Source organism: Nocardiopsis sp. B62, from assembly GCF_018070675.1.
In the GTDB taxonomy this organism is placed as follows: Bacteria; Actinomycetota; Actinomycetes; order Streptosporangiales; family Streptosporangiaceae; genus Nocardiopsis; species Nocardiopsis prasina.
Genome location: NZ_JAGPXK010000015.1, coordinates 1 through 57,671 on the forward strand (window position 1 = coordinate 1; position 57,671 = coordinate 57,671).

The window sequence follows — 57,671 nt, forward strand, 5'->3', positions numbered from 1 at the left end:
CCCGCCCCCCACGGTCGAACCCGCCCCGATTGAGAAGCCGATGCCGAGAACCGTCGACAAAGCGTCAGCCGAACCGGACGACGCCGTGGGTCAGGCCCCCGCCCGAACCAGGCGGCCGAAGCCCATCCCGTACCTGCTCATCATCCCGTCGGTGATCCTGCTCGCGGTCGTCCTGCTCTGGCCGATCGTGCAGATGGTCTGGTACTCGTTCACGAGTTTCACCACCCGCAACCTGATGCCCAACCAGCCGGGTCCGGAGTGGAACAACTTCGCTCACTACCAGAGCCTGCTCACCGACCCCTCGTTCTGGTCGATCCTGCGCAACACGGTCGTCGTCTGCGTCCTGATGGTCGGCATCACCATGGTGCTGGGGACGCTCATCGGCATCCTGCTGCACAAGCTGCCCAAGTGGTTCTCCACCTTCGTGGCCATCGGCATGATGCTCGCCTGGTCCACACCGGCTCTGAGCGCGTCGCTGGTCTTCCGGTGGCTGTTCCTGCCCGAGCGCGGCCTGGTCAACGTCGTCCTCGACCGCCTCCCGAACTGGCTGGTCGGCGACGGATGGCTCCAGTACAACTGGTTCCTCGAACCGCTCTCGCTGTTCAGCATCCTCATCATGGTGATCGTCTGGCAGTCGTTCCCGTTCGTCGCGGTGTCGGTGCTCGCGGGGCTCAAGAGCATCCCGTCCGAGCTCTACGAAGCCGCCCGGATGGACGGCGCGAACGCCTGGAAGTCGTTCTGGAACGTCACCTTCCCGATGCTCCGGCCGCTGTTCGCGCTGCTGCTGGTCCTCCAGATCATCTGGGACCTGCGCGTGTTCACGCAGCTGTACATCCTGGCGAACAGCTTCCAGAACAAGGACGTCTACCTGCTCTCCTACTACATCTACCAGCAGGGGTTCAGCGCCAGCCCGGCCAACTACGGCATGGGTTCCGCCATCGCGGTGGTCATGACCGTCATGATCCTCGCCGTCACCGCGTACTACCTGCGCATCATGATCCGCCAGGGGGAGACCCGATGACCGCCGTCGACAAGACAGTCCGGACCACGACCGCCGCCGCCACCCACGGCTCCTCGTCCGGTGGTTCCAACGGCCCCGGGAGCCCGCGGCGCGTCCACCGCCGCAGCCCGCTGCGCCGCCTGCGCGACCTCCCCCTGTACCTGGCCGGGATCGCCGTCTTCGTGTTCTCGGTCTTCCCCGTCTACTGGATGGTCTCGACGGCCTTCAAGCCGACCGGCGAGATCTTCACGCGGGACCAGCGGCTGTTCCCCCAGGCGCCCACGCTCGACCACTTCGACCGGGTGATCAACGGCCAGCTGATCCCCGGGGTGAGCTTCGGGACCTTCCTCGCCAACAGCCTCCTGGTCACCCTCGGCGCCGTGACCATGGGGGCCCTGTTCTCCCTGCTGGCGGCGGTGGCCGTCGCCAGGTTCCGGTTCAAGCTCCGCTCCGCCTTCATCATGCTGCTCATCGTCATCCAGATGGTGCCGATGGAAGCGATGATCATCTCGATCTTCATCAACTTCCGGTCGCTCTCGGAAGCCACCGGCCTGCAACTGCTCGGCAACCTCTCCGGGCTGCTGATCGTCTACACCGCGGTGTCCCTGCCGATCACCATCCTGATGCTGCGGGGCTTCGTCGCCGCGGTCCCCAAGGAGCTGGAGGAGGCCGCGGCCATCGACGGCGCCAGCGGCTGGACCATCTTCTGGCGCATCCTCATGCCGCTCGTCGCACCCGGTCTGGTCGCCGCCAGCATCTTCGCGTTCATCACGGCGTGGAACGAGTTCATCGTCGCCCTGACCTTCCTCGGCCGGAGCACGGACAACTACACGCTGCCGCTGACCCTCTCGTACTACTTCGGCCGATTCGGCACGGAGTGGGGTCCGATCATGGCCGCCTCGACACTGCTGACCATCCCGGTGATGATCTTCTTCCTCTTCGTCCAGCGCCGCATGGTCTCCGGCCTGACCATGGGGGCTGTCAAGGGCTGACCGCCCGACACCACCGCCGTCACACCACACCATCCCCGCTACGCGTCTGCCCTCCCATGGGCACCCTTGCTCACCGAACGGAGTTCGTCATGCCGCACGACCCGACCCTGGAGCGTCTGGCCAACGCCACGCTGCTGGTGCCCTTCGAGTCCCTCCATGCCCCCCGATGGATCCTGGACGGGCTGGCGGACGGGATCTCCGGCGTCTGTCTCTTCCACAACAACCTGGAGAGCCCCGAGCAGGTCACCGCGCTCAACGCGAGCCTGTGCGAGGCCACGGACACCCCGCTGATCTCCCTGGACGAGGAGGGCGGTGACGTCACCCGCATCGGCCAGGCCCGGGGCAGCGACTACCCCGGCAACGCCGCCCTGGGCGCGGTGGACGACCCCGACCTCACCCGGGCCACCCTGCGCGCGCTGGGCCAGCAGCTCTCCGGCCTGGGCTTCAACCTGGACCTGGCCCCCTCGGTGGACGTCAACGTCGCCGACGACAACCCGGTGATCGGCACCCGTTCCTTCGGGGCCGACGCCGAGCTGGTCGCCCGCCACGCCGCCGCCTCCGTGCGGGGCCTCCAGGAGGCCGGGGTGGCGGCGTGCGCCAAGCACTTCCCCGGCCACGGCGCCACCTCCCAGGACTCGCACCACACCCTGCCCCGTGTGGAGGCCGACGCGGCCCTGCTTCACCGTCGCGAACTGCTGCCGTTCCGGGCCGCCATCGACGCCGGTGTCCGCTCCATCCTGACCGCGCACATCGAGCTGCCCGGTCTGGGCGGCGGCGACGGCCCCGCCACCCTCAACCAGGCCGTGCTCAACGACCTGCTGCGCGGCGAACTCGGGTTCGACGGGGTCGTGGTCAGCGACGCCATGGACATGCGCGGGGTCAGCGGTGAGATCGGTATCCCCGAGGCCAGCGTGCTCGCCGTGGCCGCCGGGTGCGACCTCCTGTGCCTGGGCCGGTTCGTGTACGCCGACCAGGTCGCGCAGGTCCGCACCGCGCTGGTCGAGGCCGTCGGGGACGGACGCCTGTCCGGCGAGCGTTTGGAGGAGGCTGCGGACCGCAACGCCCGACTGCGCCAGTGGATCAGGAGTTCGGCGGAGAACCGCGCGGACTCCGGGGACACCGAGCGGGTCGGCCTGACCGGGGCCCGTCGCGCCACCCGTGTGGACGGCGACATCCCGCCGCTGGAGAACCCCTACGTGGTCGAGGTGGACGCCCCCGCCGGTGTGGCCGTCGGCGACGTGCCGTGGGGCCTGGGCCCGTGGTTCAGCGACACCGTCCGGGTCACACCCGAGGCCGACGAGCCCGCCGCCGTGCTGGCCGCCGCCTCCGACCGGGACCTGGTCGTCGTGGTGCGCGACGCCCACCGGTACCCGACCGCCCAGGCGTTCGTCAACGCCCTGCTCAGCGCCCGCCCGAAGGCCGTGGTGGTGGAGATGGGCCTGCCCATCTGGCGCCCCGACTGCGGCGCCTACGTGAGCACCTACGGCGCCGCCCACGTCAACGGGCTCAGCGCCGCCGAGCTCCTGGGCTCCACGGGCGCGCTGGAGGCCGCCGGGTAGGACGACCGTCCACCGCCCCTCCCAGAGCCCCACCCCGTACGCCCGGCCTCGGCCCGGTCCCCACCGCTCCTCCAGGGACCGGGCCGAGGGTCTTCTCCGGTTCCGACACGATGGCGAACATCACCCATGTCCTCGAAAGCCGGTAGGAGAAGTACCCTTGGCGTGTAGCATCCCGGCCGTCGGCAACACTCGTCGGCGCCCGGTGCCCCATTCGCCCTTCTAACCACGGCATAATCACAGCATGCGCCTTTCAGCCCGGGTCGACTACGCGCTTCGCGCGGCCGCAGAGCTCGCTGTCGCCAGCGACGGTCCGGTGACGGCCGAGCAGCTCGCACGCGCGCAGGCCATCCCCGGAAAATTCCTAGAGAACATCCTCACCCAGCTACGGCGTGCCGGTCTGGTACGCAGCCAACGGGGCCCCGTTGGCGGCTACTGGCTCGCCCGACCAGCGGCGGAGATCTCCCTCGCCGACATCATCCGAGCGGTCGACGGACCGCTCGCCAACGTACGCGGGGAACGCCCCGAGCACGTCGACTACGACGGGGCCGCCCGCAGCCTGCAACAGGTGTGGATCGCCCTGCGCGCCAGTGAGCGCTCCATCCTGGAGGGGGTCAACCTCCAGCACCTGGTCACCAACGAACTTCCCGAACAGGTGCGCGTGCTGGCCGAGGACCCCGAGTCCTGGGTCAACCACACCCACAGGTGACGGAAACGCCCCGCCTGGGGCGCCGCCCAGCACACAGGAAGCCGGTCACCCCGAGGGGTGACCGGCTTCCTGAACGCGGACTAGGGTCCGCGCTGGTGTGAGCGCGTGGGGCCGGGTGTCACACACCGGCCATGTCGGCGACCTGGGGAACACGATCCGGTACGGTCGCGATGCCGAGGTCCTGCGCGGGAACGGGGTCGGTGGTGACCGCGTCGCCCAGCAGTGCGGCCTCCTGGAGCTCGGCCAGGGCCAGCTGGTCGGAGACCTCCCTGAGGACCTGTGAGAGCGGGACCCCGAGGGCCCCACAGATCGAGGAAAGCAGCTCGGAAGAGGCTTCCTTCTGTCCCCGTTCGACCTCGGACAGATATCCGAGGGAGACCCGTGCATCGGCCGACACCTCACGGAGGGTGCGACCCTGGCGCTGACGCAGCCGCCTGAGCACGTCACCAAGTAGGTGACGAAGCAGGACCATCATTCGCGCTCCCTCCCACCGGTAACGACCTTCATATACAACACCGTACCTGCCCCACGCCCAATTCGGGCACCTCTTGCCGTCCTGTTCGCTGGAGGGGGAACCATGCCCGGGGGTGGTTTTGTTCCCCTACCCCGGGGGGAGGTGGACCAGCCGGAGGGATCAGGCCCGGGTGTCTCCCGTCACGTCCCCGCGAACGGCGGTCCGCAGGAGCCTCAGCGCACCCGCGACCGTGTCAAGGCGGATACCCGAACGATCCCCGGTGAAACTGAACCGGAGAACCCGGGTGTGTGAGCCTGGTCCCGCGACCGCCGCGTAGACGGTCCCCACGGGCTGTCCGTCCTGCGGCTCGGGCCCGGCCACGCCGGTGACGGCGAGCCCGTAGTCGGCTCCGGTGAGGCGGCGTGCCCCGCGGGCCATGTGGACGGCGACGTCGGGGTGGACGGCCCCGTGCTCGGCCAGGAGGTCCTCGGGGACCCCCAGAACGGACGCCTTGGTGTCCGTGGCGTAGGTGACGGCCCCGCCCCGGTAGGTGGCGGAGGCGCCGGGGACGGCGGTCAGGTGGGCGCCGATCAGCCCGCCGGTGAGGGACTCGCCGGTGCCGACGGTGGCCCCGGCCTCCAGAAGGGCGCGGTGGGCGGCCCGTGCGGCCTCCAGCGCCTCTCCCCCGATCGTGGTCTCCTCCCCCGCCGGGTCCACGGCCCTACTCCCCGCCGCTCGCGCCCTTGGCGCGCACGAGGCGGACGGCGTCGGCCACGTAGGTCAGGCCGGTCCAGAGCGTGACGGCAAGGGCGGCCGCCATGACTCCGTGCGCGATCCAGGTGAACACGTCGGTGAAGGGCAGCAGTTGCAGCGGGAACAGGTAGATGCTGATCGCCACGATCTGGAGGACGGTCTTGAGCTTGCCTCCGCTGCTTGCGGGCATGACGCCGTAGCGCAGCACCGCGAAGCGCAGGGCGGTGATCCCCCACTCGCGCAGCAGGATGGCGATGGTGACCCACCACCACAGGTCGCCCTGGATGGAGAGCACGATCAGCGCGGCTCCGGTCAGGGCCTTGTCCGCGATGGGGTCGGCGATCTTGCCGAAGTCGGTGACGAGGTTCCGGCGTCGGGCCAGCTCACCGTCGACGCGGTCGGTGATGGCGGCGATCACGAAGACGGCGAAAGCGGCGAGCTGCCAGCCGAGCCCGTCCAGGAACATGAACCAGACGAAGACCGGCACCATGACCAGGCGGCTCATCGTGAGGATGTTCGCGATGTTCCACAGTGGAGCTTGGGGGGCGGGCGAGGCCGCGGGGTCGTTGGTGCTCATCTGTCGGCGGCTTCCCCGTCCTGCTCCGCGACGAGGTCGGCCCCCATCGACTGGATGACGGTGGCGCGCACGAGGTCGCCGACGGCCAGGCCCTCGCCGTAGAGGATGGTACTGCCGTCGACCTCGGGGGCCTGGTGCTCGGCGCGGCCCTCGTAGGCGCCGTCCTCCAGGACGGTCTCCACCAGGACGGTCACCTCGGTGCCGATCCGCTCCTCGGCCCGCTGGACCATGAGCTCCTCGGCCAGACGGTTGAGGGTGTCCACGCGCTCCTGGACGACCTCCTCGGCCACCTTCCCCTCGTGGTTCAGGGCCTCGGTGCCGTCCTCGTCGGAGTAGCCGAAGACGCCGATGGCGTCCAGGCGGGCCTCGCTGAGGAAGGCCACCAGCTCCTGGAACTCCTCCTCCGTCTCGCCGGGGAAGCCGACGATGAAGTTGGAGCGCGCACCGGCCTCCGGGGCGCCCTTGCGGGCGGTCTCCAGCAGTTCCAGGAAGCGCTCGCGGTCGCCGAAGCGACGCATGCGGCGCAGGAGCGGGCCGCTGGCGTGCTGGAAGGAGAGGTCGAAGTAGGGCACCACACCGGGGGTGTTGGTGAGCACGTCCACCAGGCCGGGGCGGACCTCGGCCGGCTGGAGGTAGCTGACCCGGACCCGCTCCAGGCCCTCCACGGCGGCCAGGCGCGGCAGCAGCTTCTCCAGCGCCCGCACGTCACCCAGGTCCTTGCCGTAGGACGTGGAGTTCTCGCTGACGAGGAAGACCTCGCGCACGCCCTCGCTGGCCAGCCACTCGGCCTCGCGGACGATCTCGTCAGGCTGGCGGGAGATGTAGGCGCCACGGAAGGCGGGGATGGCGCAGAAGGTGCAGCGCCTGTCGCAGCCGGAGGCGATCTTGAGGTTGGCGACCGGGCCGCCGGTGAGGCGGCGGCGCGGGGTGGCGACGCGGTAGGGCAGCTCGGTGCCCTCGGCGCCCTCGGCGTCGGCGAAGGCGGCGTGCCCGGGCACGTGGACCTGGGAGGCGTCGCGCTCGGAGGGGCTGATCGGCAGCAGGGTGCGGCGGTCGCGCGGGTCGTGCGGCACCAGCGTGCGACCTGCCACGACGTCGTCGAGCCGGTCGGTGATGGCCGCGTAGTCGTCGAACCCGATGACGTTGGCCTCGGGGAGGGCCTCCGCCAGCTCGGAACCGTAGCGCTCGGCCATGCAGCCCGCGGCGATGACCTTCCCGCCGCCCTCGGCCGCCTCCAACAGGGTCTCGATCGAGTCCTGTTTGGCGGCGTCGATGAACCCGCAGGTGTTGACGACGGTCACGTCGGCCTTGGTGTCGTCGTCGACGAGGTCCCAGCCGCCAGCGGCAAGGCGTCCGGCGAGCTCTTCGGAGTCGACCTCGTTACGCGCACACCCCAGGGTGACGAGTGAGACAGTACGGCGCGATGACATGGCTTCCAAGCGTGTGGGAGAGCTACGGGTACTGCGGGGCGCGGCGCGGCCGAAGGCCGGGGTACCGGTCGGGTCGTGCTCGCACGAAGGCGTCGAATGTCGCCGCCCGCAGCCCCCCACACTACCGTGGTTGACCTACCCGCCCGTACCCCGGCCTCGTCTCCCGTGGTGCCGAGCCGCGCCGTTGAGGCGCCCGTCAGTCCTCCAGGCCCTCGGCTCCGATGGTGACCTCCCGGACCTCACCGATCTGTCCGCTGGGGCCGTGGTCCTCGCCGTCCACGGCCACGCTGACCGAGCCCGCGTTGCCGACCCACAGGTTCAGCGGCTCCTCGGTGGTGAACTCCCGGTCCTCTCCCTCAAGGAGGAACCCGGTGAAGAGCGCCTCGCCGTCGACCTCGCTGACCTCGATCCAGCTGCGTTCGGCGGCAGAGAAGGAGACCGTGAACTCGACCGGCTCCGCCTCGACGGGTGCCGTGTCCTCGGCGGCCTCGGCGCGCTCGACGGGAACAGGCGGGGCGTCGTTCGGTCGCAGCGCCGAGTCGACCCCCTCATCGCCGCTCGCCCGCGCCGACTCGAAGGCGGTCCGGACGGGGTTGCCCTCGTCCCAGCCCTGCCAGGTGCGCACGCCCACGAACACGGCGGCGATCAGGATGAGTCCGACCACGGCCCAGGGCCAGTGCCTCCGGACGGCCTCCACGCGGCGTGTCCGGGTGCCGCTGACACCGCTCCGGGGCCTGTTGGCACGGGTGGCTCCCGGTCCGGGTCCGGGAGGCGGGCTCTGCGGCCTGCTGTGCCTGCCGGCCGGGCGCGGCTCCGGCACGGCTCCGGTCGTGGCCGGCGCCCCCTTGGGCCGGTTGCGCCGAGGCGGCCGGGCGAGGCGCTGGTTGCGTTCGAAGTGGTTCCAGTTCTCCGCCCGCTGCTCCGGGTCCGCTCCCTCGTCCCCGAAACTGCGCGGGGCGCTCTCGGGCGCCTCGTGTTCGTCGGTCCCGGTGTGGGCCCGTCCCCCCTGGGCGGCGGCGACCCTGGTCGCCTTCGGCTGTGCCGACGGGTGCCGGGGCAGGGGGATGAAGGCCGCCTTCTCAGGCGAGGCGTGTTCCCGTTCGAACTCCTCCAGGAGCGGTTCGGGGTCCAGGCCGAAGAGCTTGCAGATCCTCCGGATGTGCCCGCGAGCATAGAAGTCCCCACCACAGGGGACGAAGTCCTCGTTCTCGATACCTCTCAGGACCTGCATACGGATGCGTGTACGTGTGCTCAGGTTCTCCAAGGAGCAACCCGCCGCGATTCGTGCGGCGGACAGGGTTTGGCCGATCGTCGCCATGCGCACTCCCCCCGCGACTGTCTGTGCCTACGTCTACCCACTCTGCTACCAGGACACGGACAACGCAGGTCACCACGCCCCATGAAGGCCTCAAGAACGAGCCAAATCGGGCGTCACGGGCGTGGGTTCGCTCTCATCCACCCCGGATGTCGGTGAGGACCGCCGCGAGTTCGTCGGGCTGCACGAGGACGTCGCGGGCCTTGGATCCCTCGCTGGGGCCGACGACGTCACGGCTCTCCATGAGGTCCATCAGGCGGCCCGCCTTGGCGAAACCGACCCGGAGCTTGCGCTGGAGCATCGACGTGGACCCGAACTGGGTGGTGACGACCAGCTCGACCGCCTGGAGCAGGACGTCCATGTCGTCGCCGATGTCCTCGTCGATCTCCTTCTTCTTGGTGTCGACGACCGCGACGTCCTCGCGGTAGCTGGGCTCGGACTGCTTCTTGCAGTGGTCGACGATCCCCCGGATCTCCTTCTCCGCCACCCAGGCGTTCTGGAGGCGGATGGGCTTGCCCGCACCCATCGGGAGGAAGAGCGAGTCGCCCTTGCCGACCAGCTTCTCCGCGCCGGGCTGGTCGAGGATGACGCGGCTGTCCGCGAGGCTCGACGTGGCGAAGGCCAGCCGAGAGGGGACGTTGGCCTTGATCAGTCCGGTGACGACGTCGACGCTGGGGCGCTGGGTGGCCAGGACCAGGTGGATCCCGGCCGCGCGGGCCAGCTGGGTGATGCGCACGACCGCGTCCTCGACGTCGCGGGGGGCGACCATCATGAGGTCGGCGAGCTCGTCGACGATCACCAGCAGGTAGGGGTAGGGCTCGTAGACGCGTTCGCTGCCCAGCGGGGCGGTGAGCTCCCCGGTGCGCACGGCGGCGTTGAAGTCGTCGACGTGCCGGTACCCGGAGGCCGCGAGGTCGTCGTAGCGGCGGTCCATCTCCCCCACCACCCACTGGAGGGCCTCGGCGGCCTTCTTCGGGTTGGTGATGATCGGTGTGATCAGGTGCGGGATGCCCTCGTACATGGTCAGCTCGACCCGCTTGGGGTCGACCAGGATCATGCGCACCTCGTCGGGGGTGGCGCGCATCATCAGGGACGTGATGAGCCCGTTGATGCAGGTGGACTTACCGGCGCCGGTGGCACCCGCGACCAGCACGTGCGGCATCTTGGCCAGGTTGGCCACGACGTTGGTGCCCTCGACGTCCTTGCCCAGGCCCACCAGCATGGGGTGGTCGTCCGAGGTGGCCGCCGGGGAGCGCAGCACGTCGCCCAGACTCACTATGTCCTTGTCGGTGTTGGGGATCTCCACACCGATCGCGGACTTGCCGGGGATGGGCGACTGGATGCGCACGTCGGCGCTCTTGACCGCGAGCGAGATGTTCTTGGACAGCGCCGTGACCTTCTCGACCTTCACCGCCGGGCCGAGCTCGATCTCGTACCGGGTGACGGTCGGCCCCCGGGTGAACCCGGTGACCTCGGCGTCGATCTTGAACTGCTGCATGACCCCGCTCAGGGCCGCGACCACGTCGTCGTTGGCCTGGGTGCGGGGCTTGACCGGGGTACCCGGCTTGAGCATGGCGGGGGCGGGCAGCTCGTAGTCGCCCTCGACCACACGGGAGGGGATCGAGAGCTGTTCGGTGGTGACCGGCGGCGGCGTGGGGTCGGGGGTCGGGGCCTTGGCCTTCTTGCGTGCGGGCTTCTTCGCCGCGGCCGCCTCGGCCTCCTCCTCGTCGGTGAGGGCGGGGGCGATCGTCCCCTTGTCGGGCTCGCTGGGCAGGACCGGGCTGTCGTAGGGGCGCTCGTGGTCCCCCGCGACGGTCTGGGCCTCGGAGGTCTGCGCCTTCGGCTTGCGCTTGCGCTTGGGCTTGGTCTCCTGGTCCGCGCCGAGGAGTCCGATCCCGGCGTCGGGGCCGGCGTCGCGCTCCATGAGGGCGCCGAACAGGGTCTGGAGACGGTCCGGGATGCGACGGATGGGGGTGGCCGTCACCACGAGGATGCCGAAGACCAGGATCAGGGCCAGCAGGAGCCCGGTGATCCAGGGGGTGACCACCGAGCTGAGCGGGCCGGAGGCGACGAAGCCGATGACACCGCCCGCGTCCTGGAGCCCCTCGATGCCGTCGACGGGCTGCGGGATGCCGTGGGCGATGTGGATGAGCCCGAGCAGGCCGAGCATGATCGCGGTGACCCCGATGAACAGCCGTCCCGCGTCGCCCTCCTTGCTGGTGCTGGGGGTGCGCATGAGCTTGACCGCGATGGGCAGGAAGAGCAGCGGCAGGATCGGGGAGAAGGTGCCGAAGCCGCCGACCACCACGAAGCGGGTCGCCTCCAGCAGCGGGCCCTCGCTCTGCCACCACACGGCGGCGGCCACGAGGATGCCCAGGGCCAGCAGGATCAGACCGATCCCGTCGCGGCGCAGGTCCGGGTCGAGACCGCGCGCGCTGCGTCCCACCGCGCGGGCCGCCCCGCCCACCGTGTGCGCGATGACCTTCCACACCACCAGCAGGAACTGGCCGAAGAGCGTGACCACATAGGCGATGGGCCCGTCGGGCATGCGCTTCTTCGCCGCGGGTTTGCGTGCGGCGGGCTTCTTGCGCCCAGCACCACCTGAGGAGGCACGCGTGGCCATCGGGGGTCACCTCCACCGGGGACGGGTTCGATTCCGAGGCGCGGGCACAGCTGCCCGGCACGGCGGGAAGCCTACTAAGCCGTCCAGCCCGGGGCACGAAGCGCACCCGGCGTGTCGCGGCCCGCATGTTCGCGCTGAGGGGGTTTCCGGCTCGACCGTGGTCCCAGCCGCCAGGGGTGTCCGATCGGCAGCCCACCACGCACCCGAGCGAGGCGGAGGTGCACAAAGGAACGGCCCGAGAGCGCCTGCGCGCCTCGGGCCGTTCCAGGGTTCCCCTACGGTCAGACCTCGACCAGGACGGGGATGATCATGGGGCGACGACGGTAGGTCTCGTTGACCCAGCGCCCCGTGCTGCGGCGGATGAGCTGACGCAGCTGGTGCGGGTCGTTGACCCCGTCGGAGGCCGCCTTGTCCAGGGCGTCCTGGATCTTGTCGATGACGTCGTCGTAGGCCGCGGCGCCCATGCCTGCGCCCCGGGTGTGGATCTCGGGGTCACCGAGGATCTTCCCGGAGTTGGAGTCCACCGCGACGACGACGGAGATGAAGCCCTCCTCGCCGAGGATGCGGCGGTCCTTCAGGGCCGCGTCGGTGACGTCGCCGACCGAGGAGCCGTCCACGTAGACATATCCGGCCTGCACCGCACCGACGATCTTGGCGCGGTTCTTGTACACGTCCACCACCACGCCGTCCTCGGCGATGACGATGCGGTCGCTCGGCACGCCCGTGAGCTTGGCCAAGTCGGCGTGCGCACGCATGTGCCGCCACTCGCCGTGCACCGGCATGAAGTTGCGCGGACGCACCATGTTGAGCACGTACAGCAGCTCGCCGGCGGAGGCGTGGCCGGACACGTGCACGAGCGCGTTGCCCTTGTGCACGACCTTGGCGCCCCAGCGGGTGAGACCGTTGATGACCCGGTTGACCGAGTTCTCGTTGCCCGGGATCAGCGACGAGGCGAGCAGGATGGTGTCGCCCTCCTCGATGCGGATCTGGTGGTCCCGGCTGGCCATGCGGCTCAGGGCCGCCATGGGCTCGCCCTGGGAGCCGGTGCAGATCAGCACGACCTCGTCGGCGGGCATCTTGTCGAGCTGCTTGACGTCGACGATGGTGTCGCCGGGGATGCTCAGGTAGCCGAGGTCGCGCGCGATGTTCATGTTGCGGACCATGGAGCGGCCCACGAACGCGATCTTGCGGCCGTGCGCGGTCGCGGAGTCGATGACCTGCTGGACGCGGTGCACGTGCGAGGCGAAGCAGGCCACGACGATGCGCTTCTTGGCCTGCCGGAACACCTTGTCGATGGCCTCGGTCAGGTTGCGCTCGTTGACGACGAACCCGGGCTGCTCCGCGTTGGTGGAGTCCGACAGCAGGATGTCCACGCCCTCGTCACCGAACCGGGCGAACCCGGCCAGGTCGGTGAGGCGGCTGTCCAGCGGCAGCTGGTCCATCTTGAAGTCGCCCGTGTGCAGTACCGTGCCGCCGGGCGTGCGGATGCCCACGGCGAGCGCGTCCGGGATCGAGTGGTTGACCGCGAAGAACTCCAGGTCGAAGGGGCCGAAGTCGTGTCGCTCCCCCTCCTCCACCAGGACGGTCTCCGGCTTGATCCGGTGCTCGCCGAGCTTGGCGCTGATCAGTGCCAGGGTGAGCTTGGAGCCCACGATCGGGATGTCGGCCCGCTCACGGAGCAGGAACGGCACGCCGCCGATGTGGTCCTCGTGCCCGTGGGTGAGCACGATCGCCTCGATGTCGTCGAGACGGTCCCGGATGTAGTCGAAGTCCGGCAGGATCAGGTCGACGCCGGGCTGCTCCTCCTCGGGGAAGAGCACGCCGCAGTCGACGATGAGCAGACGGCCGTCGTACTCGAAGACCGTCATGTTGCGGCCGATCTCACCGAGCCCGCCGAGCGGGACGATGCGCAGGACGCCCTTGCCCTGGGGCGGGGGCGGACCGAGTTCGGGGTGCGGGTGACTCATACGGAACCCTCCGTCAGACGTTCGACGCGCACGGCGCTGGCGGGCACGGCCTGGTGCGGGGCGAGCCCGATGGGGCCCTTGACCCCGGCGGCGGCCAGGTCCTCGCGCAGCAGGGCCTGGAGCTCGGAGGACGCGTCCGCGAGCGGGGTGCGGACCGGACCGGAGGGGAGCCCGAAGAGGTTCAGGATCGCCTTGGTCGTGATGACACCCTGGGTGCGGAACATGCCGGTGTAGACCGGGGTGAGGCGGCGGTGGATGGCCAGCGCCTGGCCGACCTCGCCCTCCTCGAACGCGTCGATCATGTCCTTGAGGTCGCTGCCGACGATGTGGCCGACGACGCTCACGAAACCGGCCGCGCCGACGGACAGCAGCGGCAGGTTCAGGATGTCGGTGCCGCAGTAGTAGGCCAGGTCGGTGCGCTCCATGACCCAGGAACTGGCGCCGACGTTGTCCTTGGCGTCCTTGTTGGCGACGATGCGCGGGTGCTCGGCCAGCCGGACCAGGGTCTCGGAGGCGATCGGCGTCCCGGTGCGGTGCGGGATGTCGTAGAGCATGACCGGCAGGTCGGTGGTGTCGGCGATCTCGGTGAAGTGCCGGATCAGCCCCTCCTGCGGGGGCTTGTTGTAGTAGGGCGTGACCGCCAGCAGGCCGTGCGCGCCCGCCTTCTCGGCGGCCCTCGCCAGCTTGAGGCTGTGGCGGGTGTCGTTGGTGCCGACGCCCGCGATGATCTGGGCGCGGTCGCCGACGGCCTCGACCACCGAGCGCAGCAGGCGGTCCTTCTCGTCGTCACTGGTCGTGGGCGACTCACCGGTCGTGCCGCTGATGACCAGACCGTCGTTGTGCTGCTCGTCCACCAGGTAGGTGGCGAGTCGGGCGGCGCCGTCGTAGTCGAGTTCCCCGTCTTCGAGCATCGGGGTGACCATCGCGGTCAACATCTTGCCGAACGGGCGGTTCTTGGGTTCCACCATCGTGTCTGAAAGGCTCTCGGGCCCCAGCCGAAAGGCGTCGGGGCCCTGGGTTGCCCTTCCTCCTCTCCATGTGCGTGAAACAGGTGCGTGTCCCGAGCCGGGTGCTTTCCTCCGTGCTACGGGTGAAGACGGCGCTGAGCGTCCGTCACCGCGACCGGTGAACGCGGGCCACCGGAAGCGGGAAAGTCTGTGTGCTCCTCGCACGTGGGAGTGCGCTGGAGCGTGGCCGGTTCGGACCCCGTCCTCGTGGGTTGAGGTGAGGGACCGTCCCGGTCGTGACCGACCAGGTCACCTGGAGCCTACGCGCTCGACCGGTGCCCGGAAGTGTGAACCTACCCGCACCGGGCCCGCGTCGCTCGGACGGGGCCCGGGATCACCGTGGTCGGAAGACGGCGCGCGGGGGTCGTTTCGGGCGTGTCTCAGTCGTCCCTGCCGTCGGGCAGGAACATGCTGACCACCCAGCTCACGATGGTGACGACGATGGCTCCCCAGAAGGCGGGCCAGAACCCGTCCACGTGGAAGGGGACGTCGAACAGCCCGGCGATCCACGCGGTGAGCATGAACAGCAGCGCGTTCACCACCAGCCCGATCAGACCCAGGGTCAGGGCGTAGAACAGGCAGCCGACCGTCTTGACGATCGGTTTGATGACCGCGTTGACCACGCCGAAGATCGCGCCGACCACGAGGTAGACGACGACCTGACCGACGGTGTCCTGCGCCGTGACGTCGATCCCGTCGACAAGGAGGACAGCGGCCCAAAGGGCCAGCGCGTTCGCGATAACTCTGATAATGAGGCTCACAACGTAGATGTTCCCATGCCGGTGCAAGGTCCGGAAACTCCGGCGTGGGTGATCTTTTCGTCCGGCGTGTCGCACACCCGCGCACGCCGGTCCGGATCCAACCGAGAGGCCCCCTCGTGTCCAGTGCGCAGTTCGTCCGTCCCGCCCGTGCCGCCGATGTGGACACGGTGGTGAACCTCCAGGTCACGTCGTGGCGGTCGGTGTACGGGGAGCTGTTGCCCGCCGAGGTGGCCGAGGAGCTCTCGGGTGCCCAGGCGCGGGAGAGTTTCCGTGAGCAGTGGACGGCGGCGCTGGAGTCGCCGCCCACCTCCAGGCACCGGCTGGTGGTGGCGACCGACGAGGACGGCGGGGTGCGCACCGTGGTCGGGTTCGCGGCGTTCGGCCCGGCCGGGGACCCGGACCTGTGGCCAGCCAAGGACGCGGAGGTGTTCGCGCTGCACGTGGACCCGGAGAGGGTGCGGCAGGGACACGGCAGCCGCCTGGTGAACGCGTGCGTGGACCACCTGGTGGAGGGCGGGTTCGGCACCGTGCACGTGTGGGTCCCGGAGGAGGAGAACGCGCTGCGGACGTTCTTCGAGGCCTCGGGGTGGCGAGCCGACGGGGCCAGGCGGGAGATCGACATGGGTCGGCTCCTTCCGATGGTGCGGCTGCACGCGACCGTCTCCGAGTAGTTCGGCGGCGCGGCGGCCAGGCACTACCGTTGGGTAGTTGTCCGGCGCGCCCCTCGGCGTGTCAACGTCTCGAATCTGGAGGACCGGCGCGTGGCCACGGTCAGTGAATGGGTCTCGGGGCTACGCCCCCGCACGCTTCCGAACTCGATCGTCCCGGTGGCGGTCGGCACAGCGCTGGCCTTCTCCCTGGGCGGCTTCGTGTGGTGGAAGGCCCTGCTCGCCCTGGTGGTGTCCATGGCTCTCCAGGTGGGCGTGAACTTCGCCAACGACTACAGCGACGGGGTCAAGGGCACCGACACCGAGGAGCGCACCGGCCCGACCCGGTTGACCGCGAGCCGCCTCGCCGCTCCGAAGCAGGTGCTGGCCGCCGCGCTGGGGAGCTTCGCGTTCGCCGGTGTGGTCGGCCTGGTGCTGGTGGCGACCAGTTCGTGGTGGCTGCTGTTGATCGGCGCGGCCGCGATCGCCGCCGCCTGGTACTACACCGGCGGGCGCACCCCCTACGGATACCGGGGCCTGGGCGAGATCTCCGTGTTCGTGTTCTTCGGCGTCGTGGCCGTGGTGGGCACGGTGTTCGTGCAGATGGGAACGCTGCCCTGGCAGGCCTGGGTGGCGTCGGTGCCGGTGGGTCTCCTCTCGTGCTCGGTGCTGGTGATCAACAACCTGCGCGACATCCCCACGGACCGGGAGACCGGCAAGATCACCCTGGCCGTGCGCCTGGGCGAGAGCGGCACCCGACGCCTCTACGCGGGGATGATCGTGGCGTCCTTCGTGGTCGCCCTCGTGCTGACCACGGTGTCCTGGTGGGTGCCGCTGGTCCTGTTGGCCGCGCCGCTGGCGGTGCCGCCGCTGCGCCGGGTGCTGGGCGGTCAGGTCGGCCGTGACCTGGTGCTGGGCCTGGGCGAGACAGGGAAGCTCCAGATGGCCTTCGGCGTGCTGTTCTCGGTGGCGCTCGCCCTGGGCTAGGCGGGTTAGGGTCGTCGGGTGGACCAGAGCGACGAGGACTTCTTCGCGAACCTGCCCGCGACCCGGGGAGCGGCCGGCGGACTCATCCGTTCGGCCTCGGGCGACGTGCTCCTGGTACGGCGCGTGTACGACCCCGAGAGGCCCTGGGGCGTCCCCGGCGGGATCATGGAGGCCGAGGAGTCACCGGTGGCCGCCTGCCGCAGGGAGATCGCCGAGGAGCTGGGGCTGACCGCCCACGTACGGGCCCCGCTGGTGGTGGACTGGGTGCCGTCCCGACCACCCCGCACGGCCGCCTACCAGTGGCTGTTCCGGGTGGACGTCCCGCACACCGACTTCCGGCTGCCGCCCGACGAACTGTCCGGCTGGGAGTGGGTCCCGCCCGATCGGCTCTTCGACTACCTCGCCGAAGGGACGGCCCGGCGCATGAGGGCGGCGGTCTCGGTGGACGACCACGGTGGAGGTCTGGTCTACCTGGAACACGGACACGCCGTCCTGCCTGGGCCGACCTGAGCGACCCGCCTCCGGACCCCGCTCCGGTTACGATGCCTGCCCCGCCTATGTACCCCCTTGGAGAACCGTGCCGAGCGACCACCCCACCGATCCCCTCGAGCTCGCCCCTGACCCGGTGGCCTGGGCCGAACGCAACGCCCGCCAGGCGCGCGCGTTCGACACGATCGGAGAACGCTACGACGAGGCCTTTCCCAACAAGGAAGGCCAGGAGGACTGCGTTCGCAGGCTGTTGAGTCTGCTGCCACCGAACGCGCAGATCCTCGACCTCGGTTCGGGGACCGGCCTGCCCACGGCCCGCCAGCTGGTCAGCTCCGGCGCCCAGGTGACCGGCTTCGAGATCTCCGAGGAGATGATCGCGCTCGCCCGTCAGAACGTTCCCGAGGCGACGTTCCGCCGGGCAGACATCGTCGACCTGGACCCGGTGGAGTGCTCGTACGACGCCATCGTGGCGTTCTTCTCGCTGCTCTGCCTGCCCAAGGGGCGCATCCCGCAGGCCCTGGGCCGCGTGCGCGCCTCGCTGGTCCCCGGCGGCCTGGTGTGCCTGTCGATGGTCGAGGCCGACCTGGACGACCAGCCCATCTCCTTCCTGGGGAACGAGATCCGGGTGTCCGGCTACCCCCGCGACGAACTGAGAGAGGTCGTGGAGCGGGCCGGGCTCATCATCGAGGACGAGCGCGTGGTCACCTACTCCCCCGACGGCGCCCACCCCGAGGTCCAGATCTTCCTCACCTGCCGCCGAGGCGCGTAGCCGTAGGGAAGGTGGAAATGTCCGTTTCTCGAGAAGTTACAAAAATGGCCACTTGCCATCGGTAAGTTTGCAGGTGAAAAAGGGTGCTCCCCGCGCACGCGGGGATGGTCCCGACCGAGGGCAGGACGCTTCCCGGCTGGTCCTGTGCTCCCCGCGCACGCGGGGATGGTCCCACGAATAACTTTTCGGCAGACGGGCGTTCTCGGTGCTCCCCGCGCACGCGGGGATGGTCCCATTGTCCATCGCATCGCGAACTCTCCTGATCTGTGCTCCCCGCGCACGCGGGGATGGTCCCCTCGGTGCGGACGGCGGTCGGCCGGTGCTCGAGTGCTCCCCGCGCACGCGGGGATGGTCCCGCCGAGGGGGCCGCACGCCTCCGGCGGCTCCGGTGCTCCCCGCGCACGCGGGGATGGTCCCCGGGGTCGGGCCACGGGCCCTCTCGAATTGGTGTACTCCCCGCGCATGCGGGGATGGTCCCCACGTCAGCAAGGTCACGGGGGAGCTGGAGCAGTGCTCCCCGCGCATGCGGGGATGGTCCCACCGGTGTCCAGGGCGAGATGGCTGGGACTGTGTGCGCCCTGCTGGGACGGGACATGACTGAGGGGGACCACCCTCATGGTGGTCCCCCTCATTGGTCAGATGGCTAGTCCAGGCCCAGGATCGGCTCCAGGCCCAGGGTGAGGGGCTCGGGAAGCTCTGCGGTCCTGCGGATGCCGAGGAGGACTCCGGGCATGAACGAGGTGCGGTTCATCGAGTCGTGGCGGATCTTCAGGGTCTCGCCGTCGGTGCCGAACACGACTTCCTGGTGGGCGATCAGGCCCTGGATGCGCAGGGCGTGCACGCGGACGCCCTCGACGTCCGCGCCACGGGCCCCGGGGATCTCCGAGGTGGTGGCGTCGGGCATCGGCTCGGTCCCGGCCTCACGGCGGGCCTCGGCGACGAGCTCGGCGGTCCGGTAGGCGGTGCCGCTGGGAGCGTCGGCCTTGTTCGGGTGGTGCAGCTCGATGATCTCCGTGGAGTCGAAGTAGGGCGCGGCCTTCTTCGCGAAGTGCATCATCAGGACGGCCGCGATGCCGAAGTTGGGTGCGATGAGCACCTTCGCCCCCGGCTTGGCCTCCTGGAGGGCGCGCACCTTCGCCAGGCGGGCCTCATCGAAACCGCTGGTCCCGACGACGGCGTGGATCCCGTGGTCGATCAGCCACGCGAGGTTGTCCATCACCACGTCGGGGTGCGTGAAGTCGACGACGTAGTCGGCCCCCAGCACCGCTTCACGATCGTCGGCGCTGTCCACGCCCGCGACAAGTTCCATGTCGTCGGCGGCCTGAACCGCCTTGACGACCTCTGACCCCATGCGCCCATCGGCGCCGAAAACTCCTACCTTGAACACGGCACGAGCGTAGCGGAATCCGGCGTGGTGAGGCGGGTCGGGGCGAGTCACACGTGTCACTCTGACCCCATGGAGCAGAACACGGAACGCTCGCAGAAGCGGCTGGGGTCGCTGTTGAACGGGCTTCGTGCGGCTGTTCTGGGCGCCAACGACGGCATCGTCTCCACGGCGGGTCTCGTGGTGGGCGTGGCGGGTGCCACCCCGCACCGGGAGACCCTGTTGGTCGCGGGAGTGGCCGGGACCCTCGCGGGCGCCCTGTCGATGGCGGCGGGCGAGTACGTCTCGGTGAGCACGCAGCGGGACACCGAGAGGGCGGCGATCGCCCATGAGCGGCGGGAGCTCTCCGACGACCCCGAGGGCGAGTTGGAGGAGTTGGCGGGGATGTACCGGGAGCGCGGACTCAGCGAGGAGCTGTCCCGCAGGGTCGCCCGTGAGCTCACCGACCATGACGCCCTGAGCGCCCACGTGGAGGTGGAGCTGGGGCTGAACCGGTACCGGGCCAACCCCTGGCAGGCCGCGTTCGCGAGCATGTTCTCCTTCCTGTTGGGCGCGATGATCCCGCTCCTGGCCATGCTGCTGAGCCCGGACGCCTGGCGTCTGGCGGTGACGGTGGTCGCGGTGCTGGTGGCCACGGGTCTGCTGGGCGCGATCAGCGCGCGGATGGGCGGCGCCCTGCCCTTGCGCGCCGCGCTGCGGTGCGTGCTCGGCGGGTCGTTCGCCATGCTGGTGACCTACACGGTGGGCTCGCTGATCGGCGGCCTGGCGGGCTCCTGACACTCAGCGCACGGTGGCCAGGGTGAGCGCGAAGTCCCCCTCCGCGTCGGTCCACCAGTGGGTGAGGTCGAACCCCGCGGCGTCGAGTTCGGCGGCCAGTCCCTCGCGGCGGAACTTGGCGGAGATCTCCGTGCGCATCTCCTCGCCCTCGGCGAAGCCCACCTCCAAGTCGAGGTCGGCGACGCGCACGTGCTGCGCGGAGCGGGCGCGCAGGCGCATCTCGATCCACTCGCACTCGGCGTTCCACACCGCGAGGTGCTCGTAGGCGGTGGGGTCGAAGTCGCCGCCCAGCTGCTGGTTGATCACCGAGAGCACGTTGCGGTTGAAGGCGGCGGTCACCCCCTGGGAGTCGTCGTAGGCAGCCACCAGGCGGGCGGGGTCCTTGACCAGGTCGGCGCCGAGCAGCAGGGAGTCCCCCCGGTGCAGCACGTCGTGGATGTCGCGGAGGAAGGAGTCGCGGGGTCCGGGTTCCTGGTTGCCGATGGTGGAGCCGAGCACCGCCAGGAGCTGGCGCCCGCTCTCGCTGACCGGCAGCAGGCCCAAGTGGTGCTCGAAGTCCCCCACCACCGCGTGCACGTCCAGGCCGGGGTAGTCGTCGACGACCGGGCGCGCGGAGGCGGCGAGGAACTCCCCGCTGACGTCGACGGGCACGAACCTGGTCAGCTCCCCCTGGCGTCGCATGGCGTCCAGGAGGAGCCGGGTCTTGACCCCCGCCCCGGAGCCGAGCTCGATGAGGGCGACGGCGCCCGAGGCCTCCGCGATCTCGTCGGCGTGCGTCTCCAGGATGGAGCGTTCGGCGCGAGTCGGGTAGTACTCCGGAAGCCGCGTGATGTCCTCGAAGAGCCCGCTGCCGCGTTCGTCGTAGAACCACTTGGGCGGCAGTTGTTTGGGGCGTGCGGTGAGCCCCTCGGCGACGTCGGTGCGCAGGGCCTTGTCGAGCTCGTCAGCGGTCAGGTTTCGGTCAATCCGGAACATGGTGCCTCCTGTGTCCCTTACGGATGTACCCGGGGCGGGTGATACCAGTGGCGTGCGTGCCTGAGCTCAGCCGAGGGGCCGGACGTCGGTGCCCTCGCGGGTGGCCACGACCACGGAGTTCTCGGGGATCTGTCGCCAACCGCGCCCGTCGTCGAAGGGTTCGGAGGCCAGCCAGACGCCCTCGTCCCGGCGCAGGGTGTACAGGGTGTCCCCCGCAGTGGTCCCGACGATCACCTCTCCGTCGCTGGCCAGCAGGTTGTACCGCCCCTCGGAGAGTTCCCGGGAGCGGTGCACCGCCGATGCGAGCGCGTCGGTGAGGTCGCCCGAGGTCCGCCAGGTCCGCACGGCGTGCGCGAAGAGCGGGGCGGAGTCCACCGGCGCGCGGGCGTCCAGGGCGTCCGGCGGGAAGGGCGCGGCCATTCCGGTCAGGAGCGCCTGGTCGTCCCGGGCCGCCCCGTTGTGGCTGAACAGCAGGCGGTCAGCGCGGAAGGGCTGGGCTCCGGACTCCTCCGACCCGAACCCGACGGTGGCGTCGCGGACCGCGGCGAGCACACACCCGGACCCGATGGCCCTGGCGGCGTCGGCGAAGGAGGAGTCACCCCAGATCGGCATGGCGCGTCGGTACCGCAGCGGCTCGGCGGTCTCGGTCCCCTCCGGGTACCAGCCGACACCGAACCCGTCGGCGTTGACCGTCCCGTACCGCTGCTGTCGCGGGGCCCAGGACTGCACGTGCAGTGAGTGGGGCGCCGCGTACAGGAGTTCGTGCAGGGTACGCGGCGGCCCCAGGTAGGCGAGGTGACGGCACATCAGTCGCGGCCCGCGTCGCGTGCGCAGCGGAACCCGCTGAAGATCTGCCGTCGGATCGGGTGGTCCCAGTTGCGGAAGGTGGAACGGACCGCCGTGGGGTGGGTGGCCCAGGAACCTCCGCGCAGGACCTTGTAACCGTCGTCGAAGAAGACCTCCGAGTACTCCCGGTAGGGGAAAGCGGCAAACCCGGGGTAGCCGTGGAACGTCGTGGAGGTCCACTCCCACACGTCTCCGATCAGCTGACGCACCCCCAGGGGTGAGGTGCCCTCGGGGTGGCTGCCCACCGGGTGCGGCCCGAGCGCGCGCTGGCCGAGGTTGGCGTGGTGGCCGGTGGGTTCCGCGTCGCCCCAGGGGAAGCGGAGTGAGCGCCCGGTGGCGGGGTCGAAGCGGGCGGCCTTCTCCCACTCGGCCTCGGTGGGGAGCCGTTTGCCCGCCCATCGGGCGTAGGCCTGGGCCTCGTGGAAGGACACGTGCTGGACGGGTTGGTCCGGCGGCACCTCCTCGACCCGGCCGAACCGGCGCCGGGACCAGCCGTCGCCGTCCCGGTTCCAGAAGGCGGGCGCCTCGGCGTCGCGCCGCTGGCGCCACTCCCATCCCTCCTCGGTCCACCAGCGCGGGTCCTGGTAGCCGCCGTCAGCGACGAACCGCAGGTAGGCGGCGTTGGTGACCGGGTCGGTGTCGATCCAGTAGGCGTCCAGGTCCACGGTGTGAGCGCAGCGCTCGTTGTCGTAGGACCAGGGGTCGTCGTCGGTCCCCATGGTGAAGGGCCCGGCGGGGACCAGGACCTCCTCCGCCGGGGGCGGGCTCGACAGCGCGACCCCGGGCTCCTCCTCCAGCAGCACGGGGGCGCCGCGGCGGAGCTGGTGGGTGGCGAGCATGGTCTCGTCGTGCATGTGCTCGTGCTGGATCACCATGTGGAACACGAACCCGGCCTCCAGCAGGGACCGCTCCCCCGAGTTCCGGGGGGCGGGCACCGTCTCCAGGTTCACCGATTCGAGGGTGTCCAGGACCTCCCGGCGCACCCGGTCGTTGTACGCACGGGCCTCGTCCGGGCGCAGCAGCGGCAGGGCGACCCGGTCGGCCCTCGGGTTCTCGAAGGCGTCGTACAGACCGTCGATGTCGGGACGCAGCGCCTCGCGTCCCCCGGCTGCCCTGAGCAGCCACTGCTCCTCGTAGTTGCCGATGTGCGCCAGGTCCCAGACCAGCGGGGACATCAGCGGGGAGTGCTGGGTGAGCAGGTCCTCGTCGTCCAGGGAGTCCAGGGTCAGCCCGTTGCTGCGCCGCCTGCTCCGGTCGAGTTCGGCGGCGATGCGCTCCTTGGCGCGGTCCTGTTCGTGGCTCATGACGAACCTCCCCTGTGCGCGGCGCGCACGCCGCTCCGGTCCCCCTCCGGGTCCTCGGCGCCGTCACGCGGCTCGGGCACCAGCTCCCCGAGCGCGGCGTCCGCCGGGCACCGTCCGCGTCGGACGTACCGCTCCGCGTACGCGTCCACCAGGTGGGCGAGTCCGGCCGCGCCCATCCTCGGCAGCGCCTCCACCGCGGCGTCGAAGCACACCCGCGCGCAGGCGTCGATCTCGGGGTCGGCCGGCCCGAGGCTGGCCGAGCGCCGCCACAGTTCCGGGGAGGGAAGGCGGTCCCGGCAGAGCCGTTCGGTGGCCTCCTCCGCGACGGCGCGGGCACGGGGTTCGTCGAGCAGCGCGGCGGCGAGCGCCACCGGGACCGGCCACCAGCGCAGCGGCAGGGCGTCGATCATGCGCAGCTCCCACCAGCCGCGCGGGCGCACGGGCGGGAAGAGCGTGGACAGATGGAACTCCAGGTCGGCGAGGGTGAGCGGGCGGGCTCCCCGCCCGGCGACCCAGTCGGCCAGGGTGATGCCCGGGTCGGCCGTCCACTCCCCTCCCCCTCCGGGGATCTCCGGCACGGCCAGGACGTTGGCCGCGAGGGCGTACTCGGCCCAGGCGGTGGCCGGGTCCGGGTGGGTGTGGGACTCCAGGGCCGGTCGGGTGCGCGTGCCGTCCGTGGCCGCCCAGATGGCCCAGCGGGTGGACTTCCAGCCGGTGGGCCGCCCGCGCCACACGGCGGAGTTGGCGAACGCGGCCACCAGGACGGGTCCGAGCCGGTGCACGAGTTCCCAGCGGGCGCGCGCGTCGGCGGCGTCGGCCCCGGTGTCCAGGCACACCTGGAGTGACGCGGTACTGCACATCATGGTGTGCCCGCTGGGCTGGCGGCGGTTGGTGAAGAACCGCTCCATGGCCGTGTAGCGGGGCAGACGAAGCTGGCGGACGGGGGGCCGTACCGGGTCGAGAGCGGTCTCGGCCAGGTGCAGTCCGGCGTCGGCGAGGGTCTTGCGGATGTGGTCCAGGTCCCGGGCCAGGGCCTCGTGGGCGCGTGCCGGTCCCGGGAGTGCGGCCGAGCTGAGTTCGATCTGGCCGCCGGGTTCGAAGGTGATCCGGCTTCCCGCGGGCGGGGGGCCACAGGCCTCCATGAGCTCCGCGAGGCGGTCGATGGTGACGGGTGCGGTGGGGTGCTCGGGGTCGGTGACCAGCCATTCGGTCTCGGCCCCGACCTTTCCGGGTGGTCCGGTCTTGAAGCAGACACCGTTGATGTAGTCGTGGACGTCTTCGGTGGTCATGTGCGCCATGGGCTGCTCCCTCGGGTCGCGCCCCACAGGTCCTGCCCAGACACACACGGTCACGAACGTGTGTGATCACCCCAAATCATCGCAACCGGTGCGAACCCGTGCCGCGGGTGTGCCACCGCGTGGATGACACGCCGGTTGGCGTCGGGCTTCGCGACGGGACCGTGCCAGCGAGCCAGTCAAACGTGATGACGATCACATCTCGCGGGCTGGGTTCAGGCCTCCAGGAACTCCTTCACACGACCCTCGACGATCCGGCGTTCTTCCTGGTCAAGAGCAATGTCGAATACCTCGCGCAACACCGTTCCCACCTCTCCCAGAGTCAACTCCCGTGTCTCCCCGGTGCCGTCCACCCGCTCCACGGACAGCGTCGTGTCGTTGAGCGCGTACCGGGTCCCGCCAACGGTCCGCGCGACCATCAGGCGGCTGCGGAAGGGTGACCGTGAGTGAGTGGTGAGGTAGTGGCTGTACACCGCGTAGTCCTGCGGGAGTGCCCCCGCGGCGGCGAACAGGTACAGGTTCCGCCACCGCCCACCGGTGAACCCGCGCAGCAGCCACTCCTCGTCGCCGATCTCCGACACCCGGTCCAGCCGCAGGTTCCAACCGCCCTGCGAGACCTGGTGGCCGTCAACGAACGGGAGGGGTTCCACGAGGCCCCCGCCGCCGAAGCCGACGTCGGCCAGCCAGGGCTCACCGTCCACCACGACCCGCAGGAGGGCGTGGGTGGAGGGCCGGGGACGGCCGTCACCACCCATCAGGACCCGGGCGGTGAAGGCGGTCAGCGTGAACCCGAGCCGGTCCAGGGCGGCGGCCAGCAGCAGGTTCTGTTCGTAGCAGTAGCCTCCCCGCCGGTGGTGGACCATCTTGTCCGTCAGCGACGGGACGTCCAGCGGGACCGGGCGGCCCAGGAGCAGCTGGAGGTTCTCGAAGGGGATCGCCGCCAGGTGGGCGCGGTGCACGGCGGTGAGGGTGTCCAGGGTGGGCGGCGGCTCCCCGGACAGGCCCAGTCGCGCCAGGTAGGCGTCCAGATCGAGGTCGGCTCCGTGCCAGAGGTCGCTCTCGGTGAGGACGCGCTCCGGGGCCCTCGCCGGACCGGGCGGCTTCGCGGGTACGGGTTCCTCGGGGTGCTCGTTGGTCCACATGTCCGTGCCAACGGGGCCCGCGCCGGGAGTGTTCCGGCGCGGGCCCCTCCTCCGCCCCGAACCGGACGGGAGAACAGTTGTGGGTGACGAGGGCAGACGCCGGGATCGACGGGCCGGTCGGCGCCCGTGCGAGGACGCGTCGCCCGCGGCCCGTCGGGTGCGGCTCACGTGGTGCCCACCGGTCGGGACGACCTACACGGGCACGGGTCCGGGCGAACCGTCCGCGCGCAGGCGGCCGGTCGCGTCCTCGGCCGCCCAGTGGCAGGCCACCCGCCGCTCGGCGCCGCCGCCCAGGACCTCCGGGTCCACGGTGGTGCACAGGTCGGCCACACCGGCCCGCTCCGCCTCACCCGAGGCCAGGACCGGACAGCGCGGGTGGAACCGACAGCCGGTGGGGACCTGTTTGGGGTCCGGCGGCTCGCCGGAGAGCACCACGGGGCCCTCCTCCATCCCGGAGTCGGGCAGGACCGACAGCAGGGCCCGCGTGTACGGGTGGGCGGGAGCGGACAGGACCTCCTCCACGGTGCCCAGTTCCACCACGCGCCCGAGGTACATCACGGCGACCCTGTCGGCGATGTTCCACGCCAGGCCGAGGTCGTGGGTGGCCACCAGCGCGGACAGGCCCAGTTCGTCGCGCAGCTCCAGCAGCAGCCGCAGGATCTCCCCGCGCACGGACGCGTCCAGGGACGCCACCGGCTCATCGGCCACCAGCACCTCCGGGTCCAGGACCAGGGCCCCGGCGATCACCACGCGCTGGCGCTGTCCGCCGGAGAGCTCGTGCGGGTAGCGAGTGAAGAACCGTTCGGGCGGGCGCAGACCGGCCTGGGACAGTGCCCGTGAGACCCGCTCCGTCTCGTCCACGGCGGTGCCCTCGTGGATGCGCAGCCCCTCCACGACCGACTCGTAGACGGTGCGGCGGGGGTTGAGCGACCCCATCGGGTCCTGCTGCACGAGCTGGACCCGGCGCCGGTAGGTGCGCAGGTCGCGCGAGCGGTAGCCCAGTGGCGCCCCCTCGAACAGGACCCGGCCGCCCGTGGGCCGCTCCAGCCCGAGCAGGGCCCGGGCCAGGGTGGTCTTGCCACAGCCGGACTCCCCCACGAGGGCGACGATCTCCCCCGCCGCCACGTCCAGGTTGACCCCGTCCACGGCGCGGGCGGTACCCCGGCCGCCGCCCGGGGCGACCCCGGCGGCGAAGGCCACCCTCACGTCGTCGGCCCGCAGGATGGGCCCGGTCTCCTGCTTCGGCCCGGACCGGGAGGAGGGCTGTCGTGAGTCAGTGTCGGCGCTCAACGGCTCGTCTCCTCTGTGTTGGCGGTTCCGCTCTTGTCACTCGCGCCGCCCGGTCGGCTCATGCCACCGGAGCCACTCGCCGCGTTTCCGTGGCCGAGTGACCCTGGCCCCGTGCCCACGTGCACGCACGCGGCGTACCGGTCCGAGTGGCCGTCCCTGTCGGGGCGGACCGGCCACAGCGGCGGGTCCACGGTGGCGCACACCGTCTCCGCGACGGCACAGCGCGGCCGGAACACACAGCCCGTGGGCGGGTCGGCGGGGTCCGGCGGGTCTCCGGGCAGCCCCCGGGGCGCCAGGCGCGAGCCCGGGTCACCGATCTTCGGGAAGGCCGCGCTCAGCGCGCTCGCGTAAGGGTGCGCGGGTTCGTGCACGACCTCCCGCGCGGGGCCGTGTTCGACGATCCGCCCGGAGTACATGACCGCGACCCGGTCGCAGGTGGCCGCCAGGACGGACAGGTCGTGGCTGATCATCAGCATGCCGATCCCGGTCTCGTCCACCAGCCGCCCCAACAGGGCCAGGATCTGCGCCTGGATCATCACGTCCAGCGCGGTGGTGGCCTCGTCCGCGATGATCAGGCGCGGCTCGCACGCCAGCGCCATCGCGATCATCACCCGCTGGCGCTGGCCCCCGGAAAGCTGGTGGGGGTAGTCGCGCCGACGCGAGGCGGGCAGCCCCACCTGTTCCAGGAGCTCGGACACGCGCGCCTCCACCCGGGCCGGACCGACCAGCTCGTGGATGAGCAGCGGCTCGGCGATCTGGTCACCGATCCGCTTCACCGGGTTGAGCGAGTGCATGGCGCCCTGGAACACCACCGAGGCGCCCACCCAGCGCACGGCGCGCAGGCGGCCCCACTTCATCTGCAGGACGTCCTCGCCCTCCAGCAGGATGCTTCCGGTGACCTTGGCGCTGGCGGGCAGCAGGCGCAGCAGGGCCAGGGCCACGGTGGACTTGCCGCTGCCGGACTCCCCCGCCACCCCGAGGGTGTCGCCGGGGTCCAGGGACAGGTCGACGCCACGGACGGCGGGGACGTCCCCAGCGCTGCCGGAGTAGGTGACGCGCAGGTCGCTGACGTCGAGAAGGCTGGTCAACTCTGCCCCTTGAGCCGTGGGTTGATGACGGACTCGACCGCGCGCCCGCACAGGGTGAAGGAGAGCGCGACCACGGCGATGGCCAGGCCGGGCGGGACGATGTACCACCAGATCCCGGCGCTGATCGCCCCGGCGGTGCGGGCCGCCTCCAGGATGCCGCCCCAGGAGATGGTGGTGGGGTCTCCCATGCCCAGGAAGGCCAGGGTGGACTCCGCGATGATGGAGGTGGCCACCAGCAGCGTGGTCTGCGCGAGCACGACCGGCATGACGTTGGGCAGCACGTGCCAGCCCATCACGTGGGCGTGGCCGCCGCCCAGGGCGCGGGCGCGCTCCACGAACGGGCGGGCCTCCACCGCGAGGGTCTGGGCGCGTACCAGGCGTGCGGTGGGCGGCCAGACGGTGAGGCCGATCGCGATGATGATGGTGCCGGTGCCGCGCGGCAGGACGGCGGCCAGCGCCACCGCCAGGACCAGGGTGGGCAGGACCAGGAACCAGTCGGTGACCCGCATGAGCACCGTGGACACGATTCGGCCGCCGACGCCGCCGGAGGAGCCGAAGTGCCCGGCGGTGACTCCCACGAGAGTGCCGAGGGTGACCGACACGAACGTGGCCAGCAGTCCGACCGTCAGCGAGACACGCGCGCCCCAGATCACCAGGTCCAGGATCGAGCGGCCGAAGTTGTCGGTTCCCAGGGGGAACTGCCAGCTCGGCGGTTCGTGGGACTCCCCCGGGGCGCCAGTGATGGTCAGGTGGGTCTGGTCGATGAACAGCGGGGCCGTCACGGCGAGCAGGCCGATGGCGAGCAGCAGGCCCAGGCCGAGGAGCCCTGCCCGGTTGCGGGCGTACTCGCGGGCGAAGCCGACCAGGGCCTCACGGCGGCGTCTGCGGGCCAGGGCGCGGCTGGAGAGCGCGGGATCCGGTGGCGCCGCGGGGGCGGCCGGGGCGGGTCCGGTGGGTGTGTTCATGGGCGCACCCTCGGGTCGAGCAGCGGATACACCAGGTCGGCCAGCAGGTTCATGAGAATCACCGAGGCCGCGAACACCACGAACAGCCCCTGGACGAGGCCGAGGTCGGGCACGCGCAGACCGGAGTAGAAGAGCTGGCCGAGTCCGGGCCAGGAGAAGACCGTCTCCACGAGGATGACCCCGGAGACGACCTGCCCGAGGTTCAGGAAGATGAGCGTCACGGTGGGCAGGAGCGCGTTGGGCACGGCGTGCCTGCGGCGCACGAGGGCGTCGCGCAGTCCCTTGGCGCGGGCCGTGACCAGGTAGTCGGCGCCCTTCTCGTCCATCAGCGACGAGCGCATGATCATGAGGTACTGCGCGTAGATCACCGCGACCATGGTCAGGACCGGCAGCACCATGTGCCGGGCGGTGCTCAGCGCGGTCTCCACCGGTCCGGTGGCACTGGGCGAGACCATACCGCCGGTCGGGAACAGGCCGGGCATGAACCCGCGTCCCGAGGCGAGCAGCACGATCAGCAGCAGACCGAGCCAGAACGTGGGCACCGACCAGAAGAACAGCGCCACCGCCGTGTTGATCCGGTCCCCGCGTCCGCCCGGCCGCCACCCGGCGCGGGCGCCGAGGAAGAGGCCGAGGAGCGCGGCGATGACCGTGCCGGTACCGGCGAGCAGGATCGTCGGGCCCAGGCGTTCCAGGATGAGGTCGACCACCGGCTCGCGGTACTGGAAGGAGATCCCGAGGTCGAGCCGCACCAGCCCGGCCGCGTAGTCGAGGAACTGCTGCCAGAGCGGCTGGTCGAGGCCGAACTGGCGGCGCAGCTCCTCGCGCTGTTCGGCGGAGACCTCGCGGCCCTCGGTCATGGCGCGGACGGGGTCACCGGGCAGGATCCGGAAAAGGAAGAACCCGGCGACGATCACGGCGAACAGGGAGACCACGGCGGTGGTCAGGCGGCCGAGCACGTAGGTGGCCACGGGGGCCGCTCGGCCCAACCCCGTGGGGCCCGCCGGGGCGGGGACGTCGGTGGTCCCCGCCCCGGTCGGTTCGTCCGCCTCGGTGGGCGTTGTCGTCACTCGCGGTCCTCCACGGTGGAGCGTCGTCGGAAGAAGACGAAGGCACCCGCGACCACCAGCACCAGCACGCCGGCACCGATGGCGATGAGCACCCCGGTGGACGGCCCGGAGCCGCCGCCGGACGCGCCCTCCGCGGGCTCGGCCGACCACCAGGCCCAGTAGCCGTCCTGACCCCAGATGTTGCCGCCCTCGGCGGGCTCCAACTGGAGGCTGGCGATGTGGTCGGTCCGGTAGGCCTCCATGATGTTCGGGTAGGCCAGGACGTTGACCACGGCCTCCCGGTACAGGACCTCCTGGAGCTGGTGGATGATCTCGGCGCGGGCCTCGCGGTCGTACTCGGCCAGCTGCGCGGCGTAGAGCTCGTCGTACTCCTCGTCACAGAAGTACGCGTCGCCCTGCATGGTGCCCGGTTCGGTGGGCAGCGCGTCGCAGGTGTGGATACTGAACACGTAGTCGGGGTCGGGGTTGACCGTCCACCCGGTGAAGATGAGGTCGTACTCGGCGTCGTAGAGGGCGTCGCTCAGGATGCCCGGGTCGACGGTCTGGTTGTCGATCTCGATGCCGATGTCGGCGAGGCGCTCGTCGATGACCTGCCCGGCCTGGACGTTGTCCGGGCGGTCGGCGTGGACGTGCATGCGCAGTTCGAGGCGGTCGCCGTCGGGCGAGACCCGCACGCCGTCGTCGCCCCTCTCGTACCCGGCCTCGTCGAGCATCGCGTTGGCGGCGTCAGGGTCGAAGTCGAGGATGGCCTCGTCGCCCTCGGGAGCCCAGTGGAAGTCCGTGTAGCGGGGCGGGACGTAACCGCCCGCGGCGACGGCCTGGCCGTTGGCGCCCTGCTGGACGATCTCCTCGTTGTCGATGCCCATGACGATGGCCTGGCGCAGGGTGCGGTCCTCCAGCGCCGGGTGCCCGTCACCGAACTCCTCGCCGTCCTGGGTGACGGCGCCGGGGTTGATGGTGAAGGCCTGGAACCGTTTGCCGTCGGCGACGTTGACGGCGACGTTGTCCAGCGTCTCCAGGGAGGTGATCTGGGCGTCGGTGAGCTCGTAGACGAAGGAGACCTCGCCGCTGCGCAGGGCCTCGACGGCGGCGTCCTTCTCCGAGTAGTAGCGGAAGTACAGCTCGTCGAAGCCGGGGGCGCCGCGCCAGTGGTCGGGGTTGGCCTGCAGGCGGATGTGCTCGCCGCGCGAGTGCTCGGTGAGGACGAAGGGACCGCTGCCGACCGTGGGGAGGTCGTCGGCGGTGTAGTCGGAGAAGGCCTCGCCCTCCTCCTCGATGATCGGCTCCCAGACGTGCCGGGGGACGATCGGCACGCGCAGGGACTCCATGGTGGCCTGCGGCTCGTCCAGCTCGATGACGACGGTCGTGTCGTCCTCGGCCGTGACCTCCTCGAACCCGGAGACGTAGTTGCCGTTGGCGACGGCGGCGGCGTCGTTCTCCATCATCGTGGTGAACGTCCACGCCACGTCGTCGGCGGTGAGCTGCTCACCGTCGCTGAAGAGGGCGTCGTCGCGGAGGTTGAACGTCCAGGTGAGACCGTCGTCGGAGGTCTCCCAGCTCTCCGCGAGCGAGGGCTCGGGCTCGCCGGTCTCCGGGTTCACCGTGGTGAGGCTGTCGTAGACGTGCCGGAGGATGTTCGTGGTGACCGCGAGCTGCGCGGTGAAGGGGTTGAAGGAGTCGACCTGCTGGGCGATGGCGACGGTGAGGGTGTTGCCGCTCGCCTCGTCGGCGGCCGCCGGGGCCACCGTGAGGCCTCCGAGAAGGAGGAGCGCGCTGCCGGACGCCGCCGTCCGCCGGAGAAGGGTGCCGGAGGGAGGATGTTGGGTTTTCATAACGGCCCCTGTCAGGTTTCGTGGGGTTGGTGGCATTGCCACCTGGGGGTTGTTGGTTGTCTACCAACTCGCCGCGAGGAGCGTCAACGATCTTCGAGGTGAGGCGGGATATCGCAACACATTCGACTCCTGTGTCGGAGGCGTTCGTGTTTCCTGGGGATGAAGTGGCTTTTGTTCCCTGTCCGAAACGGGTCTCTGATTCGCGGCGATTGGCAGACTCCGCTACGGTTCCCGCCATGATGGGGCACTCGCACGCACTCAGTGGCGTGGTCGGCTGGATGGCGGTAGTACCGCTGGTCCAGGGCACGGAATTCCTTGGACTCAGCTTCGAACTGGGACCCGGTGAGATCATCGCCGGTTCCCTGGTGTGCGCTGGCGCGGCCCTGTTGCCGGACGTGGACCACAAGAGCGCGACGGTGACCAAGACCTACGGCAAGGCCACCGAGATCCTCAGCGACATTCTCAACTGGGCGTTCGGCGGGCACCGGATGGGCACCCACTCGTTCTTCTTCGCCGTCCTGATGGGCGTCCTGGTCCAGGCCCTGGCCCTGTGGTCGGAACTGGCCGTGCAGATCTTCGTGTTCCTGCTGGTCGGAATCGCCATGCAGGGGCTGGGTTTCGGCATGGACAAGAACCGGACGGCCTCGGGGATCATCAACGCGCTGGGAACGGCGGCGATCACCCTCACGCTGTACTCGGTGGGCGTGAACTACACGTGGCTGGGTCTGGCGGTGGCCTTCGGTATCGTCCTGCACTTCTTCGGGGACATGATCACCAAGATGGGCGTGCCGATCTTCTGGCCGTTCTGGAAGAAGCGCGTCGGTCAGGGCAAGGGCTTCGTCACCAACGGCCCGGTGGAGCAGAAGGTGGTCACCCCCCTGCTCACCATCGGCGTCATCATCGGCTCGGTGTACCTCTTCGACTGGCCCACCCTCCTCCCGGACCACTAGGGCGTGTTCTCAGCGGCCCGGCTGCGGGCGAGGCCGCTGGCCCGGCGGGGCGATGCCTCCTAGGGTGGCGGGCGTGACTCGAACCACAGAGGGCATCAGCCCGGAACTGCACGCCTACGTCGTCGCCCACAGCCAGCCGGTGGACCCCGTCCTGTCCGACCTGGCCGAGGAGACCGCCGCGCTGTTCCCCGAGTACCGGGGGATGCAGATCGGCCCGGAACAGGGCGTGTTCACCACCCTGCTCACCCAGCTGTCGGGGGCCCGGAACGCGGTGGAGATCGGCACCTTCACGGGGTACTCCTCCATCTGCTTCGCACGGGGACTGCCCGAGGACGGCACCCTGCTCGCGCTGGACATCAGCGAGGAGTGGACCTCGGTGGCCAGGAGGTACTGGGAACGGGCCGGGGTCGACCACAAGATCACCCTGCGGATCGGCCCGGCCCTGGACTCCCTGCGCGCCCTGCCGAGGGAACCCCAGTTCGACCTGGCCTTCCTGGACGCGGACAAGACCGGCTACGTGGACTACTGGGAGGAACTGGTCCCCCGCACACGCCCCGGCGGGCTGCTGTTGGCCGACAACACGCTGTCCCACGGGCGGGTGGTGGACCCCGAGCAGACCGCCCCGCACGTCCAGGGCATCCGTGACTTCAACGACAGGCTCGTCGCGGACGACCGCGTCGAACAGGTCCTGCTCCCCATCGGAGACGGCCTGACGCTGGCTCGCAGGCTCTGAGACCGCAGGCCCCGAGCCACCGCCGCGGCCCGCCGGAGTTGTCCACAGGCCACACGGTTCTCCCGGCGGGGACGGAGCGATCCCGGGTAATGTCCAGTTCCATGCGCCTGCTGCACACATCGGACTGGCACCTGGGTCGCTCCTTCCACCGGGAGAACCTCATCGAGGCCCAGGCCGCGTTCCTCGACCACCTCGTCGACACCATCCACTCGGAACGGATCGACGTGGTGGTGGTCGCCGGTGACCTCTATGACCGCGCCCTGCCCCCGGTCGACGCCGTGCGCCTGTTCGACGGCGCCCTCGGCCGCATCCGGGACACCGGGGCGCGGGCGGTGCTGATCAGCGGCAACCACGACTCCATGGCCCGGATGTCCTTCGCCACCGACCTGATCGACGCCTCCGGGGTGCACCTGCGCAGCTCCCTGGACGGGATCGGGACCCCGGTGGTGATCGAGGACCGGCACGGGCCGGTGGCCTTCTACGGCATCCCGTACCTGGAACCGGAGATCGCCCGCCACCACTGGGAGCTGTCCGAGCGCGGCCACCCGGCGGCGATCGGACACGCGATGAACCTGGTCAGGGCGGATCTCGCCCAGCGCCCGGGCACGCGCTCGGTGGTGCTCTCCCACGCCTTCGTCACCGGCGGGGAGCCCTCCGACAGCGAACGGGACATCTCGGTGGGCGGGGCCTCACACGTTCCGGCGTCGGTCTACGACGGCGTGGACTACGTGGCCCTGGGCCACCTGCACGGGCGCCAGACCATCACGCCCACGGTGCGCTACCCGGGCAGCCCGCTGGCCTACTCCTTCTCCGAGGAACACCACCGCAAGGGCTGCTGGGTGGTGGACCTGGACGCCGACGGGTTCGCCGGGGCGGAGTTCGTCGACGCCCCGGTGCCCCGGCCGCTCTCCCGTGTCAGGGGGCGCCTCGACGATCTGCTCACGGATGACCGCTGGGAGCCCCACACCGGCCACTGGCTCCACGTCACCCTCACCGACCCCCGGCGCCCCGCCCAGCCCATGGACCGGCTGCGCGAACGCTTCCCGCACACCCTGATGCTGGAGTTCGACCCCGACGACGGCGCCCTGGAGCGGCGACCGGTGACCGTCGCGGTGGCCGACCGACCCGAGCGCGAGGTGGTCGCCGACTTCGTCGAGTGGGCCAGAGGCAGCGCCGCCACCCCCGAGGAACGCGCGCTGGTGGACCGCGCGGTCGAAGAGGTCCGCGTCCAGGAAGGGACACGCTAGATGCGGCTGCACACCCTCACCATGACCGCCTTCGGTCCCTTCGCGGGAACCGAGACCGTCGACTTCGACCGACTCGGCGAGGGCGGGCTGTTCCTGATCCACGGGCCCACGGGTGCGGGCAAGACCTCCGTCCTGGACGCGGTCTGCTTCGCGCTCTACGGTGACGTGCCCGGGGCCCGCGGCAAGGACCGCTCCCCCAGGAGCGACCACGCCGCCCCGGGTCTCCGGCCCGAGGTCACCCTGGAGTTCACGGTCCAGGGGCGCCGCGTGCGGATCGAGCGGAACCCGCGATGGGAACGCCCCAAGAAGCGCGGGAGCGGCACCGTCACCGAGAACCAGAAGGTGCGTGTCCTCGACTGGCGGGGAGACCGCTGGGAGGGCGTGACGACCCGACCGGACGAGGCCGGACAGTTCGTGGGCGACCTCGTCGGGCTCACCATCACCCAGTTCTGCCAGATCGTCATGCTGCCCCAGGGCGACTTCGCCCGGTTCCTGCGGGCCAAGTCCGACGACCGGCGCAAGTCGCTGGAGCGGATCTTCAACACCCGGGTGTTCCGGGACGTGGAGGAGTGGTTCGGCGGTCACGCCAGGAAGCTGGAGCGCGAGGTGCGCGCCGCCGACGAACGGGTGCGGGCGGTCTCCGGACGGATCACCGAGGTGGGCGGGTCTTCGGCCCCTCAGGCCCCCGAGGAACTCGACGCGTGGGCCACGGAACTGGCGTCGGTGCAGGCCGCCACCGCCCGGGACTCGGAGGCGGTCACCGCCGGGTTCACCGAGGCCAGGGACCGGGCCCGTGAGGCGCTGAACACCGGACGCGAACTGCTGAACCGTCGCGAGCGGCTGGCCGAAGCCAGGGAACGCCGCGCCCGGTTGGCCGAGCGCCACGAGTGGCGGGCCGGGATCGACACCAGCCTGGCCGCCGCGGAGCGGGCCGACACGGTGCTGCCGTCCCTGCGCGCCCGCGACCACCGCCGCGCCGAACTGGACAAGGCCGAGCTGACCGTCACCGAACGCCTGGCCCTGGTCAGCGGGGTCGCGGACGTCGACGCCGCCGAGTTCGCGGACCCGGCCGACAGAGCTGGCCTGCCCTCGGTGCTCCGCTCCTCCGAGAGGTCCCGCCAGGACGAACTCGCCCGGCTGGACCACCTGCGCGGGGACGCCGAGCGCCGTCGGTCCCTCCACCGCGACCTCTCCGGACTGGACCGACGGCTCGCCGCCCTGCGCTCCGAGGCGGTCCGTGCCAGCGAGCGGGTGGCGTCGCTGCCCGCCCGGGTGGGGACGGTCACCGAGGAACTGCGCCGGGCCCAGGAGCAGTCCGGGCTGACCGACCCCGCGAAGGCCGCGCTCGACCTGGCCGAACGGCGCCGAGCGGCCGCCGAGGAGCACCGTCGCCTGAGTGCCGAGGTGGAACGGGCCGAGGACGAGCGTCGGCGCGCGGTCGACACCGCCCAGGCCGCCCGTGACCGGTCCCAGGACCTGCGGGAGCGGCGGATCGCCCACATGGCTGCCGAGCTCGCCGCCGATCTGGCCGACGGCGCGCCCTGCGCGGTGTGCGGGTCCACCGAGCACCCCTCCCCCGCCGCGCCGAGCGGGCTCGGGCTGGTGTCGGCCGAGGAGGAACGGGCGGCCCAGCACGCGGCGGACACCGCCGCCGCCCGGCGAACCGAGGCGGAGAACACCCTGGTGTCGGCGCGGGAACGGCACACGGCCGCCGCCGAGCGCGCCGAGGGTCGCACCGTGGAGGGCGCGGCGGAGGAGGTGGCCGTCCGCAAACAGGAGCTGGCCGACGCCCGCGCCGCGGCGCGCGAGGTGCACCGGTTGGAGGAGGAACTGGCCCAGGCGACGGCCGAGCTGGAACGGGCCCGCCAGCGCGAGGGCGAGCTGGCACGCGAGGAGAGCGAACTGACCGCCCGTCGTGAGGAGGGCGCCAGGGAACACGAACGGCTGACCGCGCTGCTGGACCGGGCCCGGGGCGAGGACGCCGGACTGGACGAGCGGATCGCCCGGCTGCGCGGCGAGGCCGAACTGCTCCGTGACGCGGCGGACGCCGTCGAGCTACGCGACCGGGCGGCCGAGGAGCTGCGCACCGCCGTCACCGAGGCCGGGCGTTCGTTGACCGAGGCACGCTTCGAGCACGAGGACGAGGTGGTGGCGGCCGCCCTGGACGAGCGCGGACGCCGTGACCTCAGATCCCGGGCACGGGACTTCGACGACCAGTGGGCCACGGTCGAGGCCCGGCTCTCGGATCCCGACCTGGCCGCCGCCGAGCTCACACCGGCGCCGGACCTCACGAATCTGGGCGCCGCCGCCGAGGCCGCGGACCGGGTGGCCGACCGAGCGGTGGCCTGGCAGGGCATGCTCTCGGACCGGGCACGCCGTCTGGCGACCCTGCGCGTGGAACTCGGCGAGCAGCTGTCCGGCTCCGAGCCCGTGCTGCGCCGCTACGCGGTGGCCCAGGGCCTGAGCACCCTGGCGGCGGGGACCTCGCCGGACAACACCGACAGCGTCCGGCTTTCGGCCTACGTGCTGGCGGCCCGGCTGGAACAGGTGGTGGAGGCGGCCAACCACCGGCTGCTGACGATGTCGGACGGCCGCTACGAGCTGCGCTACACGGTGGACAAGGCGGCCGGGGACGGAAGAGCCCGCTCCGCCGGGGGACTGGGAATGCGCGTGGTGGACGCCTGGACGGGGGTGGAACGCGACCCGGCGACGCTCTCCGGAGGGGAGACCTTCTTCAGCTCCCTGGCCCTGGCGCTCGGCCTGGGAGACGTGGCCACCGCCGAGGCGGGCGGGACGGAGATCGACACCCTCTTCGTGGACGAGGGTTTCGGGACCCTGGACGAGGACACCCTGGAGGAGGTCCTGGACGTGCTGGACCGGCTCCGCGACGGCGGCCGCGCAGTGGGCGTGGTCAGCCACGTCGCGGACCTCCGCCAACGCGTCACCACCCGCCTGCGCGTGGTGAAGGCGGCAGGCGGGTCCAAGGTGGAGCACCACGGCTGAGCCCACCCCGGGTTCGTCCCCCGGCCGGGCGGTGCGACAATGACCAGCGTGAATTCGCTGGTCAACATCGCCGTGTTCGGAATCGGGGGCGCCATCATGGTGGCGGCCCTGATCGGTCTTCTCCTCGTGGTCTCAGGGAGCGCGCGCGGTTCCTCGCCGCGGCTGCTCACCGCATTCGGCGCCGCTTCGGTGCTGCTCCTGGTGATGCTGCCATCGCTGGCCGCGTTCAACGTGATGTCCGGCGGCGGTGGTTTCTGGATGGGCTTCGTCACCGCGAGCTTCGTGGCCGCCGTGATGTACGCGGTCAACGTCGCCCTCCTGCCGACCCTGGCCCGCCGCCAGGCCATGGTGAGCGGGCGCACCGGCCTGGGCGACCTGCGCCCGTCGGCGTCGGTGCTGCTCGGCGGGCTGGTGATCTGCCTCGGCGTGGGTCTGCTCGTCACGGGCGTCACCGCCTTCGTCGCCTGACCGTTTCCGGCCACAGCCCCCACTCGGGCGACGCCGCTCTGTAGTTTCGTGCCGGGGCCACAGGGCCCCGGCACCCAACGGACGGAGCGGCGCATGCGTGGACGGGTCGCGGTGGCGGCCGTGCTGCTGGTCAGCGGTTGTGGCAGCACGGAACTGGCGGAGCGCGACTCCATCAGGCAGTTCGAGGTCGCGGCGCTGGATCCCACCGACACGCACCCCTGCGATCTGCTCCCCGACGCCACCGCCGTGGAGTTGGGCATCCTGGACGAGGAGGGCGAGGGCAGCCCCCAGTCCGACGCCAACTGCTTCTACACGAACCGGATCGACGCCAGCGTGGACCTCCGCGTGGAGGTTCATGAGGAGAAAGACGCCGTCGAGGACACCGTCTCTGCGGGCTACTCCGGCGCCGATGATCAGGAGTTCGTCAGCGTGGAGGGGTACCCGGGCGTGACCACGGAGTTCCCGGACTCGTGCAACCTCACCGTGGCCACCTCCAACGAGCACTCTTTCTACGTGCAGGTCAGCGCGGATGAGGCCTGCGAGATGGCAGTTGAGGTGGCCCGCACCGCGATCACCAACGCCGCCCACCCCTGATTCGTCCTGACCAGGAGCGTCCTGGACCCAGGCCAAGGGGCTGAACGCCCCTCGCCCCTCTGCGGGTTGTGGTTGCTGTTGGGTGTGCGCTGTGCGCTCTGGGGTTGTGGTTGCTGTCAGCGGTAGGGCTCTGCGGTTGTGGTTGCTGTTCGCTGTGCGCTCTACGGTTGGGGTTGCTGTTCGCTGTGTGTTCTTCGGTTGTGGTTGCTGTAGCGGGAGGGTTCTACAGTTGTGGTTGCTGTAGCGGGAGGGTTCTACGGCCAACCCGTTTTTCCCATTAGCTAAAGGCAGTCGGGTTCCACTTACTGCGTACCCCTTGGGGCCGAGCATTCCAATCAGGGCGGGGTTGGTGGATGGTGCTGTGCCCGCACCGCACTTGGCGGATGAGCAGAACGGTGCACGACTGGTAGGTCAGGGCCAAGTACGGCGACGGGCCACCCCCCAGGACAACCGACGTGTTCGAGAAGAACGTGTCCCCAGCACTGGCGAAAACCCCCGCCGTCTGAGCGCCGCCCACCGCTCTACGGCCAACCCGCACCACTGAACCAAGCACACAGGTGCACGTCTGTACCCCGCTGTGTCTGAGAGAGCGGCGCCGTGCGGGTTACTACAGCGCACGGCAGAGCCTCAAACCCCCCCGCACCTGAAGGCAGCACACACGTGCACGTCCACACCCCCTGTGCCCCAGGGGGTTTGTGCGGTGCGAGTTACTACAGCGCACGGCAGAGCCTCAAACCCCGCACACCTGAAGGCAGCACACACGTGCACGTCCACACCCCCTGTGCCCCAGGGGGTTTGTGCGGTGCGAGTTACTACGGCGCGTGGCTGGGCTGCCAACCCCCTAGGGGTGCAGATGGCAGCGCCTCTAAGGGAGCCGACACCACGAATGCTTGAACCCACACGGAGCGCAGACCCCTCGCCCCACGGGCCCGCTTGAAGCTCCGCCACCGGTGGTTGAGCGTGCACGATACGCAGATCCCTCAAGCCCAGGGGGTCTGCTTGAAGCCTTACCCCCCACTGGTTGAACCCGCGCGGCGCAAATCCCCTCAGACACGGCGGGGTACAGAGGTGCAGGTACACGCTGCGCTCGGTGGAGCGGGTTGGCCGTAGAGCGGCAAACGGCGCTCAGACGGCAGGGGTTTTTACCAGTGCTGGGGACACGCATCTCTGGAACACATCAGTAGTCCTGGGGGGTGGCCCGTCGCCGTACTTGGCCCTGAACTACCAGACGTGCCACTCAACAGCACGACCGCCAAGTGCGGTGCGGGCACAGCACCATGCGCCAACCTCGCCCTGAATAGACCGAGCAACCCCAAGGGGTACGCAGTAAGCGGCACCCGACCGCCTTTAGCCAATGGGAAAAACGGGTTGGCCGTAGAACCCTCCCGGAACAGCAACCACAACCGAAGAACACACAGCGAACAACAACCACAACCCCAGAACACACAGCCAACAGCAACCACAATCCCAGAGCCCTACCGCTGACAGCAACCACAACCCTCAAACCCACCCACCCACAGCAACCCCAGACCCAGAAGGCGAAGGGGGCGTACCCAGTCGGGCACGCCCCCTTCTACCTACTGCTCCACCTGCGGCTGATCAGTCCTTGGCGGTACTTTCCGGGGCCCCGCCAGCTGGAGCCTCACCAGCGGAGGCCTCCTTGCCGCCCCCACCGACTTGGGCCTCACCAACCGGAGCCCCACCACCTGAAACCCCTCCAACCGGAGCCCCACCACCTGAAGCCCCACCAGCCGCCGCTCGGGAGCGGCGGTCCAGCTCGGCCAGGTAGGCGTTGTAGTCGTCCATGTCCGCGTCGTCGGAACCACCACGGCGGCTGTGCCGCTCACGGCGGCGCTCCTGGCGCTCGTCGTCACGCGACCACTGCACCACCAGCGCCAGCATCACCATCACCGTGGGGATCTCGCCCAGTGCCCAGGCGATGCCTCCGCCCGCGTACTGGTCGGCGGCCTGGTCGGTCATCCACGGGATGTCGAACTGGCCGTAGTACTGCATGGCCATCGGGGTGGCCTGCTCCATGATGGCGATACCGAAGAAGGCGTGGAAGCCCATCGCCACGAGGAGGAGCAGGATGCGCAGCAGGAACGGGACCTTCCTGGGCGCCGGGTCGACACCGACGATCACCCAGTAGAAGAGGAAGCCCGACACCAGGAAGTGCAAGCCCATGAACAGGTGACCGAGGTGGTCGTTCATCAGCGTCGGGAACAGCGGGGTGAAATACAGCGCGTACGGGCTGAACACGAAGATCGGGCCAGCGACGGCCGGGTGGGTCACGATCTGGGAGAAGCGGCTGTTCAGGAACGCGTTGAGCCACTCGCGCGGCCCTCTGTCACCGCGGGTCTCGGCGGGCCGGAGCGCGCGCAGCGCCAGGGTCACCGGGGCACCCAGGACCAGGAGGATCGGCGTGACCATGGCCAGCACCATGTGCTGGATCATGTGCATCGAGAACATGATCATCGCGTAGGTCGCGAACCCGCTGAGCTGCACCGCGACGATGGTCAGCAGCCCCAGGAGGAAGGCGACGGTGCGGCCGACGGGCCACTTGTCGCCGCGCTTGACCAGGCGTCGCACGCCTCCGAGGTACAGGAACCCGGCGACCACGACGAACATGATGAAGAACAGGTCCGGTCGCCACAGGGTGAGGACGTTCTCCAGGCTCATCGCGGGCGGGATCGCGAAGCCCAGGATCGCGGCGGCCGGGTCAAGGGTGCCCTCGGTCGGCGGTGTCGGCGGCGCGGTCCGGCCCAGGCCGACGGACACACCCATGACGGCGGCCATGATCAGGACCTCAGCCCCGGCCAGGCGCAGGAAGCTCCGGCGGCGGAAGGAGTAGCCCACCTTCCCTCCGGGCGCGGCGTCGATCCGCGTCAGCACCCGGGTGCGGTGGGCGTAGCCGAGGAAGCCCAGGACCACGAACAGGGCGATCTTGACGAGGATGATCCGGCCGTAGTCCGTGACGAACAGGTCGTCCAGGGAGTACAGGCGGGCCATGGCGCTCGCGGCGCCGCTGATCGCCACGCCCACGTAGGCCCACAGGGCCATCCGGCTGAACCGGTGGGCGGCGACGGCCGGCTCCTGCCCGTCCTTGCGCATGGCGTGGTAGGTGACCACGGCCAGACCGCCCACCCAGGCGCAGATCGAGATCAGGTGCAGCGCCAGCCCGGTGACGGCCAGCTCGTGCGCCCCGGAGGAGGCGGCGTGACCGGTGAGAGCGGGCGGGGTGACCGCGACCAGGGACGCGACCAGAAGCCACAGGCCACCCGTGGCGGTGGTGATGGTGCGGCCGAACAGGGCGATGCCGGTGGTGATGAGGATGACGAACATCAGGGCGACGCCCGAGCCGATCGAACCCGCGAAGGCGGTGACCTCGTCGACCGTGATCTGGCCCGCGCGCCGACCGAGGAACTCGGCGGTCTGGAAGTACAGGGTGCCCACGGCCCCGAGGACCCACGCCAGCGCGGTCCAGGTGCCGGCGCGCACGTAGCCGACGGCCTGCGGGGAGAGCTGGCCCCTGTCCGATCCGAGGAGGACGACCGCCATGAGCATGAGGCCGATGGTCAGGACCGCGGCCGTGTCCATGACCGTCTTGGCGATGGGCATGCCCCAGCGGACGAACTCACCGGAGTCGAACCGCTCCATGCCGGGGATGATCTGCGCGAAGACCGCGCCGCCCAGGATGAGGGTGGCGCCCAGGGCCACCGTGCACACGAGCACGGCGATCAGGGCGTAGACGGGGGCGTTCTCGGTGCCGGGTGCCTGGTCCTGGTGTTCCTTGGGGGATGTGTCGTTCTGGGCGGGAGGAGCCACGCGCCACTCCGTCGTCGAGTCGGTCAACTTGCAGGTCAGCGCCCCGGGCGCGAGGGCCTCCGCACTGCCGTCCGTCGGACTCCGGCGGGGACCTGGCACGGAGGGACACCTCGACCCAGGTTAGTCCGTTTACTACACAGTGTCGGACTTGGGTCCGCTCGCCCACCCCCCTTGTGCCGGAAATCCCTTTCGCGGCCCATGGGACGCGGACCAGAAGTGACGTTTCCCCCTTCGTCGGAGAGCCTTCGCGATACGCTCGTTCTCTCTACGGGAGGTCGCGGACCGCCCCCTCGTGCCCGTCACCCCTCGCCGCCGTGCCCCCTCCACGGCCACCCGGTTCCACGAACGCATGAGAGCACGAAGGGGGAGGGCGATGCCCGAGTTCGACAGTGTCATCCGTTCCACGCGGACGGTGGTCCCCGAGGGGATCAGGTCGGCCAGTGTGGGGGTGCGGGACGGCCGTATCGAGTCGGTCCGCCCCTACTCCGCGAGGATGTCCGCGCACGAGGTGGTCGACCTCGGCGACACCGCGCTGCTGCCCGGCGCGATCGACCTCGGCACCGGCGTGCACGCCCCCGGGAAGGATCTTCCCGCTTCCTACCAGCGTGTGAGCACCTCCGCCCTGCGCGGCGGGGTCACCTGCGTGGTGGTCTCCCCCGCTCCTGGCCGACCCGCGATCACCTGCGCCGACTCCCTCCAGGTGCACCAGCGTGCGGCGGCCGGGACGGAGGTATCGGTGCTCTTCCTGGGTGGGGTCACGGAGGGGACCAGTCCGCTGGACCTGGCCGACCTGCACGCGGGCGGGGTGGTGGCCTTCCAGGGGTCGCTGTCGGACGGCGGCGCCCCGGACATGGCGGCCCTGGGCGATGCGCGGCTGCGCAAGGCCATGGCGGAGATCGCGGCCCTGAACGGCCTGTTGTTGATGCACGCGGAGGACGCCCGTGAACTGGGGACCCCGCCGGTCTCGGCGGAGCAGCGCCCGCCCCGGGCCGAGCGGCGGGGCCTCGAGCGGGTGATCGCGGCGGCGCGCGTGGTGGGGGCGCGCACCCACGTGGCCCCCTTCACCGCCGCCGAGTGCGCCGCCCTGCTGGCCGCCGCCGGTGCGGTGGGGGTCGGGCTGACCGCGCACACCTGCCCGCACTACCTGTGCCTGCCCTCGGAGTTCCCCGGCCCGAGTTCTCCGGCGCACGCCTGCCGTCCCCCGTTGCGGTCGGACGCCAACCGCAAAGCGCTGTGGAGCTCCCTGCTGGAGCCGGACTCCCCGATCCTGACCGTCGGTTCGGGCCACCTGCCCGCCATCGGCCTGTACACCCTGGAGTGGAGTCTGCCCGCGCTGTGGACGGCCGCGCGCAGGCGCGGTCGTTCCCTTTCCGACCTCGCCCGGTGGACCGCGCGGGCCCCGGCGGAGCTGCTGGGGCTGGGTGGTCGGGGCCGCGTCCAGGAGGGATACGACGCCGACCTGGTGGCCTTCGAGGACCAGACGACCCTCGCGGTGCCGGATTCGGACCCCAGCCCGTACGCGGGGATGCGCCTCACCGGAAGGGTGCGCAGGACCTGGGTGGCGGGGCGCCCGACCCTCTCTGACTCACATCAGCCCTAGACCCGTGTCACACCACACACATCCGGCTTACAGCCTGTCAACATGGCTACGGATGGCTATGCACATTGGCGATAGCGTGGACGCGCCTTCGCAGGTCACAGTGGGAGGTATCAATGGCGATACCAGTTGGAGGAATCGTGCGCATTGGCGTGCCCCGCGAGATCAAGAACCACGAGTACCGTGTGGCGATCACCCCTGCGGGTGTCCACGAGCTGACCCGCCGGGGTCATGAGGTCTTCGTCGAGCACGACGCCGGGGCCGGTTCCTCCATCACGAACGAGGAGTACCTCGCGGCGGGGGCCAGCATCCTGCCCACCGCCGACGAGGTGTGGGCCGCGGGCGACCTGATCCTCAAGGTCAAGGAGCCGGTCCCGGCCGAGTACCACCGCATGCGCGCGGGGCAGACCCTGTTCACGTACCTGCACCTGGCCGCCTCCCGCGAGTGCACGGACGCCCTGCTGGATCGCGGGGTCACCGGTATCGCCTACGAGACCGTGCAGCTGCCCGACGGTTCGCTCCCGCTGCTCGCCCCGATGTCGGAGGTGGCCGGACGGCTCGCCACGCAGGTGGGTTCGGTGACGCTCCAGCGCCCCAACGGCGGCCGGGGCGTCCTGATGGGCGGGGTTCCGGGGGTGCGCCCGGCCAACGTCACCGTGATCGGCGCGGGGGTGTCCGGCCTCAACGCCACCCAGATCGCGGTGGGCATGGGCGCGAACGTGACCGTGCTGGACCTGAACGTCCACAAGCTGCGGCAGATGGACGCGCTGTACCGGGGCCAGGTCAAGACGGTGGTCTCCAACGCCTTCGAGCTGGAACTGTCCGTCCTGGAGTCCGACATGGTCATCGGCGCGGTTCTGGTACCGGGTGCCAAGGCTCCCAGGCTCATCTCGAACGAGCTGGTCTCGCGGATGCGTCCGGGCGCGGTGCTGGTCGACATCGCCATCGACCAGGGCGGCTGCTTCGAGGACTCGCGGCCGACCACGCACGACGACCCGACCTTCGCCGTGCACGACACCGTGTTCTACTGCGTGGCCAACATGCCGGGCGCCGTGCCGAACACCTCCACCCACGCCCTGACCAAGGACACCCTGAAGTACACGGTGGCCCTGGCTGAGAAGGGCTGGAAGCAGGCGCTGCGGGAGGACCCCTCGCTGGCCGAGGGCCTCAACACGTTCGAGGGCGACCTGGTCTACGCTCCGGTCGCCGAGGCGCACGGGATGAAGTACCGCGAACTCGACGAGGTGCTCGCCTCCTAGTAGCGCGAGCGGTTGGCGGGAGGGGGTCGTCCGTACGGGCGGCCCCCTCCCCGTTGTGGGCGGACGAACCCCCACGCACCCCGACCAAACCCGCCCCACCTGGGTCAGCCGCCGGATCCGCGCTTCGGGACGGGGTGGTCGGGCCGGATCGGCGGGGGTACCGTCGAGGGGTGGCCCCTCCGATGGCGGGGCCCGTGACCGGGGCCCGAACACATGAGGTGGGACTGTAGTGACACACACCGGAGCGGCAACGGTGACCCGGATCGTCGAGCTCGAACTCGTTCGGCTGCGGCCGTCACTGGCCGGGCGCGGCTCCGACGGGTCCGTTCCCGTGCTGGTCCGGGTGTCCGACGGACAGGTGAGCGGCTGGGGCGAGGTGTCCCGGGCCACCGCCGACCAGTGGGAGGCGCTCGTCGGCGACTTCGCTCCCGCCCTCCTGGACCACGCCTGGCGCCGCCCCACAGACGTGGCCGACGCCTTCGCGGACCTGCCCTGGGATCCCGCGCTGAGCGGGGCCCTGGACACCGCGTGCTGGGACCTGTGGAGCCGTCAGCGATCCACGCCGCTGGCGCACGCGCTGGGCGGGGAGCGCACCGCGCTCACCGCGGGGGTGACCCTGCCCCGGCAGGTGACTCTGGAGTCAGTGGTCACGGAGGTGAACCGGAGGGTCGGCGCGGGGTTCCGGCGGATCAGGCTGGAGATCGAGCCGGGTTGGGACACCGACGTGATCCGGGCCGTGCAGTCGAGTTTCCCGTTCCTCGTCCTCCAGGTGGACGCGGGCGGACGCTACACGGAGTCCACCGCGGACCTGGACGCGCTGCGGTCGTTGGACGCGCTCGGGCTGTTGGCGATCGAGGACCCGTTCGCCGCCGGTGACCTGGGGGCGCACGCGCGCCTGACGGCCGAGCTGCGCACCCCCGTGGCCCTGTACCGCTCGCTGTCGTCGGTGGACGATCTGCGTGAGGCGGTGCTGGCCGAGGCGGGGCGCGCGGTGAACGTGGACCCGGCCCGGCTGGGCGGGTTGACCGAGGCCCGGCGCGCGGTGGACCGGGCGGTGGACGCGGGCTGGGGGGTGTGGTGCGGTTCCTCGGCGGTGACCGGGGTGGGCCGCGCGGCGACGGTGGCGCTGGCCTCGCTGTCCGGCGCGACCCTGCCAGTGGAGATGCCGAGTTCCAGTAGTCGTGGCCGCGACCTGGTGATTCCCCCGGTGCGCGCGCACGACGGCGTGGTTCCGGTCCCGCTCGCCGAGAGCGGTCTGGGGCACGACGTGGACCGGGTGGCCCTGTCCGGGTACACCGCGAGGACCCTGGTCCTGGACGCGCGCTCGAACCGGGCGTCGGACAACGCCCCATAACCGAACAGCGTTAGGTATCCTGTCGCTCACCGCGTCCGGCCCCGACACCGGACCCCCGACGCACGTGGAGGCGTGGTGCGCGTATTCGCCGACGTCCAGGAGGTCGTCGCGGCCCAGGGAGAGCACCTGGGCCGGACCGACTGGCTGACCATCACCCAGGACCGCATCGACCTGTTCGCCGACGCGACCGACGACCACCAGTGGATCCACCAGGACGCCGCGCGCGCCGCCGGGGGTCCCTTCGGCGCCACCATCGCGCACGGCTACCTGTCGCTGTCGCTGTTGGCGCACTTCTCCCAGAGCGTCTTCGCCCTCACCGTGAAGCCGCGGATGTCCATCAACTACGGCCTCAACAAGGTGCGCTTCCTCCAGCCGGTCACCGTGGGCTCGCGGGTGCGCGACGCCGTACTGCTCGGCGAGGTGAAGCCGACCCCCAAGGGCTACCTGGTCTCCACCGAGCACACCGTGGAGATCGAGGGTCAGGAGCGCCCCGCCCTGGTCGCCGAGGCGCTCGGCCTCTGGGTTTCCTAGTCAGGGCCCCGCGACGTACCCTCGCGGTATGGACGAACTCCCGCCGCGTCTGACCGTGGTCACCCTCGGAGCCCGCGACCTGCCGGAGCTGCGCCGGTTCTACCTGGCCCTTGGCTGGGAGGAGGTGCCGTCCGGTTCGGACGGGTGGACGGGGTTCCTGGTGGGCGGTGTCCTGCTGTCCCTGTTCCCCGTGGCGGAACTGGCCGCCGAGGCGTCCGACGGCGTGCTGCCCGCCCCGACCGCCTGGTCCGGGTTCACCCTGGCCTGCAACGTCGACGAGCGCACACAGGTCGACGGGGCGTTCGAGGCCGCCGTCCGGGCGGGAGCCGAGGTCGTGGCAGAACCGACGGACCGCCCCTGGGGAGGGCGGTCCGCCTACATCGCGGACCCGGAGGGCAACCGCTGGGAGATCGCGTGGGCCCCGGGCGCCCGGTTCGACGACCGGGGAGCGCTCACCTCCTTCGGCGCCTGAACCCCGCCCGCGCTCCCGGACGTCCTAACGGACCATGCGGCGCAGGGCCCGGCGGACCAGGCCCGGGGTGAACCAGCGCAGCTTGCGTTCGGCCCGCTCCGCCCTGCGGCGCATGCGGTCCGCCCGGGCCCGGGTCTGTTCCAGTTCGGCCTGGAGCAGGGCCACGTCCTGTGGGTCGGCCTCCTCCTGCCGCGCGGCCGCCGGGGACTCCAGTCGGGCCTCCTCGTCGTCCGTCGCGAGGACCAGGTCCGTCGCGGGCATCCAGTGAATGCCGTGGACCTCCTCCACCAGGCGGTCCAGGTCCCGGCCGGTCACCTCGGGGTCGAGGTGGCGGGCGCGGGCGAAGGCGGCGGTCCGCTCCAGGCGCAGCATCCCCTCCTGCGCCGTGAGGGCACCCGGCATGGGCGCGCAGAGCAGTCCCACCGCCCGGGTGTCACAGGCGTGGACCATCTCCGCCAGCGCCTTGGGGTACGGTTCGGCACCGGCCTCCAGGTACAGGCGGTAGGGCACGCGGGGGTCCGTACTCGGCTCGCTCTCGACGAACCGCACGCGCGGGTCGCCCCGGAAGGTCTCGTGGGCCAGCCTCAGGTCGAGGATCTCCTCCTCCAACGGGGAGCGGCGCTCCTCGTCCAGTGCGCCCCACGGGCCCACCATCCACAGGCGCAGGTCCGGGGTGGTCCCGGAGAGGAGCGCCCTGGCGGTGGTGTCGATCTCCTCCAGGGTGCGGTCCGCCGCGTCCAGCACGACGTCGACCAGCGGCACCTCCCACTGGCGCTCGGGCTGCTTGCGCCGCAGGTGGAAGTCGGGCACCCGGTTGGCCACGTAGGGCTTCCGGTAGCGGGTCCCGGCGTCCCTCTTCTCCTGCATCTGCGAGCGCCCCAGGTGCCAGCTGCTGGTCTCCGTGTCCGGAACGAAGAAGGCTCCCCGTTGGGCCACCCGGTGGCCGAACTCGCTGTCCCCGCCCAGGATCATCCCCGGGTCCAGGCCGCCCGCCGCGTCGAACAGGCTCCGGTGCAGCGATCCGGTCGCCCCGACGAACACCTTGAAGGCCTCGTGGTGGGCGGAGCGCAGCCGGTCGTGCCGGTCGATGAACCGCTCCACCCAGTGCGGATCAGCGCCCTCCAGGTCGAAGAGCAGCTCGGCGCGGCCAGCGGCGACCTCGTCCCGGACGTGCTCCGGGGTCATCGCGGCCGGGTCGAAGTCCACGAACATCTTGTGGCCCATGACCACCGCGTAGTCCACCACGTGGTGCCAGCGCATCTGGGACTCCACGTGCTCGCGGTAGACGAGCATGTCCGCGTCCAGACGCAGGACCACCTGCCCGGACGAGTCGGCGACCCCGGTGTTGACGGCGTGCGCCGAACCCCAGCCGCCGGGGTCGGAGGTGATGAGGCGCGTGTGCTCCGGGCGCACCTCGGGCAGCGCGAGCGGAACGGGCGAACCGTCGTCCACCACGACCACCTCCATGAGGTGCGCCGGGTAACTCTGCGCGGCCAGCGAGGCCAGCACCAGCGCGAGCTTCTCGGGCTGGCCGTGCGCCGGGATCACCACGCTCACCGACAGCGTCGGCGTCCACTCCCCCAGCGGGGGCGGGTCCAGGCGCGCGTAGTCGTTGCGGAACACCAGGGGCTGTCGCGGGGACGCCGCGAGCCGCCCGGTGTCCTCCCCTCCCTGGAGCTGCCCCTGTTCCGGGACCACCCCGACCCGTACCCGGGTGTCGGCCCGCTCCCCTGACTGGCGTTCCGAGACGTTGTCCGCACTGGTCACGACTGTCCTCCCGTGTACTCGGTGGTCCGGAGCAGTGTCCGTGCCGCGCCCGGGTCCGGCTGGCCCAGCGGGGCGGGCGCCCCCTCCAACAGCGCGCTCGGCCGCCAGCCGGACCACTGCCGGGTGCTCCTGCGAAGGAAGTAGCCCATGTCGGCACCCCAGGTGTGGCCCTGCCCGGCGCGGCGCAGCAGGTAGCCGAGGCCGTGGGTGCGATAGATCCGCCCGCTGTCGCGGCGCACCGCCAGCAGCAGCTGGCTGTCGATCGCCCTGGGCAGGGGACGGAACCCGCCGACGTCGCGCAGAACGGAGCGGTCGATGACGATCGTGCTGCCCACCACGTCCGGCGAGGGCTTCTCGGTCTGGTAGCTCCGCCACACGGTGAGGTCGAGTTCCTCCAGGTACACGAGGTCCTGGGTGACACCGACCAGGTCGGCACAGGCGTAGGTGCGCGCCATCAGCATGTCGGCGAGGTGTTCGGGGCCGTACCAGTCGTCGTCGTCCCACTTGGCGATCACGCTGCCGGACGTGCGGTCCACGGCGTCGTTGAGGACCGCGCCGAACACCTGGTCCGCCGGGGCCTCGTGAACGGTGATCGGCCTGCCGGTGGCCGCGAAGTCCGCCACGGCCGCGCGGACCTCGGGCAGTTCCGCGGAGAAGCCGTGCAGAGCCAGAACCAGCTCGAACCGCACCCCGCGCTGCCGGGCCACCTGGGCGAGGGCGAACCCCACCAGTTCGGGCCGCCGGGTGCACAGCATCACCGACACCAGGGGTTCGGGCGGTACCGGCACCCCCGCCCGCGCGGCCAGGGCGCGCCAACGGGCCAGCTGGCCGTGGGTACGCAGGGCGGCGCGCCGCAGCCGGACGCTGTGCTCCTCCCGGCTGAGGGGGTCGGCCAGCGCCGTCGCGTCCAGGCTGGTGAGCACGGTGGTGAGCTCCGGCCCGAGCCCGGCCGCCCACTCGGGAGCGGGTCCGCTGACCACGGGGATCCCTCCGGCGGCCAGGGCGACGACCGCCCGGACGACGGCGACCGGGTTCGTGTGCCCGGACCAGTCCACACGCACACCGCGCAGGTAGCGGGCGCGGCCGATGTCGAGGTCGGTGAGCGTGCCGTCCTCTGGGACGGTGCTCAGTACCCGCTCGCCCTCGCGGATGACACAGCGCCCGCCGCGGGCCGACAGGTCGCCCATGGGGCCGCCCGCCTTCTTGGTGAAGCCGACGGGGTTCACGCTCTGCTCGTCGACGGGTGCCAGCGCGGTGACGGGGTCGGGTTCGCCGACCCGGGCCCCGGAGCTGGGCAGGTCGAGGTGTGGGACGACGCCGTCCTCCCACGGGGGAAGTTCTCCGTCAGCGGCACGGACCACGATGTCGGCCACGGGTGAGACCCGGCGCAGCGGCACGGGACCGGTCGCGCTGACCCCGGTGGCGGCGACGTCGCCCGGCCGCCACCGCGCCCCGCCCGCCCCGTGGACCCCCGCCAGGGGTGTGGCCCGTTGACCGCGCCGCCCGCCCGTGGTTCCGTGCAGGACGCAGTCGAGTGCCTGCCCTGTCTCGACGGAGTTGGGAAAGAACAGTTCGCAGGTCCAGCCGCGTTTTCCCAGACGGCGGACGCGCATCTCCAGGAGGTCGTTCCACTCGTCGATGCCCGGCGGACTCGGGACGAGTGGGCCGTGGTGCCCCGGCGTGTCGGCGACCACCACGACCAGGTGGACGGTGGGGGGAAGGGCGTTGACGGTGACGAGGCTGCGGCGCAGGTCGGTGAGGCTGGCTGCGACCACCGCGACGAGCCCGACCGCCTCGGGCTGGCCGTCTCCGCCCACCCCGGCGACCTCGATCGGTTCCCCGAGGGGATGCGTGTCGAGGTCGACCGTCCGGTCGTCGGGGCGCAACCGCAGGCCGGAAAGCGCCTTCAGGGTCGACTCGTGGTCCCCGGTGTGGCAGAGGACCGCCGCTTCGTCGCCGCGTGCGCGCAACGCCTGGCGTAGGACTGAGCTGATCATCGGCGACCCCGGGGTTCGGAGTGGGTGGAGGTGCGAACCGGTCCTGTCCGGTCACACCGCCCACCCTAGCCACTGGGGTTACACACGGTGACTTACCGTCACGGCGTGTCTGTCACGTGGACAGAACCACCCCGGCCCCGGGCCGCCACCCCGGTCAGCCGCCGCTAGCGGGCCAGCTTGCGCAGTACCCTCCGGGTCAGTCCGGGGGTGAACCAGCGCAGCTTGCGTTCGGCCCGCTCCGCCCTGGCCCGGAGGCGGTCGGCTTCCGCCAGGGCACGGTCCAACCGTCTCTGGATGACCTCCGGTCTCTCCTTGGGGGTGTCCTCGGCCCCGGGGCAGACCACGAAGCCCTCCCCCGGAATCCAGTGCGTCCCGTGGGTCAGCTCCACCACCCGGTCCAGATCCGTGCCGGTCGCCTCCGGTTCCAGATGCAGGGCGCGGGCATAGGCGGAGGCGCGTTCGAGGCGCAGGACCCCGTCGCCCCGGGTGGCGCCGGGCAGGGGCGCGCAGAGCAGTCCGGCGCCCTCCCTATCGATCTCCTTGACGAGGTCGCGCAGGGCGTCGGCGGCAGGGACGGCTCCGGCCCCCACGGTCAGGCGGAAGGTGACACGCGGATCGCGGGCGGGGGCGGTCCCGACGAACCGCACTCGGGGATCGCCCCGGAAGGTCTCCTGGACCAGGCGCGTGTCCAGGGCCTCCTCGTCGAGGGGGGATCGTCGCCCGTCGTCCAGTGAGTCCCAGGGGCCCACCATCCACAGGCGCAGGTCCGGGGTGGTCCCGGACAGCAGGGCCGACGCGGTGGCCTCGACCTCCTCCAAGGTGTGCCCCGTCGTGTTCAGCACGACGTCGACCAGCGGCACCTCCCACTGGCGTTCGGGGAGCTTGCGCCGCAGGTGGAAGTCGGGGACGCGGTTGGACACGTACGGCATCCGGTAGCGGGTGCCCGCGTCGCGCCGGGTCTGCATCTGGGAGCGGCCCAGGTGCCAGCTGCTGGTGTCCAGGTCCGGGACGAAGACCGCGCCCCGCTGGGCCACCCGGTAGGCGAACTCGGTGTCGCCGCCCAGGATGAGGGCGGCGTCCAGTCCACCCGCCGCGTCGAACAGGGTCCGGTGCAGCGATCCGGTGGCGCCGATGAAGACCTTGTAGGACAGGCGTCCGGCGGTGCGCAGCCGGTCGTTCCTGTTGATCAGACGTTCCACCCAGTGCGGGTCGGCGGTCTCCCGGTCGAAGAGGGCCTCGGCGCGTCCGGCGGCCACCTCGTCGCGCACGTGCTCCGGGGTCATCGCGGCCGGGTCGAAGTCCACGAACATCTTGTGGCCGAGGGCGACCCCGTAGTCGATCTGGTGGTGCCAGCGCATCTGGGACTCCACGTGCTCGCGGTAGACGAGCATGTCGGCGTCCAGGCGCAGCACGACCTGCCCGGAGGAGGAGGCGACTCCGGTGTTGACGGCGTGCGCCGAACCCCAGCCGCCGGGCGCCGAGGTGACCAGCCGGGTGTTCTCCGGGCGCACCCGCGGCAGGGCGAGGGGTTCGGGTGAGCCGTCGTCCACCACGACCACCTCCATGAGGTGCGCCGGGTAGCTCTGGGCCGCCAGCGAGGCCAGCACCAGCGCGAGCTTCTCGGGCTGGCCGTGCGCCGGGATCACCACGCTCACCGACAGCGTGGGCGTCCACTCCCCCAGCGGCGGCGGGGTCAGCGGGGCGTAGTCGTTGCGGCGCAGCCGGGGCTGGCCGCCGAAGTCCACCGCGCCTCGCGGGAGCGGCTGCCCGGGGACGGTCTCCGGGCCCGTGGCGGGGACCGGATCCACGGCCGGGACGGTGTGTTCTTCGGTACTGGTCAAGGGTGTCCCCCCGTGTGCTGTGTGGTCACGGCCGGGCTTGCGGCTTCGGCGCCGCTCCCCAGAGGAGCGGGCTGGCCCTCGAGGAGGGAGCTGGGACGCCAGCCGGACCACTGTCGGGCGTAGTTGTGCAGGAAGTAGGCCATGTCCTCGGACCAGGTGTGTCCGCCGCCGGTGCGGCGCAGCACGTAGCCCAGCCCGTGGGTGCGGTGGACGCGGCCACCGCCCCGGGTGACGGCGATGAGCAGCTGGGTGTCGATGGCGCGGGGCAGCGGGCGGAACCCACCGGTCTCCTCCAGCACCACGCGGTCGGTGAGGATGGTGCCCCCGGCGATGAACCGGGTGGAGGTCTCGGACTCCCGGCTGCGCCAGACCGTGAGGTCGATCTCCTGGAGGAAGACGAAGTCCTGGCCGGCGCCGACCAGCTCCGCCCCGGAGTAGGTGCGGGCCAGGAGCAGGTCGGCGAGGTGTTCGGGGCCGTACCAGTCGTCGTCGTCCCACTTGGCGATGAGGTCGCCGGAGGCCCGGGCGACGGAGTCGTTGAGCACGGCGCCGAAGACCCGGTCGGCGGGTGCCTCGTGGACAACCAGGGGCAGGCCGGTGGACCGGTGGGCGTCGATCGCCGCGCGCACCTCGGGCAGCGACGCCGGGAATCCGTGCAGGGTGAGTACAGTCTCCGCCTCCACACCGCGCTGCCGGGCGATCTGGGCGAGGGCGAACCCCACCATGTCGGGGCGGCGGGTGCACAGGATGACGGAGACCCGGGGGACCGGGGGCACGGGCACCCCCGCCTCGGCCGCGAGCGCGCGCCAACGCGAGCGCAGGCCGTGGGTGTACAGGGCCGCACGGCGCAGGCGCACGCTGTGCTCCTCGCGGGCCAGGCGGTCGGACAGGTCGGCGTCGGTCGCGGTGTCGAGCAGCGCGGTGAGCGGGGCACCGAGCCCGGCGGCCCAGGTGGGGACCGGTCCGCTGACCAGCGGGACGCCACCGGCGGCGAGGGAGGCCACGGCACGCACGGCGGCGTGGGGTCCGCTGTGACCGGACCAGTCCACCCGAACGCCGCGCAGGTGGCGCAGCCGGGACAGGTCCACGTCCGTGACCGTCCCGTCCGGGGCGACCGTGACCAGTTCCTTGCGGCCATCGGCGATGACGGCGCGGTCGCCGCGCAGGGTGAGGTCGGCCAGCGGCCCCTTCTCGGCCTTGTTGAAGCCGGTGGGATTGACGGTGGACTCGTCGATGGGCGCGATCTGCTGGACGGGGTCCGCGCCGGGCCGGTCGGTGGCCAGGAGCGCGGCGCGGGCGGCCCGCTCGTGGCCGTCCGGGCCGGTCAGTGCCTCCCAGGAGTCGGTGCGGGTGGTGGTCCGGTCCAGGACGGGCACGGTCGCGTCGGTCCAGGCGGGCGGGGCGGCGGGGCCGTGAACGCGCAGGGCGAGGTCGCCCACCGGGGTGACCCGGCGCAGCGGGACCGGCCCCTCCTGCGCCACGCCGTGGGCGCCCGTGTCGCCGGGCCGCCACAGGGCGGCCTCGGCGCCGTTCAGGGCGGCCAGGGGTGTGACGGCCGGGCCCCGGCGTCGGCCCCGGGTGCCGTGGAGGACCGCGTCCAGGACCGGGGCGGACTCGATCGCGTTGGGGAAGAACAGCTCGCACACCCAGCCCCGGCTACCCACCCGACGCACCCGCAGTTCCTGGAGGTCGCGCCACTGGCCCATGCCGGGACCCACCGGGACCGGGGGCTCCTGGTGGCCCGGGGTGGCGACCAGTGCCACCACCACGTGCGCGGCGCGGGGCAGGTGGACGGCGGCCGTGAGGACCCGGTTGAGGTCGGTGGTGGTGGCGGCGACCACCCCCACCAGCCCCGCCACGCGGTCGTCGTCGAGGACGGGTTCGCCGAGGGGCCGGGCGTCCAGGTCCAGGAACACGTCGCCCGGTCCGGTGGACAGTCCGGCCAGTTCGGCCCGGGCGTCGGCGCCGGTGTGGCAGAGCACTGCCGGTTCCCTGCCACGAGCGCGCAGGGCGTTCCGAAGGACGGTGGTGATCATCGGGTGGCCTTCGAGGTCGGGCGGCGGCTGGGGGCTGGCCGCCGGGCGGTGTCGGGAGCGGGGTGGGTCACCGCGTCGGGTCAGGGGATCCGACGGGTGAACACGTGGGCGCCCTTCTCCGAGGGCTCCTCCGTGCGGCGCAGGCCGAACTCGGCGACCCAGCGGTCCCCCAGCGCGCGCTCGTCGGGCCGGTCGGCGTCATCCAGGACGACCACGGCGTCGTCGGTGCAGTGCGGCAGCAGCGCCGGGACCGCCGGGTACCTGGCCTGCACCCCGGTGGCCTGGGGCGGCCCGTCCACGAACAGCAGGCCGACACGGTCCAGGCCGGTCAGGCGGGAGAGGTCGTACCAGAGGGGCTGGGACGCGACCGGACCGTCGGGTTCGGCCCCGGCCAGCTCGGGCTTGACCTCGGTGAGCGGTGCGTGGCGGACCTCCACGACGTCGTCGAGGCCGTGCGCCGCGACCAGGTCCCGGCTGAGCTCCGCGTACCGCTCCTCGTGCTCGATCGCGACCAGGCGTCCGGTTCCCACCCGGCGCAGCGCGTAGCCGATCCACACGCTGGAGGCGCCGCTGCCGCACTCGACCACGAGTTCGGGGCGGTGGCGGTCGATCAGCCGGACGAGCAGGCGCAGAACGTCCGGTGACGCGGCCCAGCCGCGCAGCGCGGGCATGAAGGGGGCGACGTCCAGGTACTCGCGCAGCTCGGACCAGGCGACCTGCTGCTCGTAGTCGTGTCGGCCCTGGACGGTGACGGCCCGCTGGATCTCCCTGCTGGCCCTGGGCAGGGCGTGGTCCTGGATCCGGGCCAGCCGCTCGCCCACCCCGCCGAGGGAGCGGGTGATCTCCAGGCGGTCCTGGCCGAGCACCTCGGTGACCCTCCGGGTGTGACCGTCGACGGAGACGGCCAGGGTGCGCATCGAGCGCCGGAGCGTCCACAGGCCCGTGCCGAGCGCGCACACCAGCCCGCCGAGCAGGAGCACGGCGGTGGCGATCACGGCCTCCGCCCAGCTCAGTACGGCCAGGACCCCGAGTACCGACGGGAGGGCGAGCACGGTCAGGCCGAGGACGGCACCGATCGCGAGGAGGGGTTTGGCTCGGCGGCGGAGCGTGCGCAAGGGGGTCCTCCACGGGGGTCGCGTGGCAGCGGGAATCGGGGAAGATCCGGGCTTTATAGAGAAAGTCCCGGACACTTTCGACACTAACTCCTCAAAGCGCCCTCGGAGTTGTTCGCCGGGGAAATCGAAACCCGGAGGGGAATCAATTCCCCCGGCGTTCACCAACGCATCACCGTTGTTTCACGTCCGGACACTTCTGCGTCCGGACCCACGCGAAATCACCTCGCCGTCACCCGGCCCCGGGTCACCAGCCGGTGGCCGTAGCGAGGGCCTCCTCCATCGCCGGGCCGAGCGTGCGCGCGTAGGTCGCGGTGACGTGTGAGTGGTCCCAGAACACCAGGATGTTGCCGACCACCGCGTCGCATCGGCCGTCGGGGCACACCTGGTCGGTGAGGTCCATCAGGGTGACGTTGGGCGGCAGCTCGACCAGGGTGGCGGGGTCCACCTCGTCCTGGCTGGCCGAGACCGCCGACACGCACTGGTCCACCGGACCCGCCTCCACGCACTCCGCGCCCCTGTAGGTCAGCCGGGGCAGGTCCCGCAGACCGATCACCTTGATCCCCAGCCCGTCCAGCCACTCCCACATCTCCAGGAATCCGTCGTGGACCCTCTCCGTGTCGAGTGTGGAACGGGTGGAGGAGGTCAGGACGGCGTCGGGGCGCAACTCCTCCAGTTCGGCCATCGCCTTGGCCTTCCACACCTCGCACTCGTCGAAGATCGCGCCGTCGCGGTGGTAGGTCTCGGTGCTGAACTGGCAACCGCTCTTGGTGAAGGAGACCAGCCGCCATCCCCGGGCGTCGGCGGCCGCCTGCACGGCCGGGTGCCAGTGGGCGACCCGCGAGGCGCCCACCATGGCGATGGTGCGCTCGGCGTCGGCGGGT

At 71.2% G+C, this 57,671-nt stretch carries 47 protein-coding genes and 1 CRISPR repeat array (1 of these 48 running past the window's edge); of the genes, 20 read left to right on the forward strand and 27 right to left on the reverse strand.

Annotated features, from left to right (window positions below):
- The first annotated feature begins 40 nt into the window (after positions 1–40).
- The 4 genes from KBX21_RS16915 to KBX21_RS16930 all read left to right on the forward strand — a co-directional run bounded on the left by KBX21_RS16915 (position 41) and on the right by KBX21_RS16930 (position 4,257).
- Positions 41–1,021, forward strand: a complete 981-nt coding sequence (locus KBX21_RS16915; protein WP_049571641.1) for a carbohydrate ABC transporter permease — start codon at positions 41–43, stop codon at positions 1,019–1,021.
- Entirely contained in the window at positions 1,018–1,992 is a 975-nt protein-coding gene (locus tag KBX21_RS16920; RefSeq protein ID WP_049571638.1) for a carbohydrate ABC transporter permease, read from the forward strand. The genes KBX21_RS16915 and KBX21_RS16920 overlap by 4 nt, the downstream gene beginning before the upstream one ends.
- An 89-nt stretch (positions 1,993–2,081) precedes the next feature.
- Positions 2,082–3,551 (forward strand): glycoside hydrolase family 3 protein, encoded by a 1,470-nt coding sequence (locus KBX21_RS16925; RefSeq protein WP_210842490.1) that lies wholly within the window; start codon positions 2,082–2,084, stop codon positions 3,549–3,551.
- Positions 3,552–3,792: 241 nt separating this feature from the next.
- Positions 3,793–4,257 carry an Rrf2 family transcriptional regulator gene (locus tag KBX21_RS16930; RefSeq protein ID WP_026129576.1) on the forward strand — a complete coding sequence of 155 codons (465 nt, stop codon included), beginning with the start codon at positions 3,793–3,795 and terminating at the stop codon, positions 4,255–4,257.
- Positions 4,258–4,375: 118 nt separating this feature from the next.
- On the opposite strand, the gene KBX21_RS16935 is transcribed toward KBX21_RS16930, so the two are convergent.
- From KBX21_RS16935 to KBX21_RS16975, 9 genes are all read right to left on the reverse strand, one after another.
- Positions 4,376–4,732 (reverse strand): helix-turn-helix domain-containing protein, encoded by a 357-nt coding sequence (locus KBX21_RS16935; RefSeq protein ID WP_049571632.1) that lies wholly within the window; start codon positions 4,730–4,732, stop codon positions 4,376–4,378.
- 159 nt (positions 4,733–4,891) lie between these two features.
- Complete coding sequence (locus KBX21_RS16940) at positions 4,892–5,428, reverse strand: CinA family protein (protein ID WP_210842491.1); 537 nt, start codon at positions 5,426–5,428, stop codon at positions 4,892–4,894.
- A gap of 4 nt (positions 5,429–5,432) precedes the next feature.
- Positions 5,433–6,041 carry a CDP-diacylglycerol--glycerol-3-phosphate 3-phosphatidyltransferase gene (gene pgsA, locus KBX21_RS16945; protein WP_049571624.1) on the reverse strand — a complete coding sequence of 203 codons (609 nt, stop codon included), beginning with the start codon at positions 6,039–6,041 and terminating at the stop codon, positions 5,433–5,435.
- Complete coding sequence (gene rimO, locus KBX21_RS16950; protein WP_049571621.1) at positions 6,038–7,471, reverse strand: 30S ribosomal protein S12 methylthiotransferase RimO; 1,434 nt, start codon at positions 7,469–7,471, stop codon at positions 6,038–6,040. The genes pgsA and rimO overlap by 4 nt, the downstream gene beginning before the upstream one ends.
- A gap of 196 nt (positions 7,472–7,667) precedes the next feature.
- Positions 7,668–8,789 carry a helix-turn-helix domain-containing protein gene (locus KBX21_RS16955; RefSeq protein ID WP_199776553.1) on the reverse strand — a complete coding sequence of 374 codons (1,122 nt, stop codon included), beginning with the start codon at positions 8,787–8,789 and terminating at the stop codon, positions 7,668–7,670.
- A 133-nt stretch (positions 8,790–8,922) separates the two neighbouring features.
- Entirely contained in the window at positions 8,923–11,409 is a 2,487-nt protein-coding gene (locus KBX21_RS16960) for a DNA translocase FtsK (protein WP_210842492.1), read from the reverse strand.
- A gap of 281 nt (positions 11,410–11,690) precedes the next feature.
- Entirely contained in the window at positions 11,691–13,376 is a 1,686-nt protein-coding gene (locus tag KBX21_RS16965; RefSeq protein ID WP_049571613.1) for a ribonuclease J, read from the reverse strand.
- Positions 13,373–14,344: a 4-hydroxy-tetrahydrodipicolinate synthase gene (dapA, locus tag KBX21_RS16970; RefSeq protein ID WP_049571609.1), complete on the reverse strand. Its 972-nt coding sequence runs from the start codon at positions 14,342–14,344 to the stop codon at positions 13,373–13,375. Before dapA ends, KBX21_RS16965 begins: the two co-directional genes overlap by 4 nt.
- A gap of 419 nt (positions 14,345–14,763) precedes the next feature.
- On the reverse strand, positions 14,764–15,144 hold the full coding sequence (locus KBX21_RS16975) for a phage holin family protein (RefSeq protein ID WP_049571606.1): 381 nt from the start codon (positions 15,142–15,144) through the stop codon (positions 14,764–14,766).
- A 116-nt stretch (positions 15,145–15,260) separates the two neighbouring features.
- On the opposite strand from KBX21_RS16975, the gene KBX21_RS16980 reads away from it, so the two are divergent.
- From KBX21_RS16980 to KBX21_RS16995, 4 genes are all read left to right on the forward strand, one after another.
- On the forward strand, positions 15,261–15,815 hold the full coding sequence (locus KBX21_RS16980; RefSeq protein WP_049571603.1) for a GNAT family N-acetyltransferase: 555 nt from the start codon (positions 15,261–15,263) through the stop codon (positions 15,813–15,815).
- 90 nt (positions 15,816–15,905) lie between these two features.
- Positions 15,906–16,778, forward strand: a complete 873-nt coding sequence (locus KBX21_RS16985; RefSeq protein ID WP_210842493.1) for a 1,4-dihydroxy-2-naphthoate polyprenyltransferase — start codon at positions 15,906–15,908, stop codon at positions 16,776–16,778.
- A gap of 18 nt (positions 16,779–16,796) precedes the next feature.
- Entirely contained in the window at positions 16,797–17,288 is a 492-nt protein-coding gene (locus KBX21_RS16990) for an NUDIX hydrolase (protein ID WP_210842494.1), read from the forward strand.
- A 67-nt stretch (positions 17,289–17,355) separates the two neighbouring features.
- Positions 17,356–18,036: a class I SAM-dependent methyltransferase gene (locus tag KBX21_RS16995; protein WP_210842495.1), complete on the forward strand. Its 681-nt coding sequence runs from the start codon at positions 17,356–17,358 to the stop codon at positions 18,034–18,036.
- Positions 18,037–18,119: 83 nt separating this feature from the next.
- Positions 18,120–18,575: direct repeats of the CRISPR family, unit length 29 nt; unit sequence GTGCTCCCCGCGCACGCGGGGATGGTCCC.
- A gap of 104 nt (positions 18,576–18,679) precedes the next feature.
- Here KBX21_RS16995 and dapB read toward each other — a convergent pair.
- On the reverse strand, positions 18,680–19,423 hold the full coding sequence (gene dapB, locus KBX21_RS17000; RefSeq protein ID WP_082206388.1) for a 4-hydroxy-tetrahydrodipicolinate reductase: 744 nt from the start codon (positions 19,421–19,423) through the stop codon (positions 18,680–18,682).
- 69 nt (positions 19,424–19,492) lie between these two features.
- Between dapB and KBX21_RS17005 the strand changes: the two genes are divergently transcribed.
- The gene (locus KBX21_RS17005) at positions 19,493–20,197 is read left to right on the forward strand and encodes a VIT family protein (protein ID WP_049571582.1); all 705 of its coding nucleotides are present in this window, start codon (positions 19,493–19,495) and stop codon (positions 20,195–20,197) included.
- A gap of 3 nt (positions 20,198–20,200) precedes the next feature.
- Here the strand turns inward: KBX21_RS17005 and egtD are convergent, their stop codons facing one another.
- The 10 genes from egtD to KBX21_RS17055 all read right to left on the reverse strand — a co-directional run bounded on the left by egtD (position 20,201) and on the right by KBX21_RS17055 (position 32,001).
- Positions 20,201–21,172, reverse strand: a complete 972-nt coding sequence (egtD, locus tag KBX21_RS17010; protein WP_210842496.1) for an L-histidine N(alpha)-methyltransferase — start codon at positions 21,170–21,172, stop codon at positions 20,201–20,203.
- A gap of 66 nt (positions 21,173–21,238) precedes the next feature.
- Complete coding sequence (gene egtC, locus KBX21_RS17015; protein ID WP_210842497.1) at positions 21,239–21,979, reverse strand: ergothioneine biosynthesis protein EgtC; 741 nt, start codon at positions 21,977–21,979, stop codon at positions 21,239–21,241.
- Entirely contained in the window at positions 21,979–23,322 is a 1,344-nt protein-coding gene (egtB, locus tag KBX21_RS17020; protein ID WP_210842498.1) for an ergothioneine biosynthesis protein EgtB, read from the reverse strand. The genes egtC and egtB overlap by 1 nt, the downstream gene beginning before the upstream one ends.
- Entirely contained in the window at positions 23,319–24,620 is a 1,302-nt protein-coding gene (egtA, locus tag KBX21_RS17025; RefSeq protein ID WP_210842499.1) for an ergothioneine biosynthesis glutamate--cysteine ligase EgtA, read from the reverse strand. Before egtA ends, egtB begins: the two co-directional genes overlap by 4 nt.
- A 212-nt stretch (positions 24,621–24,832) precedes the next feature.
- On the reverse strand, positions 24,833–25,759 hold the full coding sequence (locus KBX21_RS17030) for an arylamine N-acetyltransferase (protein WP_210842500.1): 927 nt from the start codon (positions 25,757–25,759) through the stop codon (positions 24,833–24,835).
- Between the two features lie 192 nt (positions 25,760–25,951).
- Positions 25,952–27,049, reverse strand: a complete 1,098-nt coding sequence (locus KBX21_RS17035; protein ID WP_049571564.1) for an ABC transporter ATP-binding protein — start codon at positions 27,047–27,049, stop codon at positions 25,952–25,954.
- The gene (locus tag KBX21_RS17040) at positions 27,046–28,137 is read right to left on the reverse strand and encodes an ABC transporter ATP-binding protein (protein WP_210842501.1); all 1,092 of its coding nucleotides are present in this window, start codon (positions 28,135–28,137) and stop codon (positions 27,046–27,048) included. Before KBX21_RS17040 ends, KBX21_RS17035 begins: the two co-directional genes overlap by 4 nt.
- Complete coding sequence (locus KBX21_RS17045) at positions 28,134–29,102, reverse strand: ABC transporter permease (protein WP_210842502.1); 969 nt, start codon at positions 29,100–29,102, stop codon at positions 28,134–28,136. Before KBX21_RS17045 ends, KBX21_RS17040 begins: the two co-directional genes overlap by 4 nt.
- Positions 29,099–30,169, reverse strand: coding sequence for an ABC transporter permease (locus KBX21_RS17050; protein ID WP_017546380.1), 1,071 nt, complete (start codon positions 30,167–30,169; stop codon positions 29,099–29,101). The genes KBX21_RS17045 and KBX21_RS17050 overlap by 4 nt, the downstream gene beginning before the upstream one ends.
- On the reverse strand, positions 30,166–32,001 hold the full coding sequence (locus KBX21_RS17055) for an ABC transporter substrate-binding protein (protein WP_049571552.1): 1,836 nt from the start codon (positions 31,999–32,001) through the stop codon (positions 30,166–30,168). The genes KBX21_RS17050 and KBX21_RS17055 overlap by 4 nt, the downstream gene beginning before the upstream one ends.
- A gap of 236 nt (positions 32,002–32,237) precedes the next feature.
- On the opposite strand from KBX21_RS17055, the gene KBX21_RS17060 reads away from it, so the two are divergent.
- The 6 genes from KBX21_RS17060 (at position 32,238) to KBX21_RS17085 (ending at position 38,996) form a co-directional block, all read left to right on the forward strand.
- A complete protein-coding gene (locus KBX21_RS17060) occupies positions 32,238–32,951 on the forward strand; it encodes a metal-dependent hydrolase (RefSeq protein WP_082206387.1) in 714 nt (237 codons plus the stop codon).
- Positions 32,952–33,024: 73 nt separating this feature from the next.
- Positions 33,025–33,684, forward strand: a complete 660-nt coding sequence (locus KBX21_RS17065) for a class I SAM-dependent methyltransferase (RefSeq protein WP_210842503.1) — start codon at positions 33,025–33,027, stop codon at positions 33,682–33,684.
- A gap of 89 nt (positions 33,685–33,773) precedes the next feature.
- Positions 33,774–34,931 (forward strand): exonuclease SbcCD subunit D, encoded by a 1,158-nt coding sequence (locus tag KBX21_RS17070; protein ID WP_210842504.1) that lies wholly within the window; start codon positions 33,774–33,776, stop codon positions 34,929–34,931.
- Positions 34,932–37,934 carry an AAA family ATPase gene (locus tag KBX21_RS17075; protein ID WP_210842505.1) on the forward strand — a complete coding sequence of 1,001 codons (3,003 nt, stop codon included), beginning with the start codon at positions 34,932–34,934 and terminating at the stop codon, positions 37,932–37,934.
- Between the two features lie 39 nt (positions 37,935–37,973).
- Positions 37,974–38,402: a hypothetical protein gene (locus tag KBX21_RS17080; protein WP_049571540.1), complete on the forward strand. Its 429-nt coding sequence runs from the start codon at positions 37,974–37,976 to the stop codon at positions 38,400–38,402.
- Positions 38,403–38,495: 93 nt separating this feature from the next.
- Complete coding sequence (locus KBX21_RS17085) at positions 38,496–38,996, forward strand: DUF3558 family protein (protein ID WP_210842506.1); 501 nt, start codon at positions 38,496–38,498, stop codon at positions 38,994–38,996.
- 1,599 nt (positions 38,997–40,595) lie between these two features.
- Here KBX21_RS17085 and KBX21_RS17090 read toward each other — a convergent pair.
- Positions 40,596–42,821 (reverse strand): cytochrome c oxidase assembly protein, encoded by a 2,226-nt coding sequence (locus tag KBX21_RS17090; protein ID WP_210842507.1) that lies wholly within the window; start codon positions 42,819–42,821, stop codon positions 40,596–40,598.
- A 373-nt stretch (positions 42,822–43,194) separates the two neighbouring features.
- On the opposite strand from KBX21_RS17090, the gene KBX21_RS17095 reads away from it, so the two are divergent.
- From KBX21_RS17095 to KBX21_RS17115, 5 genes are all read left to right on the forward strand, one after another.
- A complete protein-coding gene (locus KBX21_RS17095; RefSeq protein WP_210842508.1) occupies positions 43,195–44,421 on the forward strand; it encodes an amidohydrolase family protein in 1,227 nt (408 codons plus the stop codon).
- A gap of 137 nt (positions 44,422–44,558) precedes the next feature.
- Complete coding sequence (ald, locus tag KBX21_RS17100) at positions 44,559–45,677, forward strand: alanine dehydrogenase (RefSeq protein WP_049579511.1); 1,119 nt, start codon at positions 44,559–44,561, stop codon at positions 45,675–45,677.
- 229 nt (positions 45,678–45,906) lie between these two features.
- Positions 45,907–47,031, forward strand: a complete 1,125-nt coding sequence (locus tag KBX21_RS17105; RefSeq protein ID WP_199776688.1) for an enolase C-terminal domain-like protein — start codon at positions 45,907–45,909, stop codon at positions 47,029–47,031.
- A 75-nt stretch (positions 47,032–47,106) separates the two neighbouring features.
- Positions 47,107–47,562, forward strand: a complete 456-nt coding sequence (locus tag KBX21_RS17110) for a MaoC family dehydratase (protein WP_199776687.1) — start codon at positions 47,107–47,109, stop codon at positions 47,560–47,562.
- A 28-nt stretch (positions 47,563–47,590) separates the two neighbouring features.
- Entirely contained in the window at positions 47,591–48,034 is a 444-nt protein-coding gene (locus KBX21_RS17115; RefSeq protein WP_049579504.1) for a VOC family protein, read from the forward strand.
- A gap of 24 nt (positions 48,035–48,058) precedes the next feature.
- Here KBX21_RS17115 and KBX21_RS17120 read toward each other — a convergent pair whose 3' ends face one another.
- The 6 genes from KBX21_RS17120 to KBX21_RS17145 form a co-directional block, all read right to left on the reverse strand.
- A complete protein-coding gene (locus tag KBX21_RS17120) occupies positions 48,059–49,801 on the reverse strand; it encodes a glycosyltransferase family 2 protein (RefSeq protein ID WP_049579502.1) in 1,743 nt (580 codons plus the stop codon).
- Positions 49,798–51,798, reverse strand: coding sequence for a glycosyltransferase family A protein (locus KBX21_RS17125; protein WP_210842509.1), 2,001 nt, complete (start codon positions 51,796–51,798; stop codon positions 49,798–49,800). The genes KBX21_RS17120 and KBX21_RS17125 overlap by 4 nt, the downstream gene beginning before the upstream one ends.
- A 164-nt stretch (positions 51,799–51,962) precedes the next feature.
- A complete protein-coding gene (locus KBX21_RS17130; protein WP_199776682.1) occupies positions 51,963–53,639 on the reverse strand; it encodes a glycosyltransferase family 2 protein in 1,677 nt (558 codons plus the stop codon).
- Positions 53,636–55,675: a glycosyl transferase family 2 gene (locus KBX21_RS17135; protein ID WP_210842510.1), complete on the reverse strand. Its 2,040-nt coding sequence runs from the start codon at positions 55,673–55,675 to the stop codon at positions 53,636–53,638. The genes KBX21_RS17130 and KBX21_RS17135 overlap by 4 nt, the downstream gene beginning before the upstream one ends.
- A gap of 80 nt (positions 55,676–55,755) precedes the next feature.
- A complete protein-coding gene (locus KBX21_RS17140; protein ID WP_210842511.1) occupies positions 55,756–56,790 on the reverse strand; it encodes a class I SAM-dependent methyltransferase in 1,035 nt (344 codons plus the stop codon).
- A 244-nt stretch (positions 56,791–57,034) separates the two neighbouring features.
- A protein-coding gene (locus KBX21_RS17145; RefSeq protein WP_210842512.1) for an acyltransferase family protein crosses the window boundary here: on the reverse strand, positions 57,035–57,671 show its end. The gene runs 1,436 nt beyond the window's last position; only the last 637 of its 2,073 coding nucleotides appear in the window; the start codon falls outside the window, past its right edge; it ends in the stop codon at positions 57,035–57,037.

Excerpts from the sequence above, each read along its gene's own strand:
- KBX21_RS16955 (WP_199776553.1), bottom strand. The coding sequence starts at position 8,789 with ATGGCGACGATCGGCCAAACCCTGTCCGCCGCACGAATCGCGGCGGGT.
- KBX21_RS17005 (WP_049571582.1), top strand. The coding sequence starts at position 19,493 with ATGGAGCAGAACACGGAACGCTCGCAGAAGCGGCTGGGGTCGCTGTTG.
- KBX21_RS17095 (WP_210842508.1), top strand. The coding sequence starts at position 43,195 with ATGCCCGAGTTCGACAGTGTCATCCGTTCCACGCGGACGGTGGTCCCC.
- KBX21_RS16915 (WP_049571641.1), top strand. The coding sequence starts at position 41 with ATGCCGAGAACCGTCGACAAAGCGTCAGCCGAACCGGACGACGCCGTG.
- KBX21_RS16930 (WP_026129576.1), top strand. The coding sequence starts at position 3,793 with ATGCGCCTTTCAGCCCGGGTCGACTACGCGCTTCGCGCGGCCGCAGAG.
- KBX21_RS17080 (WP_049571540.1), top strand. The coding sequence starts at position 37,974 with ATGACCAGCGTGAATTCGCTGGTCAACATCGCCGTGTTCGGAATCGGG.
- KBX21_RS17045 (WP_210842502.1), bottom strand. The coding sequence starts at position 29,102 with ATGAACACACCCACCGGACCCGCCCCGGCCGCCCCCGCGGCGCCACCG.
- egtB (WP_210842498.1), bottom strand. The coding sequence starts at position 23,322 with ATGAGCCACGAACAGGACCGCGCCAAGGAGCGCATCGCCGCCGAACTC.
- KBX21_RS17030 (WP_210842500.1), bottom strand. The coding sequence starts at position 25,759 with ATGTGGACCAACGAGCACCCCGAGGAACCCGTACCCGCGAAGCCGCCC.
- KBX21_RS16920 (WP_049571638.1), top strand. The coding sequence starts at position 1,018 with ATGACCGCCGTCGACAAGACAGTCCGGACCACGACCGCCGCCGCCACC.
- KBX21_RS17115 (WP_049579504.1), top strand. The coding sequence starts at position 47,591 with ATGGACGAACTCCCGCCGCGTCTGACCGTGGTCACCCTCGGAGCCCGC.
- KBX21_RS16935 (WP_049571632.1), bottom strand. The coding sequence starts at position 4,732 with ATGATGGTCCTGCTTCGTCACCTACTTGGTGACGTGCTCAGGCGGCTG.
- rimO (WP_049571621.1), bottom strand. The coding sequence starts at position 7,471 with ATGTCATCGCGCCGTACTGTCTCACTCGTCACCCTGGGGTGTGCGCGT.
- KBX21_RS17055 (WP_049571552.1), bottom strand. The coding sequence starts at position 32,001 with ATGAAAACCCAACATCCTCCCTCCGGCACCCTTCTCCGGCGGACGGCG.
- KBX21_RS17135 (WP_210842510.1), bottom strand. The coding sequence starts at position 55,675 with ATGATCACCACCGTCCTTCGGAACGCCCTGCGCGCTCGTGGCAGGGAA.
- KBX21_RS17075 (WP_210842505.1), top strand. The coding sequence starts at position 34,932 with ATGCGGCTGCACACCCTCACCATGACCGCCTTCGGTCCCTTCGCGGGA.
- KBX21_RS17125 (WP_210842509.1), bottom strand. The coding sequence starts at position 51,798 with ATGATCAGCTCAGTCCTACGCCAGGCGTTGCGCGCACGCGGCGACGAA.
- egtD (WP_210842496.1), bottom strand. The coding sequence starts at position 21,172 with ATGTTCCGGATTGACCGAAACCTGACCGCTGACGAGCTCGACAAGGCC.
- KBX21_RS16965 (WP_049571613.1), bottom strand. The coding sequence starts at position 13,376 with ATGAGTCACCCGCACCCCGAACTCGGTCCGCCCCCGCCCCAGGGCAAG.
- KBX21_RS16925 (WP_210842490.1), top strand. The coding sequence starts at position 2,082 with ATGCCGCACGACCCGACCCTGGAGCGTCTGGCCAACGCCACGCTGCTG.
- egtA (WP_210842499.1), bottom strand. The coding sequence starts at position 24,620 with ATGGCGCACATGACCACCGAAGACGTCCACGACTACATCAACGGTGTC.
- KBX21_RS17060 (WP_082206387.1), top strand. The coding sequence starts at position 32,238 with ATGATGGGGCACTCGCACGCACTCAGTGGCGTGGTCGGCTGGATGGCG.
- KBX21_RS16960 (WP_210842492.1), bottom strand. The coding sequence starts at position 11,409 with ATGGCCACGCGTGCCTCCTCAGGTGGTGCTGGGCGCAAGAAGCCCGCC.
- dapA (WP_049571609.1), bottom strand. The coding sequence starts at position 14,344 with ATGGTGGAACCCAAGAACCGCCCGTTCGGCAAGATGTTGACCGCGATG.
- KBX21_RS17085 (WP_210842506.1), top strand. The coding sequence starts at position 38,496 with ATGCGTGGACGGGTCGCGGTGGCGGCCGTGCTGCTGGTCAGCGGTTGT.
- KBX21_RS17070 (WP_210842504.1), top strand. The coding sequence starts at position 33,774 with ATGTCCAGTTCCATGCGCCTGCTGCACACATCGGACTGGCACCTGGGT.
- pgsA (WP_049571624.1), bottom strand. The coding sequence starts at position 6,041 with ATGAGCACCAACGACCCCGCGGCCTCGCCCGCCCCCCAAGCTCCACTG.
- egtC (WP_210842497.1), bottom strand. The coding sequence starts at position 21,979 with ATGTGCCGTCACCTCGCCTACCTGGGGCCGCCGCGTACCCTGCACGAA.